General features: G+C 55.9%; 48 protein-coding genes, 1 pseudogene and 1 riboswitch (2 of these 50 cut by a window edge). Of the genes and pseudogenes, 46 read left to right on the forward strand and 3 right to left on the reverse strand.

Annotated elements, in window-relative coordinates; genetic code table 11:
* The 28 genes and pseudogenes from dnaG to FD38_RS02575 all read left to right on the forward strand — a co-directional run.
* A protein-coding gene (gene dnaG / locus FD38_RS02445) for a DNA primase (RefSeq protein ID WP_057730823.1) crosses the window boundary here: on the forward strand, nt 1-1,782 show its 3' portion. It extends 63 nt beyond the left edge of the window; the window shows 1,782 of its 1,845 coding nt (coding positions 64-1,845); its start codon lies beyond the left edge, outside the window; its stop codon occupies nt 1,780-1,782.
* A gap of 10 nt (nt 1,783-1,792) precedes the next feature.
* A complete protein-coding gene (rpoD, locus tag FD38_RS02450) occupies nt 1,793-2,923 on the forward strand; it encodes an RNA polymerase sigma factor RpoD (RefSeq protein ID WP_371862390.1) in 1,131 nt (376 codons plus the stop codon).
* 181 nt (nt 2,924-3,104) lie between these two features.
* Nucleotides 3,105-3,509: a YxeA family protein gene (locus FD38_RS02455; RefSeq protein ID WP_057730826.1), complete on the forward strand. Its 405-nt coding sequence runs from the start codon at nt 3,105-3,107 to the stop codon at nt 3,507-3,509.
* 217 nt (nt 3,510-3,726) lie between these two features.
* Nucleotides 3,727-4,233: an RrF2 family transcriptional regulator gene (locus FD38_RS02460; protein WP_057730828.1), complete on the forward strand. Its 507-nt coding sequence runs from the start codon at nt 3,727-3,729 to the stop codon at nt 4,231-4,233.
* A gap of 57 nt (nt 4,234-4,290) precedes the next feature.
* Nucleotides 4,291-7,557, forward strand: a complete 3,267-nt coding sequence (locus FD38_RS02465; protein ID WP_057730829.1) for an MMPL family transporter — start codon at nt 4,291-4,293, stop codon at nt 7,555-7,557.
* A gap of 200 nt (nt 7,558-7,757) precedes the next feature.
* Nucleotides 7,758-8,465, forward strand: coding sequence for a tRNA (adenine(22)-N(1))-methyltransferase (locus tag FD38_RS02470; RefSeq protein ID WP_057730831.1), 708 nt, complete (start codon nt 7,758-7,760; stop codon nt 8,463-8,465).
* A complete protein-coding gene (locus FD38_RS02475; protein ID WP_057730833.1) occupies nt 8,452-9,258 on the forward strand; it encodes a Nif3-like dinuclear metal center hexameric protein in 807 nt (268 codons plus the stop codon). Before FD38_RS02470 ends, FD38_RS02475 begins: the two co-directional genes overlap by 14 nt.
* Before the next feature lie 55 nt (nt 9,259-9,313).
* Nucleotides 9,314-10,555: a peptidase T gene (pepT, locus tag FD38_RS02480; protein WP_057730835.1), complete on the forward strand. Its 1,242-nt coding sequence runs from the start codon at nt 9,314-9,316 to the stop codon at nt 10,553-10,555.
* 139 nt (nt 10,556-10,694) lie between these two features.
* Nucleotides 10,695-13,304: an ATP-dependent chaperone ClpB gene (gene clpB / locus FD38_RS02485; protein ID WP_057730836.1), complete on the forward strand. Its 2,610-nt coding sequence runs from the start codon at nt 10,695-10,697 to the stop codon at nt 13,302-13,304.
* Between the two features lie 142 nt (nt 13,305-13,446).
* Nucleotides 13,447-16,788 (forward strand): DNA polymerase III subunit alpha, encoded by a 3,342-nt coding sequence (gene dnaE, locus FD38_RS02490; protein WP_057730837.1) that lies wholly within the window; start codon nt 13,447-13,449, stop codon nt 16,786-16,788.
* 93 nt (nt 16,789-16,881) lie between these two features.
* Nucleotides 16,882-17,598 carry a transaldolase gene (locus tag FD38_RS02495; protein ID WP_057730839.1) on the forward strand — a complete coding sequence of 239 codons (717 nt, stop codon included), beginning with the start codon at nt 16,882-16,884 and terminating at the stop codon, nt 17,596-17,598.
* Nucleotides 17,599-17,860: 262 nt separating this feature from the next.
* Nucleotides 17,861-19,618, forward strand: a complete 1,758-nt coding sequence (gene pyk, locus FD38_RS02500; protein ID WP_057730841.1) for a pyruvate kinase — start codon at nt 17,861-17,863, stop codon at nt 19,616-19,618.
* Between the two features lie 184 nt (nt 19,619-19,802).
* The gene (locus tag FD38_RS02505) at nt 19,803-20,693 is read left to right on the forward strand and encodes a CvfB family protein (protein WP_057730842.1); all 891 of its coding nucleotides are present in this window, start codon (nt 19,803-19,805) and stop codon (nt 20,691-20,693) included.
* A gap of 19 nt (nt 20,694-20,712) precedes the next feature.
* Entirely contained in the window at nt 20,713-21,609 is an 897-nt protein-coding gene (xerD, locus tag FD38_RS02510) for a site-specific tyrosine recombinase XerD (protein ID WP_057730844.1), read from the forward strand.
* 57 nt (nt 21,610-21,666) lie between these two features.
* On the forward strand, nt 21,667-22,062 hold the full coding sequence (locus FD38_RS02515; protein WP_057731045.1) for a hypothetical protein: 396 nt from the start codon (nt 21,667-21,669) through the stop codon (nt 22,060-22,062).
* Complete coding sequence (locus FD38_RS02520; RefSeq protein ID WP_057730846.1) at nt 22,016-22,795, forward strand: segregation and condensation protein A; 780 nt, start codon at nt 22,016-22,018, stop codon at nt 22,793-22,795. The genes FD38_RS02515 and FD38_RS02520 overlap by 47 nt, the downstream gene beginning before the upstream one ends.
* The gene (gene scpB, locus FD38_RS02525; protein ID WP_057730847.1) at nt 22,773-23,387 is read left to right on the forward strand and encodes an SMC-Scp complex subunit ScpB; all 615 of its coding nucleotides are present in this window, start codon (nt 22,773-22,775) and stop codon (nt 23,385-23,387) included. Before FD38_RS02520 ends, scpB begins: the two co-directional genes overlap by 23 nt.
* Nucleotides 23,363-24,088, forward strand: coding sequence for a pseudouridine synthase (locus FD38_RS02530; protein ID WP_057730849.1), 726 nt, complete (start codon nt 23,363-23,365; stop codon nt 24,086-24,088). The genes scpB and FD38_RS02530 overlap by 25 nt, the downstream gene beginning before the upstream one ends.
* A gap of 68 nt (nt 24,089-24,156) precedes the next feature.
* Nucleotides 24,157-24,277, forward strand: a riboswitch (FMN riboswitch).
* 108 nt (nt 24,278-24,385) lie between these two features.
* Entirely contained in the window at nt 24,386-24,787 is a 402-nt protein-coding gene (locus FD38_RS02535; protein WP_235806464.1) for an ECF transporter S component, read from the forward strand.
* A gap of 36 nt (nt 24,788-24,823) precedes the next feature.
* On the forward strand, nt 24,824-24,964 hold the full coding sequence (locus tag FD38_RS12970; RefSeq protein WP_235806465.1) for a hypothetical protein: 141 nt from the start codon (nt 24,824-24,826) through the stop codon (nt 24,962-24,964).
* 245 nt (nt 24,965-25,209) lie between these two features.
* Nucleotides 25,210-26,274, forward strand: coding sequence for a helix-turn-helix domain-containing protein (locus tag FD38_RS02540; RefSeq protein ID WP_057730850.1), 1,065 nt, complete (start codon nt 25,210-25,212; stop codon nt 26,272-26,274).
* Nucleotides 26,252-27,682, forward strand: a complete 1,431-nt coding sequence (locus FD38_RS02545) for a RecQ family ATP-dependent DNA helicase (RefSeq protein ID WP_057730852.1) — start codon at nt 26,252-26,254, stop codon at nt 27,680-27,682. The genes FD38_RS02540 and FD38_RS02545 overlap by 23 nt, the downstream gene beginning before the upstream one ends.
* A gap of 414 nt (nt 27,683-28,096) precedes the next feature.
* Nucleotides 28,097-28,717, forward strand: a complete 621-nt coding sequence (locus FD38_RS02550; protein ID WP_057730853.1) for a LysM peptidoglycan-binding domain-containing protein — start codon at nt 28,097-28,099, stop codon at nt 28,715-28,717.
* Nucleotides 28,718-28,755: 38 nt separating this feature from the next.
* On the forward strand, nt 28,756-29,442 hold the full coding sequence (gene cmk / locus FD38_RS02555) for a (d)CMP kinase (protein WP_057730854.1): 687 nt from the start codon (nt 28,756-28,758) through the stop codon (nt 29,440-29,442).
* Between the two features lie 73 nt (nt 29,443-29,515).
* The gene (rpsA, locus tag FD38_RS02560) at nt 29,516-30,829 is read left to right on the forward strand and encodes a 30S ribosomal protein S1 (RefSeq protein ID WP_057730856.1); all 1,314 of its coding nucleotides are present in this window, start codon (nt 29,516-29,518) and stop codon (nt 30,827-30,829) included.
* 117 nt (nt 30,830-30,946) lie between these two features.
* Nucleotides 30,947-32,254, forward strand: coding sequence for a ribosome biogenesis GTPase Der (gene der, locus FD38_RS02565; protein WP_057730857.1), 1,308 nt, complete (start codon nt 30,947-30,949; stop codon nt 32,252-32,254).
* Nucleotides 32,255-32,494: 240 nt separating this feature from the next.
* Nucleotides 32,495-32,770, forward strand: a complete 276-nt coding sequence (locus FD38_RS02570) for an HU family DNA-binding protein (RefSeq protein WP_011667553.1) — start codon at nt 32,495-32,497, stop codon at nt 32,768-32,770.
* Between the two features lie 102 nt (nt 32,771-32,872).
* Nucleotides 32,873-34,144: pseudogene (locus FD38_RS02575) on the forward strand (tetratricopeptide repeat protein); the annotation flags it as partial.
* A 168-nt stretch (nt 34,145-34,312) separates the two neighbouring features.
* Here the strand turns inward: FD38_RS02575 and FD38_RS02580 are convergent.
* On the reverse strand, nt 34,313-35,206 hold the full coding sequence (locus tag FD38_RS02580; RefSeq protein WP_057730861.1) for a YitT family protein: 894 nt from the start codon (nt 35,204-35,206) through the stop codon (nt 34,313-34,315).
* A 236-nt stretch (nt 35,207-35,442) separates the two neighbouring features.
* On the opposite strand from FD38_RS02580, the gene FD38_RS02585 reads away from it, so the two are divergent.
* The 4 genes from FD38_RS02585 to FD38_RS02600 are packed head-to-tail and all read left to right on the forward strand — an operon-like array spanning nt 35,443 to nt 40,036.
* Nucleotides 35,443-36,651, forward strand: a complete 1,209-nt coding sequence (locus FD38_RS02585; RefSeq protein ID WP_057730862.1) for a CCA tRNA nucleotidyltransferase — start codon at nt 35,443-35,445, stop codon at nt 36,649-36,651.
* Between the two features lie 20 nt (nt 36,652-36,671).
* The gene (locus FD38_RS02590; RefSeq protein ID WP_057730863.1) at nt 36,672-38,567 is read left to right on the forward strand and encodes an ABC-F family ATP-binding cassette domain-containing protein; all 1,896 of its coding nucleotides are present in this window, start codon (nt 36,672-36,674) and stop codon (nt 38,565-38,567) included.
* Nucleotides 38,568-38,582: 15 nt separating this feature from the next.
* Entirely contained in the window at nt 38,583-39,533 is a 951-nt protein-coding gene (locus tag FD38_RS02595; RefSeq protein WP_057730865.1) for a thymidylate synthase, read from the forward strand.
* Nucleotides 39,534-39,544: 11 nt separating this feature from the next.
* Nucleotides 39,545-40,036 carry a dihydrofolate reductase gene (locus tag FD38_RS02600; protein WP_057730867.1) on the forward strand — a complete coding sequence of 164 codons (492 nt, stop codon included), beginning with the start codon at nt 39,545-39,547 and terminating at the stop codon, nt 40,034-40,036.
* 46 nt (nt 40,037-40,082) lie between these two features.
* Here FD38_RS02600 and trhA read toward each other — a convergent pair whose 3' ends face one another.
* Nucleotides 40,083-40,724: a PAQR family membrane homeostasis protein TrhA gene (gene trhA, locus FD38_RS02605; RefSeq protein ID WP_057730868.1), complete on the reverse strand. Its 642-nt coding sequence runs from the start codon at nt 40,722-40,724 to the stop codon at nt 40,083-40,085.
* Nucleotides 40,725-40,863: 139 nt separating this feature from the next.
* Between trhA and FD38_RS02610 the strand changes: the two genes are divergently transcribed.
* The 12 genes from FD38_RS02610 to FD38_RS02665 all read left to right on the forward strand — a co-directional run bounded on the left by FD38_RS02610 (nt 40,864) and on the right by FD38_RS02665 (nt 52,724).
* Nucleotides 40,864-41,715, forward strand: coding sequence for a DegV family protein (locus FD38_RS02610; RefSeq protein ID WP_057730870.1), 852 nt, complete (start codon nt 40,864-40,866; stop codon nt 41,713-41,715).
* Nucleotides 41,716-41,796: 81 nt separating this feature from the next.
* Entirely contained in the window at nt 41,797-42,714 is a 918-nt protein-coding gene (locus FD38_RS02615; RefSeq protein ID WP_057731047.1) for a GDSL-type esterase/lipase family protein, read from the forward strand.
* Nucleotides 42,715-42,729: 15 nt separating this feature from the next.
* The gene (locus FD38_RS02620) at nt 42,730-43,350 is read left to right on the forward strand and encodes a YpmS family protein (RefSeq protein WP_057730871.1); all 621 of its coding nucleotides are present in this window, start codon (nt 42,730-42,732) and stop codon (nt 43,348-43,350) included.
* A 10-nt stretch (nt 43,351-43,360) separates the two neighbouring features.
* The gene (locus FD38_RS02625) at nt 43,361-43,582 is read left to right on the forward strand and encodes a YozE family protein (RefSeq protein WP_057730873.1); all 222 of its coding nucleotides are present in this window, start codon (nt 43,361-43,363) and stop codon (nt 43,580-43,582) included.
* A gap of 288 nt (nt 43,583-43,870) precedes the next feature.
* Nucleotides 43,871-44,749, forward strand: a complete 879-nt coding sequence (gene ylqF, locus FD38_RS02630; protein ID WP_057730875.1) for a ribosome biogenesis GTPase YlqF — start codon at nt 43,871-43,873, stop codon at nt 44,747-44,749.
* Nucleotides 44,742-45,542, forward strand: a complete 801-nt coding sequence (locus FD38_RS02635; protein WP_057731048.1) for a ribonuclease HII — start codon at nt 44,742-44,744, stop codon at nt 45,540-45,542. Before ylqF ends, FD38_RS02635 begins: the two co-directional genes overlap by 8 nt.
* Nucleotides 45,543-45,575: 33 nt before the next feature.
* Nucleotides 45,576-46,478 carry a DNA-processing protein DprA gene (dprA, locus tag FD38_RS02640; RefSeq protein ID WP_235806466.1) on the forward strand — a complete coding sequence of 301 codons (903 nt, stop codon included), beginning with the start codon at nt 45,576-45,578 and terminating at the stop codon, nt 46,476-46,478.
* Between the two features lie 134 nt (nt 46,479-46,612).
* Nucleotides 46,613-48,724, forward strand: a complete 2,112-nt coding sequence (gene topA / locus FD38_RS02645; RefSeq protein WP_057730878.1) for a type I DNA topoisomerase — start codon at nt 46,613-46,615, stop codon at nt 48,722-48,724.
* A 105-nt stretch (nt 48,725-48,829) separates the two neighbouring features.
* Nucleotides 48,830-49,765, forward strand: a complete 936-nt coding sequence (gene xerC / locus FD38_RS02650) for a tyrosine recombinase XerC (RefSeq protein WP_147007802.1) — start codon at nt 48,830-48,832, stop codon at nt 49,763-49,765.
* 22 nt (nt 49,766-49,787) lie between these two features.
* The gene (gene hslV, locus FD38_RS02655; protein WP_057730879.1) at nt 49,788-50,330 is read left to right on the forward strand and encodes an HslVU peptidase proteolytic subunit; all 543 of its coding nucleotides are present in this window, start codon (nt 49,788-49,790) and stop codon (nt 50,328-50,330) included.
* 17 nt (nt 50,331-50,347) lie between these two features.
* Entirely contained in the window at nt 50,348-51,763 is a 1,416-nt protein-coding gene (hslU, locus tag FD38_RS02660; protein ID WP_057730882.1) for an ATP-dependent protease ATPase subunit HslU, read from the forward strand.
* An 85-nt stretch (nt 51,764-51,848) separates the two neighbouring features.
* Complete coding sequence (locus FD38_RS02665; RefSeq protein ID WP_057730884.1) at nt 51,849-52,724, forward strand: aldose 1-epimerase family protein; 876 nt, start codon at nt 51,849-51,851, stop codon at nt 52,722-52,724.
* Between the two features lie 48 nt (nt 52,725-52,772).
* On the opposite strand, the gene plsY is transcribed toward FD38_RS02665, so the two are convergent.
* Complete coding sequence (plsY, locus tag FD38_RS02670) at nt 52,773-53,399, reverse strand: glycerol-3-phosphate 1-O-acyltransferase PlsY (protein WP_057730885.1); 627 nt, start codon at nt 53,397-53,399, stop codon at nt 52,773-52,775.
* 259 nt (nt 53,400-53,658) lie between these two features.
* Here plsY and parE point away from each other — a divergent pair, with 259 nt between their 5' ends.
* Nucleotides 53,659-55,629, forward strand: a complete 1,971-nt coding sequence (gene parE, locus FD38_RS02675) for a DNA topoisomerase IV subunit B (protein ID WP_057730887.1) — start codon at nt 53,659-53,661, stop codon at nt 55,627-55,629.
* A 20-nt stretch (nt 55,630-55,649) separates the two neighbouring features.
* Nucleotides 55,650-57,671 carry the 5' portion of a DNA topoisomerase IV subunit A gene (gene parC, locus FD38_RS02680; RefSeq protein ID WP_083485247.1) on the forward strand. The gene runs 429 nt beyond the window's last position, so 2,022 of the gene's 2,451 nt are visible here — the first part of the coding sequence; the start codon lies at nt 55,650-55,652; its stop codon lies beyond the right edge, outside the window.

The raw sequence follows: 57,671 nt of genomic DNA on the forward strand, positions 1-57,671 counted from the left end.
GTCGGTCAGTATGTTCAGTTAAAGAAATCTGGGAAAAACCTCTTTGGGTTATGTCCCTTTCACGAGGAACGCACGCCGTCATTTTCTGTCTCGGAAGATAAGCAGATCTTTCACTGCTTCAGTTGTGGTCGGGGCGGCAACGTCTTTAAGTTTCTGATGGAACTGGAACACGTCAGCTTTCGTGAAGCCGTGGTCAAGGTGGCCGATTTTAGTCACGTCGACCTGGATACCGAGTACCGCGAGGAAGCCAATGCGCCGGCCGTGGATTCCAAGACCGGGCAACTGATCGACCTCCACGAACAAGCGGCAAAGTTGTACCACCATATCCTGGTGAATACGGAAATGGGTCAGCCGGCCTTGGATTACCTGCATCAGCGGGGACTGACCGACGCCACGATTGAGCAGTATCAGTTAGGGTTTGCGCCGGGCCAACGGTTACTCAAACCGTTTTTTGACCAACGGCAGGCGGATTATCAGCTTTTGCGGCAAAGTGGCCTGTTCATCGAAAATACGCAGGGGGAACTGCGCGACCGCTTTACCGAGCGGGTCATGTTTCCGCTGCGCAATGCGAGCGGCCACGTGGCGGCCTTTTCCGGACGGGTGTTGAAGAAGACCGAGGACCAACCCAAGTACCTCAACAGTCCCGAAACGGCGCTCTTTACCAAGAGTCGGTTACTCTTTAACTTTGACCTGGCCCGACCGGCGATTCGGCAGGCGGGTGAGGTCACGTTGTTTGAAGGGTATATGGACGTGATTTCGGCGGCGCAGGCGGGGGTGCTCAACGGGATTGCCTCGATGGGGACCAGCTTGACCACCGAACAGATTTACGCCATCGAACGCACCACGGATAAGATCAACGTCTGTTACGACGGGGATACGCCGGGGCAACGCGCTACGCAACGGGCCATTGGTCTGTTGCAGCAGCATAGTCATTTGCAAGTCAGCGTGATCCAGCTGCCGGAGGGGCAAGACCCCGACGAGTACCGGCGTGCACACGGCGACGAGGCGTTTCAACAGGTCATGCAAAGTGCCAAGGAAACGCCCATCCGCTTTCAACTACGGTATTTGCGGCGCGACCGGGCCTTGGACACCGACAGTGAACGGTTGGCCTACCTCAACGACGTGATGCCGTTGTTGGCTCAGGTCAGCGAACCCGTCGCGTTGGACCTATATCTAAACCAGCTAGCCAACGAATTCCAGCTGGATAAGTCGGCCCTGGTAGCGCAACTCAAGCAGGTGCGGCAAAGCACGGCGGCTCAACAGGAACGCCAACACGTTCCCGCGCCGACCCCGGTGCCCCTGACGGCGCCGGTTGAAACGGTTCACCAACAACGGCGGCCGTTGACGCGCCTGGAACGCGCGGAACGCCAACTGTTGTATTGGCTGTTGCATGATCGCAACGTCTGGGCCAAAGTGACTCAGGTCCCCGACTTTTGTTTCGTGCACGACGATTATCAAGTGATTTATACCCTGGCCCAGGGTTATTTTCAAACACACCAAGCGTACCAAAGTGCCCAGTTCACCGATTTCATTCAGGAAGAACGACTCCAGCAACTGGTAATTGAATTGGAGTCGACCATTTCTCTGACGGCGGTCACCCCGCGAGAAATTGACGACTATCTGAAGGTCATCATGGATGAGGCCCCGTTAGACGCGCAGCTTCGCGCGAAGAAGCGCGCCTTAACGGAGGCATCGCGACTGGGCGATGCGGCCCAACAGCGCCAACTCGTCATCGAGATTGTGCAGTTGGAGCAACAACGACAGGCAAACAAACAAGTTTAGTCTAGGGGGTATTTTAATGGCAAAAAAGACCACGGATCAACCAATGTTTGATCAAAAGGCATACAACAAAACGGTGCGGGCATTAATTAAGAACACCAAAAAAGCCGGCCACATGACGTACGATGAACTCACTGATAAGGTGGCTTCACCTTACTCGCTGGATGCCAAGCAGATGGATAAGTTATTAGAGACGATTTCCGATGCCGGGATTAGCGTGGTCGACGCAAAGGGTGAACCAGACCCACGGGCCGTTAAAGCTCAAAAAGCCGTTTCAAAGAAAGAATTAAAGGAAGCTTCAACCACCACCGGGGTCAAGATCAACGATCCCGTGCGGATGTATCTGAAGGAAATTGGGCGGGTCAGCCTGTTAACGGCGGACCAAGAAGTCGCCTTAGCCTTACGGATCGAAAAGGGCGACGAGGCGGCCAAGCAAGAACTGGCCGAAGCCAACTTACGGTTGGTGGTCTCTATCGCTAAGCGTTACGTGGGCCGGGGGATGCAATTCCTGGACCTGATTCAAGAAGGGAACATGGGGCTGATGAAGGCCGTCGAAAAGTTCGACTACCGGAAAGGGTTCAAGTTCTCCACGTACGCCACTTGGTGGATTCGGCAGGCGATTACGCGGGCAATCGCGGACCAAGCGCGGACCATTCGGATTCCGGTCCACATGGTCGAAACCATCAACAAGTTGATCCGGATCCAACGGCAACTGCTCCAAGACTTGGGCCGGGAACCAACACCCGAAGAAATCGGGGCCGAAATGGATATGCCGACCGAAAAGGTGCGGGAAATCTTGAAAATCGCCCAAGAACCCGTTTCGTTGGAAACCCCAATTGGGGAAGAAGACGATTCGCACTTGGGAGACTTCATTGAAGACCAAGACGCCACGAGTCCGGCCGATCACGCGGCTTACGAACTGCTCAAGGAACAGCTCGAAAGCGTGCTGGATACCTTGACCGACCGGGAAGAAAACGTCTTGCGGTTACGGTTCGGTTTAGACGACGGGCGGACGCGGACCTTGGAAGAAGTCGGAAAGGTCTTCGGGGTGACCCGGGAACGAATCCGGCAAATCGAAGCCAAGGCGCTCCGGAAGTTACGCCACCCATCTCGGAGTAAGCAATTAAAGGACTTCTTAGAATAATTCCGTAAAAAATGACGATTAGCGCGAGCTGATCGTCATTTTTTTGTGCCGTTTTTAAATTTTCGCTTAAGGCCCCCGCCACGCACAACTTTTAATTGACAAGTCGCGTGAAGTTCGATATTCTATGATAGTCAGTCAGTCAGTTAGTTGAGTAATTAACCAATAAAGAGGAGCGAACAACATGAAAATTTTGGGGAAATTAATCACCACGGGAATCGTCTTAGGTGTGATTTTAATTGGTGGCGCGGTGGTTTTACCGGGGCTCACCAAGAATCGCAGTTCCGAGGTGGCCATGGCCATCGACAACGTGAATCCGTTAGTTCAGACCGAGACCGTGTACGCCTCGACCAGCGTGCAACCGGTACGGCAGTTTATTGGCGGTGGGGGCGAAAAGGAATACGAGTATCGACTGGTCACCTATAACGCGACCGGGCAAGCCCGGACTATCACCTTCGACACCCAATGGCGCCTCAAACGGGGAAAGTACTTGGCCATTCGTACCAAGGGTCAAAACGTGGAATCTTGGCAGGCCGTCACCCGGGAGAAGGTCCCGAGCGGCGTCCGCCAAAACATCTTAATGGCGTAATTACGAAGCGAGTCTAGCGTCGAAAGCGGCTAAACTCGCTTTTTAGGTTGGTTGTTGCCACTAAATCAGGTGATGTTTGGTTGCAATCGTTTACATGAAAAATCAATTCCCAATAATGGTGTTTTATTGAGTAAATGGTCTTGAAATTTGCGGTAAAGGGGATATAATGTATCTCGTTTAAACGTGACTTGACTTGGGGTGAAAGGAGGACTTTTCGGTGAAAGCTAAACCGAGTTTAGAGCAGGCCCTGTGTATCGTGGCCTTGTTAGGGATTCAGGACCGGCAGATTCCGCTGCAGAGCCGACTGGTGGCCGAACGCCTGGGGATTTCAACCAGTTACTTGAAGAAAATCGTCCAGAAGTTAGCCGGGGCGCAGATCGTACGGACCGTCTCGGGGCGCGACGGGGGCATCGTTTTGACCAAGGACCCGCAGCAGATCACCCTGCTAGACGTGTTCGATGCGATTGAGGGGCAACAGTCATTTATCACCAATACGGGATTGGTCAACAAGGTGTTTGGGCTGGATCACAAGGCCGAATTCATGCGGACCTTTCAGTTAAAAAACTTCCGGGATCAACGCCCGGTGGCCAACGTCCTCGCCGTGTTTGACCAGGCCGAGGCGCTTTACCGTAAGCAGTTGGCCTCCCTGACGATTGGCGCGGTCTTACCGACGGATGGGCGTCAGGCCCTCCAGCTCGACTGGACGCGCTGGCTAAAGCGGTAAGGTCAAACAAGTGCAACAGCAACGAGAGAATTGAATTTTTAGGAGGTTTTTCACGTTTTGCGCTGGATGAACAAACACTACATCTGGAACGTGATCGGCTGGCTAGTCATTGTCCTACTGGCCGTCCTCACGATTCCCAATATGAGTAAATTAGTAGCCGATAAGGGACAAATCACCGTACCGAGCAGTTATCAAAGTACCCGGGCCACCAACATGCAAAAGCAATGGGGGCGTTCGCAACGGGGCACCACGGCCGTGGTCGTGGTCTTCAATAACGGCGACTCGGCCTTAACGAGTCAGCAAAATACGGCGATCGATAACACGATTCAACGGATTAAAAATCATGAGGATCAGTATCAGATCCGGTCGATCACGGCGGCCAGTGATAGTTCCACGGCCGCTTCGCAACTGATTTCGAAGGATAAGAGTACCCAGCTGCTCCAACTGAACGTCCATAAGTCGTCGAGTCATTCCATCACGACGATTCGCTCGCAGATTACCAAGCTGGCCAAGACCAGTGGCGTGACCACCTACGTCACCGGGGCGGACGTCTTGAACCAAGACTTTTCGGACGCCACGCAGGCCGGGGTCCAGAAGACCGAAATTATTGCCGCCATTTTTATTTTCTTAGTTCTTTGGTTGGTCTTCCGGTCACCGATTACGCCGCTGTTCTCATTATTGACCGTGGCCGTTTCGGTGATCACCTCGATCTCCGTGGTCGCCAACCTGGTCGACCGCTTCAACTTCCCGTTCTCCAACTTCACGGAAGTCTTCATCGTCATCGTGTTGTTTGGGATTGGAACCGACTACAACATCCTCCTGTATAACGAGTTCCGTGAGCGGTTAGCCAACGGAAAGGACCGCTATACCGCAACTAGAGAAGCCATCCGTATCGGGGGCCGCACGGTATTGTATTCCGGGCTGTCCGTGTTGATTGGGATGAGTGTGTTGGGCTTTGCCAACTTCTCACTTTACCGCTCCGCCGTGGGGATTGCCGTCGGGGTCGTCGTGTTACTGGCGGTCTTACTGACGCTGAACCCGTTTTTCATGGCGATTTGCGGACCGAAGATGTTCTGGCCGGTTAAGAAGTTCCAGGGTGAAGGCGATAGCCGGCTCTGGCATAACATGGCCAAGCACTCGATGATTCGCCCGGTGATCACGTTACTGCTGGTCGGGATCATCTTTATTCCGCTGGCCCTGACGTCCCACGGTACGCTGGACTACGATAACTTGGTTGAAATTGGCGACAACGTGCCCGCCAAGCAAGGCTTCAAGGTCGTTCAACAACACTTCTCCAAGGGGACGGCCGAGCCGACGACGATTTATATCCAGAGTACTCATAAGTTAGATAACGAAAAATCGTTACTGCTGATTGACCGGTTGACCAAGCAACTGCAGCAATCTGACGGGGTCAAGACCGTGGCGTCCGTCACCCAACCCGGTGGTAAGGCCATCAAGAAACTGTACGTCCGGAACCAGATGAGTTCGGTCACCACCGGTTTGGTCCAAGCCCAAAAAGGGGTCAACAAGATCAACAAGGGCCTCAAGTCCGCCAACAGTAAGCTGGGCAAGCAAAACGTTTCCGGCTCCGTGAGTCAGGCCAAAAAACTCGCCAGCGGGGCCCAACAGGTCAGCAGTGGGACTAAGCAACTGCAATCGGCGATCTCCCAGGTCTCGACCGGGGTCAACTCGTTGAATAGCCAGGTCTCCTCGGCCTCGGGCGGGCAACAAGCGGCCCAACTGGCTCAATTAGAGTCGGCACTACCACAGCTGAACGCCGCGATTCAACAGTTGAACACCCAAGTTTCCGGGAGTTCGACCAGTGCTAGTGGCGTCACCGGTTCACTGACCACCATTGGGAGTCAAACGCAAGACATTGCGACCCAGTTGCGCAACATTCAAAGCGCGATGGGTAACCTGCCATCCGTTTCGGCGTCGAGCGTCGCCGCGGCCTTTACCGCCGCCGGGGCCCCGTTGTCCGCGACGCAACAACAGGTCTTGGCCGGCGTCTTAGCCAAGCAGGCGGCCGCCCAACAACAATTGAAGTCGACGCTGTCGAGTTCCCTGACCAAGATCGGTAGCGACGCGACGGCCATTGGTAACGCGGACCAAAGCGTTGCCAGTCAGTTACAAACGCTGCAAGGCTCGACGAGTCAGCTGCAAAGTGCCGTGGCCACGCTGGCCCAGAAGTCTAACGTGGTTCTGCCGGGGGCGGCGACGGCCTTACAAACGGCTAGTTCGCAGTCTAGCCAGTTAGCCAGTGCGACGAGTCAGCTGCAAAGTGCTATGACCACGATCAACGGGCAGATGCCGACGTTGGTTTCCGGTGCCAGTCAGGTCGCCAGTGGCAACCAAACCATGGCGACCAAGCTAGCATCGATGAGTAAACAACTGGCGACGTTGAAGGCCGGCTTAGGGTCGGCAACGACCGGACTGTCCAGCGTATCGAGCGGGGTCGGGTCGGCGAACGGCTACCTCAAGGGCTTGCAAAAGTCCGCGGCGTCGCAAACCTTCTACATTCCGGCCAAGCAATTACACGGCAAGTCGTTTGCCCCGGCCTTGAAGACCTACTTGTCACCGAACAAGAAGTTGACCAAGCTGACGGTGGTCTTAAACGACGACCCGAGTTCCGCGGCCGCCATGGCGCGCCTGCCTAAACTGGAAAAGGTCGTCACCGGTTCACTGAAGGGCACGAGCTTGGGGAATGCCAAGGTGGCCTTCGGGGGCAACACGTCCCAGACCAACGACATCAACGAGATGGCGTCCGGGGACTTCACCCGCACGGTGATCATCATGTTAGCCGGAATCTTTATCGCCTTGATGGTAGTTACGCGTTCGTTGGTTCAACCGATCGTGATCGAAGGCATCTTGATCCTGGCTTACTCCGGGGCCTTAACGCTGGTTCACTGGTTGGCTAAGCCAATTTTGGGCACCAACATGCTGACCTGGAACACGCCGTTCTTCACGTTCGTCATGTTGATCTCGCTGGGGGTCGATTACTCGATCTTCCTGATGCGCAAGTACCGGGAATACCTGCACGAACCGGGGGCCACGAGTACCAAGATGCTCCAGGCCGCTACGGTCATTGGGACCGTGGTCATCTCGGCCGGGATCATCTTGAGCGGGACGTTTGCCGCGTTGATTCCATCCGGCGTCATGACGTTGATCCAGATTGCGTTGGCCGTGATCTTAGGGATCGTCTTATTGATCATCCTGTTGCCAATCGTAATGCCTGCGGTCATGAAGATTACCTACCCGTACCCGTATTCCGGGATTGCTCGGCACGCAAATGCCGAAGCCCGCGAGACGGAGAAAAAAGAGTAATTGCGTTAAAAAATAACGGGAGTGCCTAAAAATTGGGCGCCCCCTTGAAGGTAGCGGGTCCTGCGACTGAAATGGTCGGGGGACCCGCTACCTTTTTGCTAACCGTTAGTTGGGCGGACCCCGTCAGTGGTGGGTATCTAAAACGCGGGACTTAGCTTATACTAAGAGGTAAGCAGTCAATTTAGAGAGGAAGTTACGACATGGATGCAGACCATTTATCACGGCGCCTAGCGACCGTAGCCCACTATATTCCCCAGGGAAGCCGGTTGGCCGACATCGGGACCGACCACGCCTACCTCCCCGTGAATCTCTTGAAACGGGGCGTGATCCAAGGCGGCGTGGCCGGCGAGGTGGTGCGCGGCCCGTTTGAAAACGCCCAACACGAGATTCAACGCGAGGGCTTTAGCGACCGGCTGACCGCCAGATTGGCCAACGGGTTACGGGCCATCGAACCGGCCGACCACATCGATACCGTCGCCATTGCGGGGATGGGTGGCACGTTGATCACCAATATTTTGACCCAGGACTTTGACCGTCTCACGGGCGTCAACCGCCTGGTGCTTCAGCCCAACGTGAGTGCCAATCAGATTCGCCAATTCCTGATGACCCACGGCTTTAAGTTGGTGGCCGAAGAGATTTTGGCCGAAGACGGTCACATCTACGAAGTCCTGGTCGCCGACCGGACCACGGAAGCGGTCAGCTACACGGCCGACGAGTTACGGTTCGGCCCGTTCCTGTTGGCGGCGCCTAACGCGGCCTTTATCGCCAAGTGGCAACACGAGGCGTCACGCACCCGTGAGGTCTTACAGCAGATGCAGGGGGCCAAGCAGGTGCCCACGGAGAAGGTGGCGGCGTTGACCGCCGAATTACACCAAATTGAGGAGGTCTTGGCCCATGCGCGCGCGTGAGTTAGTGGAACGCTTCGAACAGTTTGCCCCGAAATCCTGGGCGGAACCCTGGGATGTCCCGGGCTTACAATTGGGGGACCTAGACGCCCCCGTGCATAAGGTCCTGGTAACGCTAGACGTCCGGCCGGAAACGGTCCAAGAGGCCATCGACGTAGGCGCCGACTTCATCTTTGCGCACCACCCGGCGATGTTTCATCCGGCCAAGACGCTGGACTTGAGTGTGCCGCAAAACCAGATGTACGCCACGATTTTAGCGCACCACATCACGGTTTACGCGGCCCACACCAACCTGGACAGCGCCCCGGGGGGGATGAACGATTGGCTGGCCGCCGCGTTAGGCCTGCAAAACTGTGAGGGCCTGGTTCCCAGCAACGGTCAGGGTGCCACGCCGGCGGTGACCATGGGCCGGGTGGGCGAGCTAGCGCAGCCCACCACGGTCCGGGCCTTTGCCGAACACTGTAAAACGGTCTTCGGCTTGACCGGCTTGCGATTGATCAGTCACACCCCGGCGGCCCCCGTTCAGCGGGTCGCCGTCTTGGGCGGCAGTGGCAGTGAATTTTATCCCGCAGCGCTGCAACACCATGCCGACGTGTACGTGACCGGTGACGTGTCCTACCACCCGGCCCACGACATGTTGGCGGCGGGGCTGAGCGTGATCGATCCCGGCCACCACATCGAAAGTATCTGTCAGCCCCACCTGACCCAGATATTTACCACCTGGGCCAGCGAAAACAATTGGGACGTCGCCATTCAGGCCACGGCCCTGAACACCGACCCGTTTACTTTTCTTTGACCGGACCGGCGTGTAAACTAACCATGAGATTAAATTAAGCTGAGGAGTGATTTTTTTGGCAAAGTATGCAAACCTGATTCCCCGTTTCCTGGACTACGTGAAGGTCAACACCCGTTCGGACCCGCACTCGACGACGATTCCGTCGACGCCGCGCCTGACCGAATTTGCTCATCGGTTGGTGCAGGACCTGACTGCGATTGGCTTACAAAACGTGCACATCAACCCGCAATCATCCTACGTGTACGCGACGCTGCCGGCGAACACCGACAAGGACGTGACTAAGATCGGGTTCATTTCCCACTTCGATACCGCGGACTTTAACAGTGAACACATCCAACCGCAAATCGTGGAAAACTACGATGGGCATTCTGTGATCAAGCTAGACGCCGCTGGCAAGTACACGCTGGACCCGGCGGTCTTCCCGAACCTGAAGAACTACCAGGGCGACACGTTGATCACGACCGACGGCACGACCCTCTTAGGGGCCGATGACAAGTCCGGGGTCGCCGAAATCATGGCGGCCGCGGAGTACCTGTTGGCGCACCCGGAGATCAAACACGGCGAGATTGAAATCGGCTTGGGCCCCGACGAAGAAATCGGGACCGGGGCGGACCACTTCGACGTGGCCGACTTTGGGGCCGATATCGCCTACACGGTCGACGGCGGGCCTCTGGGGCAATTGGAATACGAGACCTTTAACGCGGCGGACGCCCAGGTGGAAATTACCGGGACCAACGTGCACCCCGCCGAAGCCAAGGGCGTGATGGTCAACGCCTCGCAGGTCGCCATGGACTTTCACGCGAAGCTACCGGCCCACGACCGGCCGGAAAACACGGCGGGCCGTGAAGGGTTCTTCCACCTGTACAGCATGACCGGTGACGTGGATTCGGCGCATCTGAGCTACATTATCCGCGACCACGACCGGCAGATTTTCGAAGACCGTAAGCAACTTTTCCGGGGCGTGGCCGATCAACTAAACCAAGCCTTCGGACAGGACCGCGTTCAGGTCACCATCAAGGACCAGTACTACAACATGCGCGAGGTCCTCGAAAAGGACATGCACGTGGTGGACCTGGCCAAGCAAGCCCTAGAAGACCTCGACATCCAACCGCTGATCTTCCCGGTTCGGGGCGGGACCGATGGTTCGAAGATCTCCTTTATGGGGCTGCCAACGCCGAACCTGTTTGCCGGGGGCGAAAACATGCACGGCCGGTTCGAGTACGTTTCCGAACAGACCATGGAAAAGGCCACCGACGTCTTGATCAAGATCGTCTCTTTGGCGGAACAGCAGGCTTAAATTAATTAGTCAAAATTGGTCAAATTATTTTGAATTTGGCCTAAAATCAGTTAGAATATGAATGAAAATTGAGGTTGACCGTGGGTTGCCTCTTTTTTAGTCCTAACATTTAACCTAAATTTGAAACGGAGGAATCCTCATGGACCCAGAAAAAATGACTCAAGCTTTGACCGATGCACTGGGCGAAGCGCAACGCATCGCCGTGACCCGCAAGCACCAGGCCGTCACGGTCGCGCACCTATTCAAGTTTCTCGTCCAACCCGGGGAATTGGCCCGACAATTGTTTCAGGATGCGGGCGTCGACGTCGGACAACTGGACGCCGAGCTGGACCGGGAGTTAGACGGAATCAGTCAGGTGACCGGTAGCGGCGTCCAGTACGGTCAAACCTTCTCCAATAATTTAACCGAACTCCTACAACAAGCGGATCAACTCCGCGAAAAGTACCACGACGACTACCTGGCCATCGACACGGTGGTCTTAGCCGTGATGCACTTGACTGGTGAAAGCCTGACCGACTACTTGAAGCAGCGGGGGTTGACCACGAGTCGCCTCAAGCAGGCCGTCGACCAACTTCGCGGGGGCGAGCGGGTGACCTCGAAGAACCAAGAAGACCAGTATAAGGCCTTAGAAAAGTACGGGACCGACCTGGTCAAGGCCATGCGTAGCGGCAAGATCGATCCGATCATCGGTCGCGACGACGAAATTTTGGCCGTGATCCGGATTCTATCGCGCAAGACCAAGAACAACCCGGTCCTGATTGGGGAACCCGGGGTCGGCAAGACCGCCATCGTGGAGGGCTTAGCCCAACGAATCGTGCGCGGGGACGTGCCCGATAACCTGAAGGACAAGACCATCTTCTCCCTGGATATGGGATCCCTGATTGCCGGGGCCAAGTACCGGGGGGAATTCGAGGAACGGTTGAAGGCCGTCTTGAAGGAAGTCACCAAGAGTGACGGCCAGATCATCATGTTTATCGACGAAATCCACAACATCGTGGGCGCCGGCAAGGCCGAGGGCAGCATGGACGCCGGTAACCTGTTGAAACCCATGCTAGCCCGTGGTGAGTTGCACCTGATTGGGGCCACGACGCTCGACGAATACCGCCAGTACATGGAACAGGACAAGGCGCTCGAGCGGCGGTTCCAACGCGTGGTGGTTAACGAACCCAGCGTGGAGGACACCGTCACCATCCTGCGGGGGATTCGCGAACGCTTCGAGATCCACCACGGGGTGCGGATTCACGATAACGCGCTGGTGGCCGCGGCCAAGCTGTCCGACCGTTACCTGACCGACCGCTTCTTGCCCGATAAGGCCATCGACCTGGTCGACGAGGCCTCGGCGTCCATCCGGGTGGAAATGAATTCGGCGCCCACGGAACTGGACCAGGCCCGGCGCCAAATGATGCGGATGCAGGTCGAACAGACCGCGCTGAAACAAGAGACCGATGCGGCGTCGCAGGCGCGGTTGCAGGAGCTGAAGAAGCAACTGGCCGATACCAAGGAAAAGGTCGATCGGTTGAGCGCGCAGTGGAACGACGAAAAGTCGGCCATTCACCGGTTAGGCGACAAGAAGACCGAGCTGGATCAGGCCAAGCGCGACCTGACCACCGCCGAGAGCCAGTACGACCTGACCAAGGCCGCCGAGTTGCAACACGGGACGATTCCCCGTTTGGAAAAGGAACTAGCCGACCTAGAAGCCCAGGACCAACAGAAACACTGGTTGGTATCCGAGTCCGTCACGGCCAACGAAATCGCGGCCGTGGTCAGTCGGATGACCGGCATCCCGGTCACCAAGCTGGTTCAGGGCGAACGGGAGAAACTGTTGAAGCTCGCCGACCGGTTGCACGACCGGGTCGTGGGTCAGGACCAGGCCGTGACTGCCGTGGCCGACGCCGTTTTACGGTCGCGGGCCGGTCTGCAGGATCCGACTAAACCGTTGGGGTCCTTTCTCTTCTTGGGGCCGACCGGGGTCGGGAAGACCGAGTTAGCCAAGGCGCTAGCCGCCAACCTGTTTGACAGCGAAGACCATATGGTACGGATCGATATGAGTGAGTACATGGAAAAGGAATCCGTGTCACGCTTGGTCGGGGCGGCCCCCGGTTACGTGGGCTACGAAGAAGGCGGCCAATTGACCGAGGCCGTGCGGCGCAACCCGTACACCATCGTGTTGTTTGACGAAGTGGAGAAGGCCCACCCCGACGTCTTCAACCTGTTACTGCAGGTCCTAGACGACGGGCGGTTGACCGACAGTCAGGGCCGGACCGTGGACTTCAAGAACACGATTCTGATTATGACGTCGAATCTGGGGTCGGATATCTTGTTACAGGGGACCGACGATCAGGGGCACATCACCCCCGAGGCGCAACAACAGGTGGCACGGCTCTTGCAGACGCACTTCCGGCCGGAATTTTTGAACCGGATCGACGACACCATCATGTTCACGCCGTTAACGTTGGCCGACGTGCAACAAATTGTAGTCAAGTTGATTGGCCATCTGGCGACCCGCTTGCACGACCAACAATTGGATCTGACGATTACGCCGGCCGCTCAAGCCTGGATCGCCAAGGCGGGTTACCTGCCGGCGTACGGGGCCCGGCCACTGCAACGCTTTATCACGATGCACGTGGAAACACCGCTGGCTAAGGAACTGATTGCCGGGAAGATTCCCGCGCACAGTCTGATTACCATTGACGTGGCAAATGACCAGTTGACTTTTACGCACGCCGCCCAGGCAACAACTAAAAATTAAGGCTAATGCTTTTGCGTATCCCGGGATAACCAGTCGGTGTCCCGGGATTTTTGGGATTTAAGACTGGAACGTGCGTTCGTCACCCCGGAACTTTCGGCATTTTCTGGTATAATAAGAACCAGCAAGAAAGGGGAGAAACGACGTGTTTGTGCCATTACAAGTCTTCAGCACCTACAGTCTCTTACAAAGTACGAATCGACTCACCGAACTGGTGCAGACGGCCAAACAGCGGGGCTACACGGCGTTGGCCCTGACGGATCAAAACGTGATGTACGGCACGGTGGCCTTCTATAACGCCTGTCAACAGGCCGGCATCAAGCCGTTACTGGGGCTGACCCTCAGCACCCAGGGGATAGTGGTCACGGGGGAGACCGCCAAGGACTGGGTCTTCATTGCCCGCGACTTCACGGGCTATCAGCATTTGATGCAACTCAGTACGGCCTACCAGGTCGCGCAGGCCCCGGTCGATTTGATCCAGGAAACGGCGCTGCTGAGCCACCTCGCCGTGATCGCGCCACTGACCAGTGAGGTCCACCAACTCCTCGCGGCGGGGGATGTGACCGCCGCCACGCAGGTCGTGACCCGCTTACAGCAATGGGTGCCCACCGACTGCCTGTATCTGGGGGTCGCTGCGGATACGTCTTCGACCGTTCGAACGGGACTCACCCGCGTGGCCCAGCAGACGGGGGCCACGGTGACTGCCCTCAGTCCGGTGCGTTACCTTAACCGTGAAGACCAGTTTGCGGTCAACGTGTTACGGGCCATCGACGCCGGCGCGACCATCGACGATCCCGTCACGGCCCAACGGCAACTGGGGCAACACTGGCTGGTGCCGGCCGCCGAACAGGTCGACCGGTACCAAGACCTGCCGGACGCCGCGGCGGCGACCGAACGGTTGGCCGCCACGACCGACGTGACGTTGCGGTTTCAACAACCCCAACTGCCCCAATTTCCGACGCCCCAGCAGGTCTCGTCGCAGGACTATCTGCGGCAGCTGTGTGAACGGGGACTGACCACCCGGCTGCGGGCCCAACCCGGAGCGGATGCCCAGGGCTATCACGACCGGCTGTCCCGCGAGTTAGGCGTGATCCACCGGATGGGGTTTGACGACTATTTCTTGATCGTGTGGGACGTGATGAACTTCGCTCACCGGGCCCACATTCAGACGGGACCGGGCCGAGGCTCGGCGGCCGGGTCGCTGGTGGCCTATGCCCTGGCCATCACCGAGGTCGACCCGCTGCAGTACCACCTCCTATTCGAACGATTCTTAAGCGAAGAACGGGCGCAGATGCCCGATATCGACCTGGACATTCCCGATGACCGCCGGCAGGAAGTCTTGCAGTACGTTCACGACAAATACGGGCATTTACGGGTGGCTCAAATCATCACCTTCGGGACCCTGGCGGCTAAGGCGGCGTTGCGGGACGTGGGCCGGGTCCTCGGGGTCAGTTCCTACGAGATGAGCGACTGGAGTGCGGCGATCCCCAACCAGTTGCACATTACCTTAAAGGACGCCTACCAACAGTCGCAGCGACTGCGGAACTTGGTGGCCGATAGCGACCGCAACCGGTTACTGTTTGCAACCGCCCAACGGTTGGAAGGGTTACCTCGCAACTATTCGACTCACGCGGCCGGAATCGTGTTGAGTCAGGGCCAACTGACCGATTTGGTCCCGCTACAACCCGGCAGTGAGGGCCTCTTAATGACCCAATACCCCAAGGATACCGTGGAAGCCGTTGGCCTCTTAAAGATGGACTTCTTGGGGTTACGCAACCTCAGTATCCTGGCGAACGCCCTACGGTTGGTCCAGAAACAGACCGGCCAAAAACTTGACCTCAATCGGATCGATTTCAACGACCCGGCGACCCTCAAGCTCTTCGCCCAGGGGGAAACCAACGGGGTCTTCCAATTCGAATCCGCGGGGATCAAGCGGGTTTTGCGGCAACTTCAACCGGACAGCTTTGAACTGGTCGCGGCGGTCAACGCCTTGTACCGGCCCGGCCCGATGGAAAATATCGATACCTTTATCCGACGTAAACGCGGCCAGGAACCCGTGACCTACGCGGCCGAGGCGTTAAAGCCCATTCTCGGGCCGACCTACGGGGTGCTGGTCTACCAGGAACAGGTCATGCAGGTCGCCTCGACCATGGGGGGCTTTACCCTGGGACAAGCCGACCTGTTACGGCGCGCCATGAGTAAGAAGAAAAAGCAGACCATGGATGCGATGCAAAAGCAGTTCGTCCAGGGGGCCGTCAAATTGGGGTACGCCCCGGACGTCGCCCAGCGGGTCTTTGCCTACATGGACCGGTTTGCCAACTACGGGTTCAACCGGTCCCACGCGGTGGCCTACAGCAAGCTGGCCTTTCAGCTGGCCTACCTCAAGGCCCATTACCCGGGGCCGTTCTACGCGGCCCTGCTGAATTCGGTGATCAACGTGCCGGCCAAGACCAAGCTGTATTTGACCGAAGCCAAGCGCCACGGGGTCACCATCTTACCGCCCGACATCAACCAGTCGACGGCCTACTTTAACTTACAGGAGCGAGCCATCATCTTTGGTTTGAGCTCGATCAAGGGGGTCCGCCGCGACTTTCTGCGGGCGATTCTGGCCGAACGGCACGAGCACGGTCGCTTCAAGACCCTGCACGAGTTCTTGGAGCGCACCGAAGCCAAGTACCGCAAGGAAGACCTGCTCGACGCCATGGTCTACGCGGGGGCCTTCGATCATTTTGGGTATAATCGCGCCGAATTGATTGCGGCCATTCCCGAGTTCTTGAGTACCGTGGAATTATCGGGCAACAACGTCGAACTCTTTACGGCTTTGGCGCCGAAAGTCAACCCCCAACCGGATCTCGATCTGATGACCAAGCTGACCAAGGAGGAGGCCGTCTTGGGGGCCTACCTCTCCGGCCACCCGGTCGAACAGTACCGGGACCTCCGGCAGCAACGCCACGCTCAACCCATCAGCGAATTGGGCAGTGTGACCCAGGCAACGGTGGTGGTCTACGTGACCGGGATTCGCAAGATTCGGACCAAGCGGGGGGAGCCGATGGCGTTTCTGACGGTCAGCGACGAGACCGCCGATCTAAGCATCACCGTTTTTCCCAACCAATACCGGCGGGCGGCGGAGTGGCTTAAGACCGGACAGGTGATCGTGGTCCAAGGCAAGGTGGAGCGCGACCGGGGCCTGCAACTGGTGGCTAATCGCCTGCAACTGGCGCCCAAACCGACCTCCCCGGCCACGTTGCCGGCGGGTCCCCGGTGGTTTATTCGGGTGGACGCCCAACACGACGACCGCCAAACCGCTACCCAGCTGGCCCACCTGTTGACGCAAAACGTCGGGCCCGTTCCGGTGATCGTCTACCAGCCCCAAACGGACCAAAAACGGGTGTTACCCCAACAGCAATGGCTCCGGGCGGACGCCCAATTGCGCGGGCCGCTCGAAACCCTGATGGGCGCGGGGAATGTGGTTTTGCAGAATGGGTAGACCAATTTAATTAAAAATACCTCTAGACTATTTATAAAGGCTTTGGTACGATTGTACCAATGATTAATAAAAAATAGCTCTGGAGGTTTTTTCATGCAACTAAACGTTAAGGTTTACTCAGATGGTGCCGAATTGTCTGCCATGAAACAGGTGGCCGCGCAGGGAGTCGTGCAAGGGTTTACGACCAACCCCAGTTTAATGAAGGCGGCGGGGATCACGGATTACTTGGCCTTTGCCAAAGAGGCCGTGGCCACGTTCCCGGACCGATCGATCAGTTTTGAGGTCTTCGCTAACCAACCGGATCAGATGTTAAAAGAAGCCCAGGTCTTGGCCCAGTTAGGCCAACACGTGGCCGTCAAGGTGCCCATCATCCGGGCGACCGGCGAAGACAACACGGCCGTAATCACCAAGTTATCCCAGGCGGGCGTGCAGGTGAACGTCACGGCGATCACCACGCTGGACCAAGTGAAGTTGGCCGTTGCGGCCTTAGACGAAAAGACCGGGGGCATCGTGTCCGTCTTTGCCGGGCGGGTCGCCGATACCGGTGTTGACCCCTTACCATTGATGCGAGCGGCCGCCAAGGTCTGCCATACCAAGGCGGGCGTCGAACTGCTGTGGGCCAGCACCCGTGAAGTCTTTAACATTGTCCAGGCCGACCAAACCGGCTGTGACATTATCACGGTGCCACCCAAGATCTTAGCCAAGTTACCGAAGTTCGGGAAGGATGCCTTCCAGGTTTCCGTGGATACGGTCAAGACCTTCGACGCCGATATTGCGGAATTGGGCTTTACCATTCCGACCGCCGATTAAGGGAAACTGGTTAACGAATAGATTATTTAATTATAAATTATAACTAATCTTAATCATCAATCTATCATTTAAGGGTCAAGCGAAAACGCTTACTTTGAGAATTTGGCTACAAAGTCACCGAAATTCAGGGAACATAGCAGACATAAATTTTTAAAAGTGCTAAAATACTTTTGGAATCAAATTTGTGCCGAAGTTTTTGGTCTGCCGAATTTTTTGTTCGACAGATTGGATTCGTGCCAATTCTAAAGGAGAGATTTTTCTAATGAAGAAAACCAAGATCGTAAGTACCCTTGGTCCTGCAAGTACTGACGTTGATACCATTGTTAAGTTGATTGAATCCGGAGCCAACATCTTCCGGTTCAACTTCTCCCATGGTGATCACGAAGAACACCTTGGCCGGTTGGAAAACGTCCACAAGGCTGAAAAGATTACTGGTAAGACTGTCGGCATCATGCTAGACACGAAGGGTGCTGAAATCCGGACGACCGTTGAAAAGGGCGGGAAGCTTGATTTCCACACTGGTGACGAATTCCGCATCTCCATGGATGCTTCCCTCGAAGGGACGAAGGAAAAGATCGCGGTTACTTACCCAGGTCTGTTCGATGACGTCCACGAAGGCGGCCACGTGCTGTTCGATGACGGTCTGTTAGACACGGTCGTTGAAAAGAAGGACGACGCAACTAAGGAATTAGTTGTGAAGGTTCAAAACGATGGTGTCTTGGGTTCCCGGAAGGGTGTTAACGCCCCTGGTGTTTCCATCAACTTACCTGGGATCACTGAAAAGGACTCCGACGACATTCGCTTTGGTTTGGACCACGAAATCAACTTCATCGCGGCTTCCTTCGTTCGTAAGCCACAAGATGTCATGGACATCCGTGAATTACTCGAAGAAAAGCACATGGAACACGTTCAAATCTTCCCAAAGATCGAATCCCAAGAAGGAATCAACAACTTTGATGACATCATCAAGGTTTCCGATGGGTTAATGGTTGCTCGTGGGGACATGGGGGTTGAAATCCCAACGGAAAACGTACCGTTGGTTCAAAAGGCCCTGATCAAGAAGTGCAACATCTTAGGCAAGCCAGTTATCACGGCGACCCAAATGTTGGACTCCATGCAAGAAAACCCACGTCCTACGCGTGCCGAAGCTTCTGACGTGGCGAACGCCGTCTTTGATGGGACCGACGCCACCATGCTTTCTGGTGAAAGTGCTAACGGTGAATACCCTGTAGAATCCGTTGCCACGATGAACCGGATCGACATCAAGGCTGAAAACGCCTTACCAGAATTTGGTCGGGACAACTTGGACTTCGACAACGGTGACGTGACCGAATCCATCGGTGCTTCCGTTGCCCGGGTAGCCAACGAATTGGGCGTTAAGACCATCGTAGCAGCTACTGAAAGTGGCTACACCGCTAAGATGATCTCCAAGTACCGTCCTAACGCTGACATCTTGGCCGTCACGTTTGACGACCGGACTCGTCGGGGCTTGATGGTTAACTGGGGTGTTTACCCAATCGTGACCGAAAAGCCAGCGAACACCGATGAAATGTTCGACTTGGCTGCTGCCAAGGCCGTTGAAACCGGCTTAGCTAAGGAAGGCGACTTGATTCTGATCACCGCTGGTGTGCCAGTTGGCGAACGCGGGACCACGAACTTGATGAAGATCCAATTAATTGGCTCTAAGTTAGTTCAAGGCCAAGGTGTCGGTGACGACACGGTGATTGGCAAGGCCATCATCGCAAACTCCGCTGCTGAAGCTAACGCTAAGGTCGTTGAAGGTGGTATCTTAATCGCTAAGAACACCGACAAGGATTACTTGCCAGCTATCGAAAAGTCCAGTGCCGTGATCGTTGAAAACGGTGGCTTGACTTCTCACGCAGCCGTTGTGGGAATTTCCATGGGAATCCCAGTTATCGTTGGTGCTACGGGTGCCAGTGACAAGATCTCTGATGGCGAATTGATTACCGTTGATTCCCGTCGGGGCATTGTTTACCACGGTGCTTCCAACGCGCTTTAAGCTTAAATTTTAAATTAAGGGAAACGGACTCGCCAATTGGTGAGTCCGTTTTTTGGTCAAGACGTTAAATTCCCGGCAAAAAATCGGCCAGGTCCCTCGCTAGTTAGGCGGTTTCCGTGTAAAATACAAGTTAGTGACTTTAAGAACGGACCCCCGGGAGTGGTCGGGGAGAAATGAGGAAATTATGGATAAATTATTAGGACGGGTGATCACGGGCAGTGTCACCGACGAGAACGAAACGGACTACTTCGTGCAGGCCAACGGGACCACGTTTCGCCTAGCGAAAAGCGAGATCAAGAAGCCGTTGAAGGCCGGGGCCACGTTTAAGGGCTTCGCCTACGAAAACGAGGACCATCACCTGACCATCACCCGGGAGGTTCCCCAGGTCCAGGTCGACCATTATGGTTGGGGCACGGTGGTACGCAGCCAGCGGACGTTGGGCGTCTTCGTCAACATTGGCTTACCCGATAAGGACATGGTGGTGTCGCTCGACGACCTGCCCAGCATGATGGAACTCTGGCCGCAACAGGGCGATCGCTTATTGATCGCGTTACGCGAGGATAACAAGCAGCGTCTGTGGGGCGTGTTGGCCGACACGGACATCTTCCAGGCAATCGCCCAAGCGGGGAAGAAGCGCATGGAAAACGCCAACGTCACGGCTACGGTGTACCAGGATAAGCTCGTAGGGACCCGGGTCATGACCGACCACTACGAGTTGGGCTTCATTCACCCCAGCGAACGGGAGGTCGAACCACGCTTAGGGGCCCAGGTCCAAGCCCGCGTCATTGGGGTGCACGACGACGGCACGTTGAACCTGTCGCTCAAGCCCCGGGCCTACGAGGCCATCGACGACGATGCCGCGATGTTATTAGCGGCCCTGGAACACAGTGAAGCGGGACACTTGGAATTTAGTGACAAGAGTTCCCCGGCGGCTATCAAGGCCTACTTTGGGATCAGCAAGGGTCAGTTCAAACGCGCTATCGGGCACCTGCTCAAGGCCGACAAGATCACGCAACATGATGGGCAACTGTGGCTCAAGACCCCGGCGACCTCCACGGACGAGCCGGCGGACTAGGCGCTTAGGAGGCGGGGACATGGCAACCTTTAACGACGCGATTGCGGACTTTACCCATTATTTGACGGTCGAACAGGGGCTGGCGGTCAATTCCGTGACCAGCTACGCGCAGGAATTGCGCGAACTGGCCGCCTACTTACAGACGCAACAGGTGGCGAGCTTCTTAACGGTCGACCGGCCGCAACTCATGGCCTACCTCGCGGCGTTGACCCAGCAAGGGAAGTCGCGCAACTCCGTGATTCACGCGGTGTCGGCGTTGCGTAAGTTTTACCGCTACCTGGTGCAAACGCATCAACTGGCGGTAAACCCCATGGCCAACGTGGCGGCCCCCAAGCGCGCCGAACACCTGCCGGCCGTCTTGACGGTCGCGGAGGTCGACCGACTTTTGGCTGCGCCGGATACCACGAACAAGTACGGGTTGCGCGACCGCGCGATGCTCGAGGTCCTTTACGCCACCGGCCTGCGGGTCAGTGAATTGGTCCATTTGAAACTGGGCGACCTGCACCTAGAGATGGGGTTGATCCAGACGCTGGGCAAGGGCGATAAGGAACGCATCGTGCCGATCGGCGACGTGGCCAGTGATTGGGTCCAGCAGTACTTAAAGACCAGCCGCCCGGTCCTGCTCAAGCAGCGAACCAGTCCGTACCTGTTTCTAAACGCCCACGGGGGTGGGTTGACCCGCCAGGCCATTTGGCAAAAGATCAAGCATTACGTGGCGTTAGCCGACATTCACAAGGACGTGACGCCCCACACCCTGCGGCATTCGTTTGCCACGCACATCTTGGAAAACGGGGCGGATTTACGGGTGGTCCAGGAACTCCTGGGGCACGCGGACATTACCACCACCCAGATCTACACGCACATTTCGAAAAAACGGCTCGCGGCGGTATACGATCGCTACCACCCACGCGCGTAGTTTGTGGTTCACTGCGAAGTGTGGTAAGGTGGGTGGACGTGAAAACGGAGGGAAAGCATGTTACTCAAGTATCGCAGCGATTATCAGAAGATTGCGATGGGGCTGATGAGCCTGTTGCCCAGCTTTAAGGACTGGGATCGTTTGCAACGGGAATTAGCCTGGTATCAGGGGGGCGATGACCGAACCCTGTTTTTATGGAAGGACCAGTACGACGATTTCGCCGGGGTCCTGGGTACCGAGCGCCAAAGTAATTACGTGATCGTGCGTTTGGTGGGCCTGATGCCCGATAAACAGTCCACGGCAAACGTGTGGCAGATGCTCGATCAACTCGCGACGATGGTTCCCCAACAGCGCATAATGGGGACCCTCGCCACATCACAGATTATTGCAAAGTGGGAATTTCACCATGGACAAAACCACCTCGACCGGCCAACCACTGATTCAGGTCAGTGACTTCGAAGGCCCGTTAGACCTGTTATTACATTTAATTAAAACCAACGAAATGGATATTTACGATATCCGCATCAGCACCATTACCAGTCAGTATCTGACCTACTTACACCAGATGCAGACCCTGCAACTAGACGTGGCCGGCGAATACTTCGTGATGGCGGCCAACTTGATGGCCATCAAGGCCAAGCTACTCTTACCGAAACCGCAAACGGTCGACCCCGTCGATGACGACGAACCGGACGATCCGCGGACCGATCTGGTGACCCAACTGGTCGAATACCAGCGTTACCAACGGGCGGCCGCCGAATTAAAGGACCGCGCCCTGTTGCGGCAACAGCACTTTACGCGACCGGCTATGCCGGTCCCGGCCGACACCCCGTTGACGGTGGCCCCGGGCGTGACCGTCATGGACCTGCAAGCGACCTTAGTGCGCCTGGCGCACCGCGCGACCGTGGCCCAGCCGGTCACCCAACACGTAGCGACGGAACACTTCACCATCAAAGACCAGATGCAAACGGTCTTGCGACGGTTAACGCGGTTACGCCACCCGATTGCCTTTGACCGGTTGTTCGGACGCTCACCGGTACTCGACGAGGTGGTCACGACCTTTCTGGCGGTGCTGGAACTCGCCCGCCAACGCCGGGTCGCGTTGCACCAGCCGAGTCGGCTCTTACCCTTAGAGATCAACGCAGTTAAAGGAGGTCTTGACCATGACGCCATTAGCGCAGATTGAAAGTCTCCTGTTCGTCAGCGGTGACGAGGGGATGACCGTGGCGGACCTGGCGACCGTGACCGGGTTGCTACGACCGGCCATTTTAGCGACGCTAGAACGTCTGGCCGAAAAGTACGCCGCCGATGAGGATTCGGCACTCGAATTGATGGTCAACGACACGACCTACCGGCTGGTCACCAAGGCGGCGGCCAGCGACGTGATCCAGCGGTACTTTGAAAGTCCGTTGAGCACCACGTTATCGCCGGCGTCGTTAGAGGTCTTAGCCATCATCGCGTACCGGCAACCCATCACGCGCATCGAAGTCGATGAGATTCGCGGCGTGCAGAGCGCCTCAACGGTACAAAAACTGGTGCTGCGTCGGCTGGTCGAACCGGCCGGGCGCCTGGACGAACCGGGCCGGCCCAAGATCTACCGGACCAGCGATTATTTCTTAGACTACTTTGGCCTCAAACAATTAAGCGACCTGCCACCCTTACCGGAGGCGGCCACGCCTAGCGAGGCCAACGACGACGGCGACCTCTTTTTACAGGCCTTTAACCAACAACTGAATTCAGGAGATGAAACGACATGGAACGACTCCAAAAAGTCTTAGCACACGCCGGGGTAGCCTCGCGGCGCCAAGCCGAAAAATTGATTACCAGTGGGCACGTGCGGGTCAACCAGACCGTGGTGACCGAACTCGGCACTAAGGTGGGGGTGCACGACGCGATTTCGGTCGATAACGTCCCGATTACCGCCGAAGCCCCCGTTTACATGCTGCTGTACAAGCCCCGCGGGGTGGTCTCGACGGCGCACGACGATAAGCAGCGCAAGACCGTCGTGGATTTGATCGAAAACGTGCCCCAGCGGATCTACCCGGTCGGGCGGTTGGACTACGACACCTCCGGGTTACTACTACTGACTAACGACGGGGAACTGGCCAACCGGCTGACCCACCCGCGTTACGAGGTAGAAAAGACCTACGTGGCGCGGGTCACGGGGGTGCCGACGAACGACGCCTTACGGCAGTTGCGTCAAGGCGTGACCGTCGAGGGCGAACCGTACGCGCCGGCTAAGACCAAGATGCTCAGTTATGATCAGAAGAAGAAAACGGCCATCGTGCAGTTAACGATTCACGAAGGCCGCAACCACCAGGTCAAGAAAATGTTGGCGGCGGTGGGCTATCCGGTCGAAAAGCTGAAGCGCGAACAATACGGCTTCTTGACCCTGAAGGGCTTGCAATCCGGGGATTCGCGGCACCTGAAACCCGAAGAGTTAAAAGAACTGAAACGCTTGACGGGTTTAGCCGACTAATGCCGACTAAGTGAAAAGCTTGACAAACTCGGTGAGGGTTTGTATATTAAATGTGTAATAAAATTATGGTTCATCTTCAAGGCAGGGTGGAATTCCCGACCGGCGGTAACAGTCCGCGACCCACGCTCCCGTGGTTGATTCGGTGCAACTCCGAGACCGACAGTACAGTCTGGTATGCAGAAGATGAGACGTTGCTCTTTACGCATCCCGACGTAATCAACAAGGTCTTGCCCTTCTGCGGCGAGGCCTTTTTTCGTGGCCGCGTCGTTTGAGATGACCGCAAGGAGGAACAGGATTATGGAAAATCGTCAACAGGGACTGGGTGTTCGTGCCATGGTGGAAATGGCACTCTTTGCCGGAGTGGCTTACGTACTGATGTTTATCTCCATTCCCATCATTCCCATCGTGCCGTATATGAAGTTAGATCTGAGTGATCTGGTGGTCTTGTTAGGCATGAGTATCTTCGGGGCGGGAGGGGCGATTTTGATCGCCGCCGTCAAGGAATTGCTCTACTTCGTCTCGACGGGGTTAGACATCGTCAACTTCATTGGGGTGCTGACCGCATTTATCGCCGATATTGCCTTTATTTTACCAATCAGTGCGGTCCTCAAAGATCGGCCCCGGACACTATCCCGGCAGGTCATGGCCGTCATCGTGGGGACCATCAGCTTGACCGTGGTTCTATCACTAGCCAATTAGTGGGTCATCACGCCGCTATATCTGAAGGTCTGGGGGATGTCGTTGGGTCTACCCGTCAACAAGTTGATCTTGTTGGGGGTCATTCCGTTTAACCTGATCAAGGGTCTCGTGCTAGGGGTCCTCTTCATCCTGCTGAATCGGCGACTCGGGGATTGGCTCGCCCGGCACCAAAATTAAGCCATTCATCATCAATGATATCTGTGGAGTCTGGGACAAAAGTCTCGGGCTCTTTTTCGTCTCCGAATATCTGGTGTCGAAACGTGCGCCAAAAGGCAGCTGGTTCCGCTTAACCCCGTAAGACGGATAATCCAAGCCCAGGATTATCTGCCTTACGACGTTCATGCTCGCCAGCTAACCGCCTTTTGTCCCACTCTTTGAGTATGGTAAACTAGAACGGATAAGCACCAAAGGAGGCGGAATCGGTGGATCCAGAAGACTTGTTACACTTGCTAGACGACCAGCAAGCCCGGCGATTACGGGTAATTGAAAATCTGTTGCGGGGCCGCAAAACGGTCTCCACGCTGTACTGGGGGCAGCGCTACGATCTCTTGTTTCTCCTCGGTCTAGCGAAGCACCTGGACCGCGGGGGCCTCGACGCCACCGCTCAGGCCCTGGTGAGTCAAAAATTAGCGACATGGACGCCGAACGAACAACCCCAGTTACGCCTCACCGCAAAGGGCCGGCAACGCCGCGACCAAGTCCCGACCTACCAGCCCCAAACGCGGGCCTTGTGGCCACAACTTTCATTAGCGGTCGCCCGCCAACGCCTACTGCTGAGCGTCCAGGTCGTATCCCAGTACGCCCATCGAACGGCGCGCTACTACCCGTTGACCACGGACCTGGCGACCCGGCAAGCCGTGCGACAGTGGTTTCATCAGGCCAAGTCGCCGGACCTGGCCACTCGGATTTTCACGGCTTTGACCGCTAGTCTGACCCAGTTACCGGAAAAAACGGCGCAAGTCTTGACGGCGGGGTTTAGTGGGTACCAGCAACCCGGCTTGACGAATCAGCAGCTGGCTGTAGACCTCCACCAAACGCCCTGGGAGATCTACCTGCGACACGTCGATGGGGTGGTGCGCATCGCCCAAGACGCCCGGCAGGCCGACCACCCCTTACACGCACTCTTGGCGCCGGCGTGGCAAACGGCCGTGACGCGTAGTGCGCAGGCCACCTTACGTGCGGTGACCACCACGGCCTTGACCCTCGATCAGGTGGCCACCCAACGGCAGATCAAGCCCAGTACCGTGCGAGAACACCTCTTGGAGGCGGCCATCATGTTACCCGTGACAGCCTTACCCTACGAGCGCCTGTTGCCGCAAGCAACGCGCCAGACACTCTTGGCGGCCTTACCGGCGCAACTGGACGACTGGGAATACACCGCGTTACCAGCCGACTTGCAGGCGCGTTTTGATTTCTTTACGTTTCGGTTATTAGCCATTTGGTGTGACAAGGGAGGTGCGGGGCATGCTGGAACCCCTAACGACTAGCTTACAAACGGTGTTCGGGTATTCCGAGTTTCGGGCCGGGCAAAAAGCGGCCCTCACCGCCTTGGAGGCCGGGCACGATACCCTCGCCGTGCTCCCGACCGGGGCGGGGAAGACCCTGATCTATCAGCTATACGGGTACCGCCATCCCGGCTGTGTCTTGATCGTTTCACCGTTACTCGCCTTGATGACGGACCAGGTCAACCGCATGCGACTGGCCGGTTTTCGCCGGGTGGCGGCGATTACGTCATTGACCAGCTACGGGGAACGCCAGTCGATCTTAGCGCACCTCGAGCAGTATCAATTCCTGTTTTTATCGCCGGAAATGTTGGCCCAACCGGCTATGTTGGCGCGGTTAGGCCAACTGACCTTGAGCCTGCTGGTGATCGACGAGGCCCACTGCATCGTCCAGTGGGGCCCAGATTTTCGGCCCGAATACCTCTTGTTGGGGGCCATTCGCGAGAAGTTAGGTTCACCGCTGACCCTGATGCTGACGGCGACGGCCGACCACGCCACCAAGGGCGAGATCGCCAAACAATTACGCACGACGCCCACGGTGGTGACCGAATCGCTCGACCGGCCCAACATCTTCTTGGACGTGGAACCCGTCGCAAACGATGCCGCTAAACGCGAGCGGTTGTTAGCCCTAGTGACTCAGCTAGTCTTTCCGGGCGTGATTTATTTTTCCAGTAAACAACTAGCAACCGACATGGCCCAGTGGCTACGGGACCAGACCGGCCTAGCGGTAGCGGCCTATCACGCGGGATTGTCCAGCGAGGACCGCTTCAAGATCCAGCAACAGTTCATGCAGGGGGACCTGGCCGTTATCTGTGCGACCAGTGCGTTTGGCATGGGCATCGATAAAAACGACGTACGCTACGTGATCCACTACCACCTACCGGCCGACCTGGGCAGTTACGCGCAGGAGATGGGCCGAGCGGGGCGGGACGGTCAGCCCAGTCTGGCCGTGTTGCTCTACACGCCGGGGGATGAGCGGTTACCCTTGACGCTCAACCAGGCCAACCGCCCGGACGATGCCACGATCCAACGCTTCTATGCGCACCCGCAAGCCTTTAGTCGCAACGACCCGGGGATTGCCCTGTTGACCTTCTATCTGCAACACGGCATCTCGGCGACCGCCGTGCAGGCGCTGTTCGAGCGCCGGGAGAAGGAACGGGGCCACGCCCTAGCGCAGATGCTGGCCTACGTGCGAGAACCATGCTGTCTGCGTGCGCGGTGGCTCGCCGCGTTTGACGAGACCGCCCCGGCGCATCACGAAGCGTGCTGTGCCCCGGGCAAGGTACCCATCGACCTGACCGACCTGGGCTTGAAACGCCAAGCCCCAACGCCACCGACCCCCGTGGCGCCGGACTGGCAGGCCCAGCTACGCCGTTTGCTAGTGGCCGACTAACCGTTACGGACAGGCAACGCCGTAATTTTTGCGTTGGGCCGCACTGACTGAGCTCAACCTGTTAAGCTAAAGGGGCTTCTTTAAGATTGGGGAGCTAATCTTTTCATCGTTTGGTGGGTGACCGCCGAGCAATTCCTCTGGGTCGTCTCGTCTAGTCAGCGGGGCGGCCTTTGGTTTTGACGGCAACTGGTGGCCTAAAAAGTGGCGCGCACGTCTCGACTAAAACAGGGGCGCATTGACGCTGCCCGAAAATGTTCCACAAAATCTCCCACGCTTTTACGTAGTTACCGGTAGCGACTTGAATCGCTATTTTTTAAGATTGCCGTAATCTCGGTGGTTTCAGCAATTATAGGTTCCTAATTTCACCCGGGAATGTTACAATTACCGGTGAAAGTTTTTCAGGGAGGTTAGATGATGAGTCAAAAACGTGACGAGCAAACGCCCAAGGAGCAAACGTCGCGGCCATGGGAGCAATCGTTTGCTGATGATCGGGACGATCAGGGAAACCTATCACGAACGAAAATGCGGCGACAAAATCATAGCAATACCATGGTCACCATTATTTTGGTTGCCATTATCATTGTGATTGCAGCAGCTTCATTGGTTTACGGTTTAGCTCGGCAAAGTTCGGTTAACCGGCCTCAAAATACGGAAAAGGTGGCTGCCGGGACCTCAAGCTCTTCTTCGAGTAAAAAGAAGGCGACGAGTACCAGCAGTCACGCCAAAAAGAAGACGACTAAGGCCTCGAAGAGTAGCCGTCAGGACACAGATACGACGACTGCTAGTTCGACGGAGACCGCGACTAGCAGTTCTTCTGTTGCGACCTCTTCGGCAACGAGTTCGACCGCGACGAGTCAGTCACAGAGCAGTTCTTCGACCAGTGCGGCGGGCAAGAAATACACCACGGTCGAATCCGGCCAAGGCGTCTACCGGGTGGCCACGAATGCGGGCATCTCGGAACAAAAATTATTAGAATTAAACGGTCTGTCATCCGGCGCGACGGTGCACCCTGGCCAACGCTTACGGGTACGGTAAGACCCAATTAAATACTTAGATTAGGAGTTAATGTGGTTATGGCTAAGCAAGGTTTACAAGTGGCAATCGACGGTCCCGCTTCCGCCGGGAAGAGTACGGTCGCCAAGATCGTGGCCCAGCGGTTTCATTACATCTATTGTGATACCGGGGCGATGTACCGGGCCATTACGTGGAAGGCGTTGCAGGCCGGTGCGGACTTAGACGACGAAGCGACGATCAAGCAATTACTGGATCAAATAACGATTCGTTTCGAGCCCGGCACCCCAACGCAAAAGGTTTTCGTGGACGACACGGAGGTCACCTTAGCGATTCGGCAACCGGACGTGACCAATTCGGTCTCGCAGGTTTCGGCGTTACCCGCCATTCGAACGGAATTAACGGCGCGCCAACGGCAAATCGCGGATGCGGGGGGGATCGTCATGGACGGTCGTGATATCGGCTCGACCGTCTTGCCCCACGCGGAAGTCAAGATTTTCATGGTGGCTAGCGTGGAAGAACGGGCCCAACGACGGTTGAAGGACAATGCGGCCAAGGGCATCACCACGCCGTTAGCCACCCTGAAACACGAGATTGAAGAACGGGATCGCAAGGATTCGACCCGTAAGGTCTCCCCGCTGACTCAAGCGGCGGATGCCATTCGGTTAGATACCACCTCGTTATCAATTGAACAAGTGGCGGATCGGATCGCTGAAATTATTAAAGAAAAAGAAATGCGACAGAAATAGGCATTTTACTAGCTTTTATCGCTGTAATCAGATAAAATGGTGTTTAGAGTTGTCGCAAGGAGGAAATATTCGCATGAGTGAAAATGGCACGAGTCAAAACAATGATAACAACGATTTGCTAAACGCGTTGAATAACGTGGATAACGTGAAGGTCGGCGATGTTGTTAAGGGTGAAATCTTAGCAATCGACGACGATCAACAAGCAATTGTTGGTATCGGTGAAACTGGGATTGAAGGGGTTGTTCCAAAGAAGGAATTATCCACGAAGCCAGTCGATGATATTAAATCAGTAATTAAAGTCGGGGACGTCTTAGACCTCGTCGTAATTTCACGTATCGGTAACGATAAAGAAGGCGGGAGCTACTTGCTCTCACAACGTCGTTTGGAAGCCCGTAAGGTTTGGGACGACATTCAAAAAGAATTTGAAGCTGGTCACACGTTAACGGCCCCAGTTACCCAAGTGGTTAAGGGTGGTTTAGTGGTTGACGCCGGTGTTCGGGGCTTCGTCCCAGCATCCATGGTTTCAGATCACTTTGTTGAAGACTTATCACAATTTAAGGGTCAAACCCTTGAATTCAAGATCGTGGAAATCGAACCTAGCGAAAACCGCTTGATCTTATCCCACCGGGCCATTGTTGAAAAGCAACGGGCTGCGCAACGGGAAGAAATCATGGCGAAGTTACAAGCTGGTGACACGGTCGAAGGCAAGGTTGCTCGTTTGACGAACTTCGGGGCCTTTGTTGACCTTGGCGGCGTGGACGGTTTGGTTCACGTTTCCGAAATTGCTTACGAACGGGTTGAAAAGCCTAGCGATGTCTTAAAGGTGGGCCAAGACGTGAAGGTTAAGGTCTTATCCGTTGACCCAGAACGTGACCGGATTTCCTTGTCCATCAAGCAAACCTTACCAGAACCTTGGGATGGCATTGAAGACAAGGCACCACAAGGTAGCGTCTTAGACGGTACTGTTAAGCGTTTGACTAGCTTTGGGGCCTTCGTTGAAGTATTCCCAGGCGTTGAAGGCTTAGTTCACATTTCCCAAATTTCTCACCAACACATCGCGACGCCAGCTGACGTCTTAAAGGTTGGTCAAGAAATCAAGGTTAAGGTCTTAGATGTACGGCCAAACGATCACCGTTTAGCTTTGTCCATCAAGGCTTTGGAAGAAAAGCCACAGTCCGGTGACGAAGGTCACGACAACGGCGGTAACGCTAGTCGTCCTCGCAACAACCGGAACAACGGTGGTTCTCGTCCACGCCGGAACAACCGGAACTCTGCTGAAACTTCCACGGCTAACGCCCCAGAAGAAAGCACCGGTTTCTCTTTAGGTGACCTGATTGGGGACAGCCTGAAAAAGGATATCGAAAACCAGGAAAACGACAAGGACTAATTTAGATTAGACCGTCGTGATAAAGGGGTCTAGAGCGAAACTTGAATGGGTTGCGTTCTGGGCCCTTTTCCTGTCATTAAATGTAAGCAAGGTAAACAAATAAAGGAGGGATTTACGATGGCATATCCCGTAGTAGCCATTGTTGGCCGCCCCAACGTGGGGAAGTCGACGCTGTTTAATCGGATTGCCGGTGAACGGATTTCCATCGTCGAAGACACCCCCGGGGTAACGCGTGACCGAATCTACGCGCCGGCCGAATGGTTGGGCACGGAATTTCGGATGATTGATACCGGGGGGATCGACATGGGGGACGAACCGTTTCTCACCCAGATTACCCAACAAGCCGAAATTGCGATCGATGAAGCCGACGTGATCGTGTTCGTCGTGAGCGCCCCCGAGGGGATCACGGACGCCGACGAAAAGGTCGCTAAGATTCTCTACCGGTCGAAGAAGCCCGTGATTTTGGCCGTGAACAAGGCCGATAACCCGGAAGTCCGCGAAACGATTTATGATTTCTACGCCTTGGGCTTTGGCGATCCGTACCCGGTTTCCGGGGTCCACGGCTTAGGTCTTGGTGACCTGTTAGACGCCGTGGTCAAGGAATTCCCGGCCGAAGATGGTGCCCCGAAGGACGACTCCATTCGCTTTAGCCTGATTGGTCGGCCGAACGTGGGGAAATCCTCGCTGGTCAACGCCATGTTGGGTGAAGACCGGGTGATCGTGTCAAACATTGCCGGGACCACCCGGGATGCGATCGACACCAAGTTTACGGCGGACGATACGCGTTTCACCATGGTCGATACGGCCGGAATTCGGAAGCGGGGGAAGGTCTACGAAAACACGGAACGGTACAGCGTCATGCGGGCCATGCGCGCGATTGACGACTCCGACGTGGTGTTAGTGGTCTTAAACGCTGAAGAAGGGATTCGTGAACAGGATAAACGGGTGGCTGGTTACGCGCACGAAGCGGGACGGGGCATCATTATCCTGGTCAACAAGTGGGACACCTTGAAGAAGGACAACCACACGTTGACGGATTTCGAAAATCTGATTCGCGCGGAATTCCAGTACCTCAGTTACGCGCCGATCTTGTTCGTTTCGGCTAAGACCGGTCAACGGTTGAGCCAGCTGCCGGCCATGATCAAACGGGTTTCCGCCAACCACAACCAACGGGTCCAGTCGGCCACGTTAAACGACGTGATCATGGACGCGATTGCGTTGAATCCGACGCCGTCCGACAACGGGAAGCGACTCCGGGTCTACTACGCCACGCAGGTGGCCGTGGCCCCGCCAACCTTCGTGGTCTTCGTCAACGACCCGAAGATGATGCACTTCTCCTACGAACGGTTTTTGGAAAATCAGATTCGTGAACACTTCGATTTTGAAGGCACACCGTTGCATCTGATCGAACGGGCACGGAAGTAACGCCGAACCCCGTGATAGCAACCTTTTTGCCCGAATTCGGGTCAAAATGATAAAAATCACAAAAACTTCGGGGATAATTGCTAAAAAATGCCGTTATCCCTTGTCATATAAGGCTTCCTGTGCTATCTTTGATAAAGAAATGATGCGGTTTCCCCGTATTTGTTTCATCATTTTTGGACCACTCAAAAATGATCACTAGATGGCCTACATCTAATCTTCTGTTCAGGAGGTGAATTCAAAATGGCAAACAAAGCACAATTGGTTAGCGATGTTGCAACCGCAACTGGCTTAACTAAAAAGGACGCAACGGCTGCAGTTGATGCAGTCTTCGATTCTGTCCAAGCAACGTTGGCTAAAGGCGAAAAGGTTCAATTGATCGGCTTTGGTAACTTTGAAGTACGTGAACGTGCAGCTCGTAAGGGCCGTAACCCACAAACTGGACAAGAAATCCAAATTCCTGCAAGCAAAGTCCCTGCATTCAAGCCAGGGAAGGCTTTAAAGGATGCTGTTAAATAATTATAATTAACTATTTAATGGGTAAAGGGCCAGTCCGGTCGACGGACTGGTTTTTTATTACCGTGAAATCATGATGCTTGATCTGGGACCGTTGAGGAGGCCGAAAAACGGATGAGTTACGCACAAACTGCGTTAGACCAACTGGAAAAGGGGCAACTGGATGCCTTCAAGAAGCAATACGCTTTGGCGCTGCGCCACGACGATGATGATACCCTGTTTAGTCTGGCCGAAGAATTATATTCCTTGGGCTTTTTGAACCAGTCGCGCCGGATCTACGAGAAGTTGTTAAAGAAGTATCCGGACGAAGACGAATTACGGACGAACCTGGCGGATATTGCGATTGACGAGGATAAAAACGATGAAGCACTGGATTATCTGAATCAGGTCAAACCAGGTTCCGAGGCTTACGTGCAGGCGCTGATGGTGGCGGCGGACCTTTATCAGACCCAGGAACTCTTCGAGGTCAGTGAGCAAAAACTACTCACGGCCCGTAAGCTAGCACCGGACGAACCGGTGATCACCTTTGCGTTGGCCGAACTGTATTTCACCATGCGAGAGTTCCGGAAGGCCATTCCGCTGTACCTGGAACTGATCACGGCGGGAACGACCACGTTATCGCGGGTTAACCTGGTGGAACGCCTCGGGGTGGCCTACGCGAACGCCGGGCGCTTTGAGCAGGCCATCGGGTATCTGAAGCAGATTCACCCGGGGGACATGACCGCCGACGTGAAGTTTGAAACGGCCTTTACCTACCTCCAGTTAAAGGACCGCTTGGCGGCCATTCACCTGTTTGAGGAACTTAAGGATAGCGACCCCAACTATACGTCGTTGTACCCGTATCTGGGCCAGGCGCTGGAGGCCGAAAATCGCTTGCCGGAGGCGTTAACGGCGCTTCAGGAAGGGTTAGGGGTCGACCAGTACAACGAGAAGCTTTGGCTGCAGGCGGCGCACGTGGCAACGAAGCTCGACGACGAAGACCTCGCCGAGAAGTATTTGAAGCAGGGCCACGACCTAGACGCCGACGACCTGAGTGCGGTGATCCAACTCAGTAACCTGTACGTGAAGCAGGAGCGCTGGGACGAAAATGTGGCGTTGATCCAACCCTACGTGAAGGACGAGGGCGCCGATCCCCAGCTTTACTGGAACCTGGCCGTGACGGCCCAACACCAGGAAAATTACGCGCAGGCCCGGCAAGCTTACGATGCCGCGGCACCGTTCTTCATGGATCAGCCGGACTTCTTGAAGCCGGCCATTTACTTCTACCGCGAAGAGGGGGCCAGCGACCAGGTGAAAACGCTGCTGCAGGCTTACGTTAAGTTAGTGCCCGACGACGTGGAAATGGCCGCGTTGTGGGACAGTTACCGGGAAGTCTAACTTTAAAAATTGTTAAAATTTAACCGTTTGTGGCGTAATTGCCGCAAACGGTTTTTTTGAAAAATCATATTTGTAATAACACAATTTTTACTTTAACTTATTTTCTCACAAAAAAAGCAACCGCACACCCCGCGGTTGCTAAACCAGAACCTAAACCGCCCAAACCGGTCAATGCCGGAAACGGGCTAAAAAGCGCTTCTTAGGGACGGCGAAGGTAAACCCTTCACCCAGGGCCTCGGTCACGCTAATTACCGAGACAAACGCCTTAGGATCGCACTCATGAATGATGTGACGCAAGGTGTGCAATTCGTTAGGGGCCACGACCACGTAAATCATCTGCCGGGATTGGTGCGAGTAGCCACCTTCAGCGTGCAACAGGGTCACGCCACGTTCCAGTTGGTCCATGATGGCGTTAGTGATGTCTTGATAGTGCTCGGAGACCACCAAAATTCCGCGCGCCGCGTAAGCCCCTTCCTGCGTGAAGTTGACGATTCGCGTGAGAATATAGGAATAAATCAAGGTGTAGGCCATGTGGGGCACGTTGATGTAGACCAGCGAAATCAGTAAGATCACCACATCCAGCCACAGGAGCGATTGGCCCATCGGCACGCCGAAAAACCGTTCCATGATGCGCGCCACGATGTCGGTCCCGCCGGTAGTGCCACCGTAACGGTAGATCAATCCCGACCCGAAGCCCCCGGCAATCCCGGCACCCAGGGCGGCCAGTAGGAGGTCACCTCTGAGGTCGATGGCCAGGGGCACCCGTTGCCAGATCCACAGAAATAGCGACAACATGAAGGTCCCGTAGATTGTGTAAATCAAGGACTGCTTACCCAGGTAACGGTACCCGATGGCCAGCAGCGGAATGTTGATCAGGATGGTCGAGTAGGCGGGGTCAAAGTGAAATAACGCCCGGATGATCAGGGTGATCCCGGAGATCCCGCCGTCGGCCAAATGGTTGGCGATGTTGAAGAAGACCAAACTAAACGCCAACGTGGCGCACCCCAACCCAATCATAATCAGGTCGAGTAGCCGAACCTGTTCGTCTTTAATCTGTGTCATAGTATCGTCCTCCCACCGAAATATCACGTTAATTCAGGCGGACCAATTTAACCAAATTGACCATCAAACCCGTCTGCCCGGCACGCAAGATTATAAGCTCATCATAGCATAGTTTTTAGACCAATAGTAACCGCGCTAACCGGGCCGAACCAGCGCTTTGCATTCAATTCACCGCGGTAATCTGTTAAACTGGCAGAGGAAGACTTTACCAGAATTTGGCAGAAGGGGAAGACGGTATGCAACTAAAACAATTACCACGGGATTTTGAATTGGCCCGGCCGGTTTTACAGACCATTGAGCAGGCGGGTTACGAGGCGTACTTTGTGGGTGGCAGCGTGCGGGATACGATTTTAGGTAAATCGATCCACGACGTTGACATCGCCACCAGCGCCTATCCCGATGAAATCAAACACCTTTTTAAACGCACGGTCGATACCGGCATCGAACACGGTACCGTGATGATTCTAGATCACGGCACGGGCTACGAGACCACCACGTTTCGTTCCGAATCGACCTACACCGACTTTCGCCGTCCTGACCACGTGACCTTTGTGCGGTCCTTGGCCGAGGACTTAAAACGCCGAGACTTCACGATCAACGCCTTAGCCATGCGCGAGAACGGGGAGGTCATCGACCTATTTGATGGCCTGACCGACCTGAAAAATCACCATATTCGCGCCGTGGGCGATCCCCAGGAACGGTTCCACGAGGACGCCTTACGGATGATGCGGGCGGTCCGGTTCGCTAGTCAATTGGACTTCGACATCGTTCCCGCTACGGAAGCGGCCATGACCGATCACGCGGCCCTGTTGGCCAAAATCGCGGTCGAACGGACGCAGGTGGAACTCTTGAAGCTACTGATGGGCCAGACGCCGCAGCGCGGGTTGACCGTGATGCTAGCGACGCAGCTCTGGCGTTACTGTCCGGACTTTACCCACCAGGAAGCGGCGTTGACCCGGTTAGCTCAGCGGTTGACCCACGGCGTCAGCAGCGAGGTCACGGCTTGGGCGTTACTGAGTCTAAGCTTCGGACTGGATCACGCCCAGACCACGACCTTCTTGAAGCACTGGAAGACCTCCAACCAAGTCATCACGGACGTGCAAGCCGTGGTGGCAGCGGCACGGGTCCTGCAGACGCAAGACTTGACGGCCTGGCAACTCTACCAGTGCGGCCGCGACCGGCTCTTGTTAGCCAATGAGGTGGCCGTCATTTTAGGCGCTCCCGACCGGGCCACGGCCCTGACCCAAGCGGCTGAAGCGCTGCCCATTCACCAGAAACGCGAGGTGGCGTTAACGGGGAAGGACTTGATGCAAGCCGGGATTCAGCCCGGTCCCCAGTTAGGTCAGCTGTTAGCCACCTTGGAACGGCAAGTGGTCACGGGCCAAGTGGCCAACCAACCGGCGGCGTTACTGACGCAGGCGTTAGCCCTAGCAAATTCGAAATAAGAGAGTAGTGACGAAAATTTATGCAAACCTTACGTGCAGAAAATTTACACCGAACTTATGGTGAGAAAACCCTATTTGATAATTTAAACTTCATCATCAACGAACACGACCGCATCGGGTTGATTGGGGTCAACGGCAGTGGGAAGACCTCCCTGTTGAACACCTTAGCCGGGGTCAACAACGACCAGACCGGGACCATCAGTACCCCCAAGGACTACACCATTGGGTATCTGACCCAGAAACCCGACCTGGACGAAAACCTGACCGTCATGGACGCCGTCTTTTCCGGGGACCAGACCGTTTTCGTAACGATTCGCCAATACGAGGCGGCGCTGGCGGCTTACGGGCAACACCCCGAGGACGCCAAGGCCCAGAAACGTTATTTAGACGCCGAGGCTAAGATGAACGAAGAGGACGCCTGGACCGCCGAAAGCGACGTTAAGACGATCCTGACGCAGCTAAAGATCACGGACCTATCGCAATCGATCAAGACGCTCTCCGGGGGGCAGGTCAAGCGGGTCGGCTTGGCCCAGGTGCTGATTCAATCCCCGGACCTATTGCTTTTGGATGAACCGACCAACCACTTGGACTTTGACTCCATCGCCTGGTTGCAGCAATACCTGACCACCTACAAGGGGGCGTTACTGGTCGTGACCCATGACCGGTACTTCTTGGACCAAGTCGCCAACCAGATTTGGGAACTCGACTTCGGGAAACTCTACCAATACCCGGGAAACTACCAAGCCTACGTCCAGGAAAAGGCCGAACGGGTGACGCAAGAAGCCGATGCCGAACAGAAGTCTAAGCGGCTCTACCAACAGGAACTGGCCTGGATGAAGGCGGGCGCCAAGGCCCGGTCGACCAAGCAAAATGCCCGGATCAACCGGTTCCACGAGTTGGCCAGCCAACAGGGCACCCGACAGGTCCAACAAAACGTGTCGATTTCTCTGGGCCAACAACGGTTAGGTAAAAAGGTCATCGAATTAAAGGACGCCAACCTGCGTCTAGGCGACCACCTGATCTTAAAGGACTTTAGCGACCTGATCCAGGGCGGCGAACGCATCGGGATCAGTGGAGAAAACGGAGCCGGGAAGTCCAGTCTCCTTAACGTGATCGCCGGGAAGTTACCCTTAGATTCCGGCATCATCGACGTGGGGGAAACCGTGAAGATGGCCTACTATACCCAGCAAATCGAACCAATTCCCGAAGATAAACGGATGATCAACTACCTGTCAGAGGTCGGCCAAAACGTGACCGATAAGCAGGGCAATTCCGTCAGTGTGACCGAATTATTGGAACAGTTCTTATTCCCCCGGTTCATGCACGGCACGTTGATTCGTAAGCTCTCCGGGGGTGAAAAGCGGCGGTTATACCTGTTGAAGTTGTTGATGGAACAACCCAACGTTTTACTACTCGACGAACCCACCAACGATTTAGATATTAGTACCCTGACGGTCTTGGAGGACTACATCGCGCAGTTCGCCGGCACCGTCATCACGGTCTCCCATGACCGCTACTTCCTGGATAAGGTGGCCGACCGCCTGTTGATCTTCGACGGCAACGGGCAGATTGAACGGTATTCCGGTCAATTTAGCGATTACTTGGCGGCTCAAAAGCCGAGTCATAAGCCCGCGGCAACGAAACCCAAGACGACTGCGAAACCGGAACAACCAACGGCGCCGACCGCGAAAAAGAAGGTCAAGCTGACCTACGCCGAACAAAAGGAATGGGAAGGCATCGAGGGCGTCATCGACGATCTGGAAGCCAAGAAGGCCGCCGTGCAAAAGGACATGAACGCCAACGGGGCCAACTACGACAAGCTCGCCGACCTGCAACAACAATTAGACGACTTAGACCAACAATTAGATCAGAAGGTCGCTCGCTGGGAATACCTAAGCGAGTACGCCACGGATTAGGGGGAGCTCACGGCAATGCTAGAAGATGCTTATTTAAATTTGGAACGTACCGTTTTGGAACAGGGGCACGAAAAAACCGACCGCACGGGGACTGGAACCGTCAGCCTCTTCGGCTATCAGATGCGCTTCAACCTGCAAGAAGGTTTCCCGTTACTGACCACCAAGAAGGTCCCGTTTGGCCTGATCAAATCGGAACTCCTGTGGTTCCTACGGGGAGACACCAACATTCGGTTCTTACTCCAGCACCATAACCACATCTGGGACGAGTGGGCGTTTCAGCGCTACGTAGACAGTCCCGACTATCACGGCCCCGACATGCACGACTTTGGCCGCCGCTCCCTGGTCGATGCCGCGTTTAACCAGCAGTATCAGGCCGAGAAAAAGGCCTTTTGCGACCGTATCTTGACCGATAAAGCCTTCGGGGATCACTACGGGGATCTGGGATTGGTGTACGGTAGTCAGTGGCGGGCCTGGCAGGGCCACAACGGTGAGACCATCGACCAGTTGGCCAACGTGATCCAAACCTTACGGACGCATCCCGATTCCCGCCGGATGATTGTCTCGGCTTGGAACCCCGCCGACGTGCCGTCCATGGCGTTACCGCCGTGTCACACGCTGTACCAGTTCTACGTCAACGATGGCAAACTGAGCTGTCAGCTGTATCAACGCAGTGGGGATATCTTCCTGGGTGTGCCGTTCAACATTGCCAGTTACGCCCTGTTGACGTCGCTGATTGCGAAGGAAGTCGGCCTGGAGGTGGGCGACTTCGTCCACACCCTGGGGGATGCCCACATCTATAAAAACCATCTGGACCAGGTCAAGACCCAATTGGCCCGGACGCCGAAAGCCGCGCCGCAATTGTGGTTGAATCCGGATAAGTCCAGTATCTTTGATTACGACATGGCCGACATCAAGGTAACCGGGTACGACCCGGCCCCCGCGATCAAGGCCCCCGTCGCCGTATAGGAGGAATGACCATGTTGATCTATCTTTGGGCCGAAAGTCACGGCGGCGTCATCGGCTATCAGGGGCGCTTGCCTTGGCACCTACCGGCCGACATGCACTACTTTAAAACCACCACGACGGGCCACACGGTCATCGCCGGGGCCAAGACCTTTGCCTCGTTTGGCCGGCCATTACCGCACCGGGTCAACGTGGTGGTCAGCCACCGGGCGGCCAGCGAATTTCCGGCAGGCGTCACGGTCCTGAATTCGTTAGCGGCCGTGCGGCAATACGCCGCCGACCATCCCCAAGACCAGCTTTATGTGGTCGGGGGGGCGCAACTTTTTAACGGTCTCATGCCCGACGTGGACCGGTTATACCGCACCACCATCGACGCGGACTTCCCGGGAGATACCCGGATGCCCGCCATCGACTACACCCAGTTTGCGAAAATTGGCGAGCAGGTCGGGGTGCGGGATGCCGCCAACCCCTACGATTACGTTTTCGAACAGTTTGAACGGCGCTAAGCTAAAAGGTCGCCCACGTAAGCACGTGAGCGACCTTTGACGTTATTTAGGCGTATAACAGAATGGAAAAGTACATCAATCCGGTCCCCAGCATCACGAACAGGTGCCAGATGACGTGGCCGAAGGGGACTCCTTTGAAACTATACAGCACGGCTCCGGCCGTGAAGGCGACCCCGCCGGCGAACAGCAGGCCAAAGCCCACGGGCCCTAAGCCGGCGTACAGGGGCTTGATGCCTAACAGACACATCCAGCCCATCACCACGTAGATGATGGTGGAGAGAATCTGGTGTTGGCCTAGCCAGATGGCCTTATAGATGATGCCCAAGACGGCCATTCCCCAGATGACGCCGAACATGGTCCAGCCTAACCAGCCCCCGATGACCAGGAGGCTATAGGGCGTGTAGGTCCCGGCAATCAACAGGTAGATGGCGCAGTGGTCAAAAATCTGAAAGACGTGGGAGGCCTTGGTGAAGACCAGGCTGTGGAAGAGCGTGGAGGCTAAGTAGAACAGGACCATGATGGCCCCGTAGATGGCAAACGTGGTCATCCGTAGCGCGCCGCCCTTGGCGTGGGCCTGTAGCAACAGGATCACTAATCCGGCGATACTGAGGCCGGCCCCGATGCCGTGGGTCGTGGCGTTCAGAACTTCATTGACGATGTTATAGGTACGACTTCGTGGTGGTTGCAACGAACCTCCTCCTTTAAATTAAGCGATTTACGGGACGACAGCTGAAAAAAGCAGATAATTCTGCTATACTGTTACTGTATGTTCCATTATGCATATTGTAGCATAAACCAAATTTTTGGTCAGAAAGAGTGGGATCTCCATGGCTAACATTAAAATCGTCACGGATTCATCGGCCGGATTGACCGACCAGCAAATCCAAGATTACCACATCACCATCGTCCCGTTGACGGTGATGATCGACGACACGATCTACGTAGAACGTGAGTCGATTACGAATAAAGAATTTATCGATAAAATGAAAACGTCGAAAACCTTACCGAAGACCAGCCAACCACCGTTGGGGTCGTTCGTTGAGACTTTTGATAAGTTGGGCGCAGACGGGAGCAGTGTAATCTGTTTTACCATGCTGGAAGCCATCAGTGGCACGATTCACGCGGCCGAGCAAGCCGCCAACCTGTCCAAGACCGACGTGACCGTGGTCGACAGCCAGTTTACGGACCAGGCCTTGGCCTTTCAGGTGATCGAAGCGGCCAAATTAGCGGCCGAAGGTGCCGACAAGGCCACCATTTTGCAACGGGCCGACGCCGTCCGGAACAACACACATTTGTTCATGGGTATCGTCACCTTGGAAAACATCTTAAAGGGAGGCCGCTTAGGGCGGGCCGCCGGGATGCTGACCTCGTTACTGAACATTAAGATTGTGTTGGAGGTGACCGGGGGCCAGCTCAAGGTGCGCGCCAAGGGCCGGGGAATGAAGACCATCGACCGGTACTTTAGCAAGGTCTACGACCAGATGAAACAAACGCCGGACATCATGTCGATCGGGATCTCCCAAGTGGAAGCTTACGACAGTGTGGACAGCGTCCAACAGCACATTCATGAATTTTTACCCGATAAAGATATCCTGGTGCGCGAAACGGTGCCAATCATCGCCACGCACGGGGGGCCGGGCGCCTTTGCCTTAATGTATTACACGGACCCGACCAAATAAAGTGACACAATCCGTTACACGAGAAAGGGGTGGCCTTAGTCACCGCTTTTTCTTTATCGAGGGGGTTAGCCTGTGAAAAAAATGAAACATTTCGGCAAGTGGTTGGGGATTGGCATCTTGGTCATTTTAGTCGCCATTGTGGCCCTGAACTATTGGCATCCCGGCACGCGGACCGTTAAGACGACGCAGCCGGTCACCACGAACCGCCGGTCAACGGTTCGCCTGGTGGCGCTGGGAGATTCGTTGACCGAGGGGGTCGGCGACCAGCAGAAAAAGGGCGGCTACACCGGCCGCATCGCTACCAAGATCCGTCAAACCGACCACGTCAAGGTCGTCCTGCACAACTATGGGTTAGCTGGCGACCGCAGTGATCAGATTGAAAAGCGGTTGGTGGCCAGTGAAAAGATGCAACACCAGGTCACAAAGGCCCAGGCCATTACCCTCACGGTCGGGGGCAACGACCTCTTACAGACGCTGACCAAGAACGTGACCATCAACCAACAGTCGCAACTAAACCAGCAACTTACGCAGGCGCAAAAAGCCTACGCCAAGAAACTGACCAGTCTATTGGGGACCATTCGGCGGTACAACCCGCAAGCCCCCATTTACCTGTTTACCATCTACAACCCCATCTACGTGTATTTCGCCAACCTGACGCAAATCACGAATGCGGTGGATAATTGGAACACCACGACCCAACGGACCGTCCGCTCACAACGGCACTTGTACGTGGTGGACATCAACCGCGACTTATCGGTGGGCCAATTTAGGTCCGTGACCCAGCAGGCTCGCTTGAAGCGGGCCGCCCAGAAGTCCAACGACGGCGAACTCTCCGTGGCTAGCTTTCAGAAGCAAATCTTAGCCAGTGACAATAGCACGGAACTCAACCATTACCTATCACCGGCGGACCACTTCCATCCGAACGCGAAGGGTTACCGGTTGATGACCCAGAAATTATTTGCTAAAATGCAAACCCATCAACAATGGTTACGGAAGTAAGGGAGGTTCCAGCAGATGACACAAAGTCCTAAGCGGTCCAATCCCCAACCGCCCACCACACGAAATTGGTGGAAAACGGGGATGATCACGCTGATCACGTTGATCGTGATCGGCTTCGTCTTCGTGGGGGTGAAAGCCTTCGCGCCGACCAAGGTGGCCGCCACGGCCCAAACGACCAGTGGGCCCACCACCAACATCAATCTCACGTTGAACAAGAAGCAGGTCAACGCTTTGGCCGACTATTACGTGAATAAGTCATTATCCGGTCAATCGCTCAAGTACCGCTTCCAGGTGACCGACCACGCCATGTTAACGGGGTCGACCAAGGTTTTGGGGGCGAACGTGAACTTCGCGCTGCTCTTCAAACCCACGGTGCTGGCCAACGGGGACGTTAAGCTCACCGCGCAGAAACTGTCGATTGGGTCGCTCCCGGTGCCCGTTAGCTTCGTGATGAACTACATTGCCAAGAACTACCCGTTACCCAAGTGGGTGGCGCTAGACAGCGGCAAGAAGACCATGACGTTACACCTGACGCGGATCGGAAACGGCAAGAAGTTGTCGTACGCGGCTAAGCAGATCGACTTGTCGGGGGCGGGGAAGTTCGTCTTTCAGGCCCGCATCCCGGCCAATCAGTAGGAGGTAGGCCATGCCCAAAACGTTTTATCAGTTTCTGATGACGCAACGTAATCCGGAGAGTTACGACCCGGTCGCAACGTTTGCCAACAACGCCTTCTTAGATAGCGCGTTTCCCAAGCAAGAGACCGAGTTTGATGAACTATCCAAGTATTTAGAAGAAAATGCCAACTATCTGCCGTCGATGACCATCTTTGACGACGCTTGGCGGTTGTACCAGGATTTCCTGGCGTAGCGCAATTGATAAGGGATCCGTGATGAGCGGGTTCTTTTTTGTTGATTGCGGGTCGGAACTGGGAAAACTAGTGACCTGCCAGCAAAAAATGGTAGAATAGGGCTTGCTAGTGAGCCTGAAAGGACCTGATCTTAACTAACTGGGCAACGTTAACGCCCGGTGGTCAGTCCCTTGACCATCAACTTGTCTGGGTTAGATGACGACTTGATGGTCAATTCAATCAAATCATGACCCTCAAGGTGGCTGAACGGCCCCAACAAACCTTGATATCACAAAGGAGTACAATTCATGTCAGTTATCCAATGGTTCCCCGGCCACATGGCCAAGGCGATTCGGCAGATGGAAGAAAACGTCCACCTGGTCGACATCGTCTTTGAACTGGTCGACGCCCGGATTCCCGCGGCGTCCCGTAATCCGGAAGTTACCCGGATCAGTCAACATAAACCGCATTTAATCATTTTAACTAAGAAGGACCTCGCCGACCCGCAACAGACCGCGGCCTGGCTGGCCTATTACCGCTCACAGGGGCAACCGGCCATCGCCATCGATTCCCGAGCCAACGTGACGCCCAAGCAGATCACCAAGATCGCGTTAAGCATCCTGGCCGATAAACTGGCCAGCGAAAAGGCCAAGGGGCTCAAGGAACGGCCCGTCCGTGCCATGACCGTCGGCGTGCCCAACGTGGGGAAGTCCACGTTACTAAACCACCTCGTGCGGCGTAAGGCCGCCCAGGTCGGCGATACCCCCGGCGTCACCAAGGGCCAACAATGGTTGCGGTCCAGCAATCATCTAGAACTGTTGGACACCCCCGGTATCTTATGGCCGAAGTTCAAGGACCAAAGCATGGCCCAAAAGCTGGCGTTGACCGGCGCCATCAAGGAAAAGCTGTACGCCAAAGACGACGTGGCACTATTTGCCTTAGGGTTCTTCCGGCAATATCACTCCGCCGCCTTACAGGAACGTTACCGGCTGACCGCTCCTGACCTTGAGTTAAGCGACGTAGACCTCTTGATGAAAATCACCGCTAACCTGGGGATGCGTGACGATTACGAACGGGCCAGCGAACGCTTGATTTTAGACGCCCGGCACAAGAAACTCGGCGGCTTTACGCTGGACCGGGCGCCTAAAGCCGGCGCAGAAGACGAAGCCGGTGCCGCCGATGCCTGAATCACCCGATGCTAAAGCCACCTCCAAGCGGCCCAGTCTAGCTCAATTGCGTCAGGATCTGCACGACGTGACCACGGCTACCGATGTACGGTTGACGTCCTTACGGGCCGATCCACGTAAGGGCGCCCAGCAGCTTTACCAGCAGATTCAACGGCGGTTGGCCAAGCAGGCCGACGCCGAAGCGGCCTTTCAACACCGGCTGCATTACGAACGACAATTTTGGCAGGCCGGACAACTGGTCGCCGGCATCGACGAGGTGGGCCGCGGGCCGCTCGCCGGGCCGGTGATTACCAGCGCGGTGATCCTACCGCCGGACTTTGACGTTCCGCTGGTCAACGATTCCAAGCAACTCACGGCCAAGGAACGCGAACGGCTCTACCCGATCATTTTGGACCGGGCTCAGGCCGTCAGCATTGGCGTGGCCAGCCGAGAACTGATCGACCAGTTGAACATCTACCAGGCGACCAGGGTGGCCATGCAGCGGGCCGTCTTGGGCCTAGGGGTAGCCCCCGACCACCTGATCGTCGACGCCATGCAGATTCCGGTGGCGTTGCCCCAGACGCGCTTGATCAAAGGTGATGCCAAGAGTGCCAGCGTGGCGGCGGCCAGCATCGTGGCTAAGGTCTACCGCGACCACCTGATGATTAGCTACGATCAGTTGTACCCAGGGTACGGGTTCGCCCAAAACGCCGGGTACGGGACCGCCGAACACCTGGCCGGCCTCCGCAAACTGGGGGTCACCCCGATCCACCGGCGTAGTTTTGCGCCGGTTCGCAAAATAATGGCCGATTAATCACGGAGTTACGCCTAAAGCCAACTTTAGGAGGTGGGTGTCTTGCCCTTAACACCCCGTGATTTTTTACTACGCTTTCCGTTGATGACCGGCGTCGGGCGCCATAGCGCGTTGGCGTGCTGGCGGTGGTTGGTCGACCATCCCCAGCTACTGCCCCTCACGCCCGAAACGCTCGACTATTTGCTAGCCGCCGTGAACTTACCCGCTAAACGGGCCATGGCGTTACGCCGGCAGGTCTTTAGTGCCGACTTAGCGCGGCAGGTGACCACCAGTCTGACCCAGTGTCGGGCGGTGACGCTGGCGGATACCGCGTACCCGGCGTTATTAAAAGAAATTTACGAACCGCCGGTGGTCCTGTATTTTCAGGGCCGCCTCGACCTGGTCGCCCGTCCCCAACTGGCCGTGGTGGGGTCCCGGCACCCCACGACTTACGCCTTTACCGCCATGCGCCAGCTCTTGCCGGCCGTGAGTCGGCAGGGCGTGTGTCTGATCTCGGGGCTCGCCCAGGGCGTCGATACCTTAGCGCACCAGGTCGCCTTGGCTCACGGCGGGGCGACCATTGCGGTGGTGGGGACCGGGCTAGGCCGCTGCTACCCGGCTCAGAACCGTGCGTTGATGGATCAGCTCAGTCAAACTCAGTTGGTGGTCTCGGAGTACCCCTGGGACGCCAAGGGGGCCAAACACCACTTCGTCGAACGCAACCGGATTATCGCCGGCCTGTGTCAAAGCGTCTTGGTGGTGGAGGCCGCCCACCATTCCGGGTCGTTGATCACGGCCAATTTTGCGTTGCAGGAGAACCGCAACGTCTTGGCCGTACCGGGAAACATCGACGGGAAAAATTCGGTGGGGACCAACGAATTGATCCTCGCGGGGGCCAAGCCAATCCTTAATTCGGAACATATAATGGAAGAACTTTTAGTTGACAAGCGCCCCTGACTTGAAATATCATGTGTGGGATTATAGTGAAAAGATTCGCGAGCCTGTCACTCGCTGGATAAATAAATGCGTTGGGCTGAGTAACCCCGGTATCAGTGAGGTTCTCGTCCAACCTTTTGAGGGAGTAATGCGCATTGCCAACCAAGGCGAAAACGAAAACCAGCACCCATAAACGAAAAAAAACGCAAAAGAAATTAGTGATCGTGGAATCACCCGCGAAAGCCAAGACCATTGAAAAGTATTTAGGCCGGACTTATAAGGTCGTTCCAAGTCTGGGCCACGTACGGGATTTGCCAAAGAGTTCCATGGGCATCGACTTTGATCACGACTACGATCCCCATTACATCTCCATTCGGGGCAAGGGCGACGTCATCAAGGGCTTACGTTCGGAAGCCAAGAAGGCCAAAGCCGTCTACCTGGCCTCTGACCCCGACCGGGAAGGGGAATCGATTGCCTGGCATCTGGCCCACATCTTAAACTTAGACGTGACCGATAAGAACCGGGTCACCTTTAACGAAATCACTAAGGACGCCGTCAAGGAAGCCTTCAAGACACCGCGGACCATCGACATGGACCTGGTCAACGCCCAACAGGCCCGCCGGATTCTCGACCGGTTGGTGGGGTATTCCATCTCGCCACTGCTGTGGAAGAAGGTCAAAAAGGGCCTGAGTGCCGGCCGGGTCCAATCGATCGCCCTAGCGCTGATCATTGAACGCGAAAACGAGATTAAGGCCTTTAAGCCCGAAGAATACTGGACCATCGACGGGGACTTCAAGAAATCCCGTCATCAATTTGGCGCCAGCTTCTACGGCCTGAAGGGGAAGAAACACGGCTTAAAGGATAACGCCGCCGTGCAGGACATTTTAAGTCAACTCGACAAGAGTCAGGCCTTCGACGTTACCAACGTGGTACGTAAGGAACGGAAGCGTTCCCCGCAACCACCGTTTACCACCAGTTCCATGCAACAGGACGCCAACCGGAAGCTGAATTTCCGGACGCGTAAGACCATGATGGCCGCCCAACAGCTTTACGAAGGGATCAACCTGGGTAAGGAGGGCACGCAGGGGCTCATCACCTATATGCGGACCGACTCCACCCGGATCTCCAGTTTAGCGAAACACGAAGCCTCGACGTTCCTCCACGAAAAGTACGGGGCTGAATACGCGGCCACGAAACCCATCAAGGGTAAGCTGCCCGAAGGCGCTCAGGACGCCCATGAAGCCATCCGGCCGACCTCGGTCTACCGGACTCCGGCCAGCCTCAAGGACCGGCTGAACAAGGACCAATTCCGGTTATACCAGTTGATTTGGAACCGTTTCGTGGCCAGTCAGATGACCAACGCGGTGATGGATACCATGGCCGTGACCATCGAGCAAAACGGTGTGACCTTCCGGGCCAACGGGTCGAAGATGAAGTTCGAAGGGTTCTTGAAAATCTACAAGGACGGCAAGGAAAAGGATAACCTGTTACCCGACCTCGAAATCGGCGACCAGGTCACCCTGGCCAAGACCAATCCGGCCCAACACTTCACTCAGCCGCCGGCACGCTACTCCGAAGCCAACCTGATCAAGGCGCTGGAAGAAAACGGCGTGGGGCGGCCTTCGACCTACGCCCCAACGCTGGACACCATTCAACGCCGGTACTACGTGAAGCTCGTCGGCCGACGGTTTGAACCCACCGAGTTAGGGGAAATCGTCGATAAGATCATCAAGGACTACTTCCCCGACATCGTCAACGTGGGCTTCACGGCCGACCTGGAAGACGAGTTGGACGGCATCGAAGCCGGTAAGCAGGACTGGGTCAAGGTCGTCGATAACTTCTACAAGCCGTTCTCCACGGAGGTCGCTCACGCCGAGGACGCCATCGAGAAGATTCAGATTCGCGATGAACCGGCTGGTTTCGACTGTGACATTTGTGGGGCCCCAATGGTCATCAAGATGGGCCGTTACGGGAAGTTCTACGCTTGCTCGCGCTTCCCCGATTGCCGCAATACCAAGCCCATCGTCAAGGAGATCGGCGTGACCTGCCCGGTTTGTCACCAGGGGCAAGTCATCGAACGCAAGTCCAAGAAAAACCGAATTTTCTACGGTTGTTCGCGTTATCCGGATTGTGATTTCGTCTCATGGGATAAGCCCGTGGGTCGGGATTGCCCGAAGGACGGCCACTACCTGGTCTTAAAGAAGATCCGGGGCGGCAGTCAAATCGTCTGCCCGAACGGCGACTACGAAGAAGCACCCCAAAAATAAGCCTCAAAAACGTAAGCCCGCGGGTTTGCGTTTTTTGTGGTTTAACGAGTTAGTTGTGTTTTCTGAAATCGTTTGCTAGCATTACAGGTGCGGGAGGGATGTCCAGTGCAAGACGAGATTACCAGATTTATGACCTACCTGCGCGGTGAACGGCAGTATTCGCCCGAAACCGTGAAGGCCTACCACGAAGACTTGCACGAATTTTGCGAGTTTCTCGCGGCTAACGGTGGGACCAAGCCCTGGGGGCAGATCGACCAGCTAGACGTTGAGGTCTACCTGAGTCACCTGTACGACCAGCACTACGCGCGGACCACCATTGCGCGAAAACTGTCCACGCTGCGGTCGTTATACCACTTCCTGTTGAGTAACGGGGAAGTCACCGACGACCCGTTCGCTTACGTGCGGCTGAAGAAGCACCAGGATCACCTGCCACGCTTCTTCTACGAACGGGAGATGACCGCGTTATTCACGGCGGCCAGTGAAAATCCCAACGCCCAGTTGGCCACGCGCGATTCCGCGCTCCTCGAGGTGCTGTACGGCACGGGGATGCGGGTCAGCGAGTGCGTTAATTTGACGCTGAACGCCGTGGACTTCGACAACCGGATGATGCTGGTTGAAGGGAAGGGCAACAAGGAACGCTACGTGCCGTTTGGCCATTACGCTAGCGACGCGTTACAACGGTATTTCCAAGTCGCCCGCACCCCGCTGATGACCCAGTACCAGCAGGATCACGATTACGTGTTCGTGAACCACCGGGGCCAGCAATTGACCGCGGCCGGGGTCACCTACCTGCTCAACCAGATCATCAAGCGCAGCACGTTGACCACCGATATTCATCCCCACATGTTGCGGCACACGTTTGCCACGCACCTGTTAAATCGCGGCGCGGATCTGCGGTCGGTCCAGGAACTCTTGGGCCACAGCAGTCTGGCGACCACCCAGATTTACACGCACGTCACGCGCGAACATTTACAGCGCGACTATCGCCAGTTCTTTCCGCGAGCGACCGAAGCTAAAGCGACTAAACCTAAACCACGTTAATTGAGATAAGGAGACGGAGCATATGCCAGTAAAATTTGAAGCCACCACGATTTGTGCCGTGCGGCATAATGGGCACAACGCCATGGCCGGTGACGGACAAGTCACCATGGGAGAAAAAGTCATCATGAAGGGTACCGCCCACAAGATTCGGCGGATCTATAACGACAAGGTCGTCGTTGGGTTTGCCGGTAGTGTCGCCGACGCCTTCAACCTGGAAGAAAAGTTTGAAGGCCAACTCAACGAATACAGCGGGAACCTCCAACGCGCCGCGGTCGAACTCGCCAAGCAGTGGCGGTCGGATCAGGCTTTACAGAAGCTGGAAGCCTTATTGATCGTTATGGATAAGGACGAGATGTTACTGGTCTCCGGGTCTGGCGAAGTCATCGCCCCCGACGACGATATCTTAGCCATTGGATCCGGCGGGAACTTCGCGCTGGCTGCGGCCACCGCGTTGCACCACCACGCGCCCGACATGACGGCTAAGGAAATCGCCGAAAGTGCCATTCACATTGCCGGTGGGATCGACATCTTCACCAACGAAAACGTCATTTCAGAAGAACTCTAAGAAACGAGGGATTGATTGTGGACGCCATTAATAAAACACCCAAAGAAATCGTCAGCTTACTCGACCAATACGTGATTGGTCAGGACGCCGCGAAAAAAGCCATCGCCATTGCCCTACGCAACCGTTACCGGCGGATGCAACTGGACCCGGCCATGCAAGAAGAAATTTCACCCAAGAACATGTTGATGATCGGACCGACCGGGGTCGGGAAAACCGAAATCGCCCGGCGGTTAGCCAAGATTGTCCACGCACCGTTTACCAAGGTCGAAGCCAGCAAGTTCACCGAGGTCGGCTACGTGGGTCGCGACGTCGAATCGATGGTCCGGGACCTGGTCGAGGTGGCCGTGTCCATGGAAAAAAAGGACCAATTCAAGAACGTCCGCGCCGACGCCGTTCAAGCCGCGAACAAGCGGTTAGTCAAGTTATTGGCCCCGGCGAAGAAGAAGGAAAACAAGAATAATAACGACTTCGCCAACATGATGAACATGTTCTCGCAGATGCAAAACGGCCAGACGCCGACCATGCCTAACCAGCAGGACGAAGAGGTCACCGACGATATCCGTAACGAACGGTTATCGTTGTCCGACCAACTGAACAAGGGCTTACTGGAAAACCACATGGTCGAAATCGAGATGGACGACCCGCAACAGGCCAACGCCACCGATAACAACATGCTGGGCCAGATGGGCATCGATTTGAACGACACCTTAGGGTCCATCATGCCCAAGAAGCGCATCAAGCGCACGGTCACGGTCGCCGAAGCCCGCGAAATCCTGGTGGCCGAGGAATCCGAGAAGTTGGTCAACAACGCCGATATCAACCACGACGCCATCCAACGGGCCGAAAATACCGGGATTATCTTCTTAGACGAAATCGATAAGATTGCCAAGGGCAGCAGCCAAAACAGCGGCGACGTTTCCCGTGAAGGGGTTCAACGCGACATCTTGCCAATCGTCGAAGGGACCCAGGTCAAGACCAAGTACGGCACGATCGACACGGACCACATCCTGTTCATCGCCGCCGGGGCCTTTGCCGAATCCAAACCCAGCGATTTGATTGCCGAACTGCAGGGGCGCTTCCCGATTCGCGTGGAACTCAACGACCTCAGCAAGGAAGACTTCGTTAAGATCTTGACGGAACCCAACAACGCGCTGGTCAAGCAATACATTGCTTTGATTGGGACGGATAACGTCAAGGTGACCTTCACCATGGAGGCCATCGAACGAATCGCCGAACTGGCCTTTGAACTGAACCACGAGAACCAAAATATCGGGGCCCGGCGCTTACAGACCGTCCTCGAAAAATTACTGGAAGACCTGTTGTACGAAGGACCGGACATGGGGACGGGCGACGTCACCATCACCGAAAACTACGTCAACGACAAGATCGGCGACATCGTCCAAAACAAGGACCTGTCCCGCTATATCCTGTAATTCGCGTTTACACCGCATTTTTGCCAAGTCCCCGATCGCGTCTGGTCGGGGTTTTGGTCTACATAATGGTTGGGAGGAACTCACTTTGTTAACCCTAAGCAATACCTATTTAACCGTTTTGATCAATCCCCAAGGCGCCGAACTCACCAGCGTCAAGGATAACGCCAGCCACCTCGAATACATGTGGCAGGCCAACCCCGTCTACTGGGGGCGGCACGCGCCGATCCTGTTCCCAATCGTCGGTCGGCTGCAGGATAACCAGTACCGCGTCAACGGCCAGACCTACCACATGACGCAACACGGGTTCGCTCGTGACAACGAATTTCGGCTCTGGTCGCGCACGCCCACGTCCGTGACCCTACGCTACGCCAGTGACGACCAGTCGCGAGAGAAGTACCCGTTCGACTTTGCGTTGACCGTTAAGTACGAACTGGTCGACCACCAGCTACGAGTCAATTTCACGGTCGACAACCCCAGCGACGCCGAGCTACCGTTTTCGTTGGGGGCGCATCCCGGCTTTAACGTGCCACTGGGCGACGTCTTTAACCGTTTCGAGGACTATCAAATCACGGTAGCGCCCAAGCAGGTCTACTCCCGCGTCCCGCTGGTCGGTCCGTACAGCGACACCGGCCACCCCGTGCCGCTAGACCTGACGCAACCGTTAGTCCTGAACCACGACCTGTTCGACCACGATGCGCAGGTCTTAAGTCTCGACAACCACGAGACCACGGTCATGTTGGGGACACCGCGCGACGAACACGGCGTGGCCCTGACCGTCAAGGCGCCGTACCTGGGCATCTGGTCACCGTACCCGAAGCAGGCCCCGTTCGTTTGTCTGGAACCCTGGTGGGGCCTGGCCGACGACGTGCACGCCACCGGCGATTTGACCACCAAGGTGGCCATCAATCACTTGGCCGCACATCAACAGTTCACGGCCGGCTACCAGGTCACTTACTTTTAAACCAAAAAACGCCACCCGCGGGGGTGACGTTTTTTGGTCGTAACGACCTTAGGATTTCGACTGGCGTTGCTTGTAGCCGCGACCGAAGGGAACCATTGATTCGGTGCCCTGCCGGATGCGTTGGATGTTGCTGCGGTGCCGGTAGAAGACAAAGATGGTCAAGATCACCGCGATGCCGGTTAAATAAATATCGTGGAAAAATAGCGAGATGAGCGTGATCAGGGTAAAGGCGATCATGCTGGCCAGACTGACCATGCTGGTCCAATAGATCAGGCCGACCCATAGTCCCGCGGCGATGACAAACATCAACGGGTTGTAAGCCAGCAGCATCCCCGCCGAGGTCGCCACGGCCTTGCCGCCCTTGAAGTGATCAAAGATCGAGACCGTGTGGCCCAGAATGGCGAACAGCCCGAAGAGTAACGGGGTCGCCGTTCCCAGAAAGGTGGTGACGTGGCCCCAGGTGGGCAACAGCGTCGCAACGGTCCCCTTAGCGATGTCGAGAAACATAACGGCCGATCCGGCGTAGGGCCCCAACACCCGGTAGGTATTGGTGGTCCCGATGTTGCCGGAGCCGGCCTGACGAATATCAGTTTTAAAGAAAGCCTTACCAACCCACACCCCGTTGGGAATTGCGCCCAACAGATAGGCTAGTACCAGTAAGCTCACGAGTTTCACAGTGCATTCCTCCGCTCTTATGCGTGGTGTCGGGCGGATTGGCGCGACACCGATTAAGCTGTTTTATATTTTAGCATGTTTTATCACGAACGCCAATAATCTAAGAGTTGCTAGGCAGTTCAGCGGTCGCTGTGGTATGATAATGTGGTTATGGCTACTCCCGGCGGGGCTTTGGTCCCTTCTGTTGAACATACGTTCGCATTGCGGTAAACTGGGAGTACGCTAAAAAAGAGTTTGGAAACGAAAGGGAGATTTACGTATGGCGAAAGCAAAACCAAAATATGACGACTCCTCCATTCAAGTCTTGGAGGGGTTGGAAGCTGTTCGTAAACGTCCGGGTATGTACATCGGTTCGACCGACAGTCGGGGCCTGCACCATTTGGTCTACGAAATTGTCGATAACGCCGTGGATGAAGCCTTGGCCGGTTACGGGAAAGAAATCAACGTGACTATCCATGCCGATAACAGTATCACGGTCGTGGATCATGGTCGGGGGATGCCCGTGGGGATGCACGCCTCCGGAATTCCCACGCCAGAAGTCATCTTAACGGTCCTCCATGCGGGGGGCAAATTTGGCCAGGGGGGCTACAAGACCTCCGGGGGCCTACACGGGGTCGGAGCGTCCGTGGTGAACGCCTTATCGAGTGCTTTGACCGTCACCATCGTGCGTGACGGCGTGCGCTACCAAGAAAAGTTTGTCGACGGGGGCCATCCCCAGGGTACGCTCAATAAATTAGGCAATACGCGGGCCCATAACGGGACGACGCTGACCTTTAAACCCGATAACAAGATCTTCACCACCACGGTCTACAACTTTGGGACCTTAGCGGAACGGTTGCGCGAATCGGCCTTCCTGTTGAAGGGGGTCAAAATTACCCTGACCGACGAACGGGCCGGCCAAGAGCGCGAAGAAGCCTACCACTTCGAAGACGGGATCAAGGAATTTGTCAGCTACCTCAACGAAGATAAGGATACGTTAGGCGACATCCTGTATTTCGACGGCAAAAAGGACGGCATCGAAGTCGAAGTCGCCGCCCAATATAACGACGGCTACACGGAAAACCTGTTGTCGTTCGTCAACAACGTCCGCACCAAGGACGGTGGGACCCACGAAGCGGGGATGCGCAGTGGCTGGACCAAGGCCTTTAACGAATACGCCCGCAAGGTGGGCATCTTAAAGGACCGCGATAAGAATTTGGAAGGCTCCGACTTGCGCGAAGGCTTGTCCGCCGTCATCTCCCTGCGGATCCCCGAAAACCTCTTACAGTTTGAGGGGCAGACCAAGGAAAAGCTGGGCACGCCGGAAGCCCGGACCGTCGTGGACGGGGTCGTGGCCGAACAGTTGACCTATTTCTTAATGGAAAACGGCGATTTTGGAAAAATGCTGATTCGTAAGGCTACGCAGGCCCGCCAAGCCCGAGAAGCCGCTCGCAAAGCCCGCGACGAAAGCCGCAACGGCAAGAAGCACAAGCGCCACGAACGGTTATTATCCGGGAAATTGACCCCCGCGCAGACCAAGAACGCGGCCAAGAACGAACTGTTCTTAGTCGAAGGGGATTCCGCCGGGGGCTCGGCCAAGCAGGGCCGTAACCGGAAGTTCCAGGCCATCCTGCCACTGCGGGGGAAGGTCCTAAACACCGAAAAGGCCAAGCTACCGGACATCATGAAGAACGAAGAAATCAGCACCATGATCTACACCATTGGGGCCGGGGTCGGCGCGGATTTTGACATCGACGCCGCCAACTACGACAAGATCATCATCATGACCGATGCCGATGACGACGGGGCCCACATTCAGATCCTGTTACTGACCTTCTTCTACAAGTACATGCGCCCGATGATCGACGCCGGCCGGGTCTACATCGCCCTGCCACCCCTGTACCGAATCCAACGGACGGGGAAGAACGCCACGATCGACTACGCCTGGACCAACGACGAACTGGTCGCCAAGACCAAGAAGATCGCCAATCACGGCTACCATTTGCAACGGTTCAAGGGGCTGGGAGAAATGGACGCCGAACAGCTGTGGGAAACCACCATGGATCCCGATAACCGAACCCTGATTCGCGTGCAGATCGACGACGCGGCCCTAGCCGAACGGCGGGTCACCACGTTGATGGGCGACAAGGTCGAACCGCGGCGCAAGTGGATCGAAAACAACGTCCAGTTTACCTTGGAAGACGACGACCAGGATTTCTTAACGGGCGCCGATTCTAAGCACCAGGCCTAAGGGGAAAGGAGCAATCAGTCGTGAGTGAAGGACAAAAGATTCAAGAACTAACGTTGGAAGAGGTCATGGGTGACCGCTTCGGTCGCTACTCCAAATCCATCATTCAAGAGCGGGCTTTACCGGATATTCGTGACGGGTTAAAGCCCGTTCAGCGTCGTATCCTGTTCGCCATGAACAAGGACGGCAACACCTACGATAAGGGATTCCGCAAGTCGGCCAAGTCGGTCGGAAACGTCATGGGGAACTTTCACCCCCACGGGGACAGCTCGATCTACGAAGCGCTGACCCGGATGAGTCAGGACTGGAAGGTCCGCGAACCCTTAGTGGAAATGCACGGGAACAACGGGTCGATGGACGGGGACCCGGCGGCCGCGATGCGGTACACCGAAGCCCGTCTTAGCAAGTTATCGGGGGAAATGTTGCGCGATATCGATAAGGATACCGTCGACATGGTCTTAAACTTCGACGACACGGAATACGAGCCGACCGTCTTACCGGCCCGCTTCCCGAACCTGTTGGTCAACGGGTCGACTGGGATCTCGGCCGGGTACGCCACGGAGATCCCGCCGCACAACTTAGGTGAAACCATCGACGCGTGCGTCTACCTGTTGAGTCACCCCAAGGCCACGCTGGCCGATTTGATGGAATTCGTCAAGGGCCCCGACTTCCCGACCGGTGGCATCATCCAGGGGAAGGACGGCATCGTCAAGGCCTACGAGACCGGCCGCGGCCGCATCGTGGTCCGGTCCAAGACGGCCATCGAACCGCTCCGGGGCAATAAGAGTCAAATCACCGTGACCGAGATTCCTTACGAGGTCAACAAGGCCCAACTGGTCAAGAAAATCGACGAGATTCGCCTGGGCAAAAAGGTCGAAGGCTTGGCCGAAGTCCGGGACGAGACCGACCGCGACGGCTTACGGATCGCCATCGAACTCAAACGTGATGCCGACGCCCAGGGAATTTTAAATTATCTGTTTAAGAACACCGAGTTACAGGTGACCTACAACTTCAACATGGTGGCCATCAACCACCAACGTCCCGAACACGTGGGCCTCAAGACCATTCTGTCCGCCTACCTGGAACACCAACAACACGTGATCACCCGGCGAACCAAGTACGACCTCCAAAAGGCCTTAGACCGGCAACAGATCGTCAGTGGGTTGATCAAGGCGTTGTCAATCCTCGACCAGGTCATCAAGACCATTCGCGCGTCGAAGAACCGCAAGGACGCCCGCGATAACCTGGTAGCCGCCTACGACTTTACCAAAAAGCAGGCCGACGCCATCGTGGCCTTACAGCTGTACCGGCTGACCAACACCGACGTGACCCAGTTAGAGGCCGAGGCGGCTAAACTCGCCGCAGCGATTGAAACCGATCACAAGATTTTGGCCGACCCTAAGGCCTTAAACGCCGTGTTGCGTAAGGAACTAAAGGCGGTCGCCAAGGCTTACCGGAATCCGCGCCGCACGACCATCGAAGACCAAATCGAGGACTTAAAGATCAAGACGGAAGTCACGGTCGCCGACGAAGAGGTCGTGGTCATGGTCAGTCATGACGGTTACCTGAAGCGTTCCAGCATCCGGTCGTACACGGCCTCGGATGCGGCCGAAAACGGCTTAAAGGACGAGGATTACCCGATCTTCATGGAAAAACTCAGTACGCTCGATCACCTGATGATGTTTACCAATCAAGGGAACCTGATCTACCGACCGGTCCACGAGATCGCCGACGTGAAGTGGAAGGAAACCGGGGAACACATCAGTCAAGCCATCGGGTTAGCGCCCGACGAGGAAATCGTGGCCACCTTTGCCTTTAAGAGTCTAAAGGAGACCGGCCACTTCTTGATTGCCACTAGCGACGGGTACATCAAGCAGACCGCCTTTGAAACGCTCACGCCGGGGCGGACCTACAAGAAGCGCGCCGCGGTCTACGAGAAGCTGAAGCACCCCGACGCCCGAGTCGTGGCGGTGGCCTACCTGGCCACTCCCGATGATGACCGAGGCATCCTACTGGTTTCTAAGAACGGGTACGCCTTGCGTTAC

This window comes from Levilactobacillus zymae DSM 19395 (assembly GCF_001434115.1).
In the GTDB taxonomy this organism is placed as follows: Bacteria; Bacillota; Bacilli; order Lactobacillales; family Lactobacillaceae; genus Levilactobacillus; species Levilactobacillus zymae.

Coding starts and splice junctions, on each gene's coding strand:
- hslV (WP_057730879.1), top strand. CDS start 49,788: ATGCCAGTAAAATTTGAAGCCACCACGATTTGTGCCGTGCGGCATAAT.
- FD38_RS02530 (WP_057730849.1), top strand. CDS start 23,363: ATGGAACGACTCCAAAAAGTCTTAGCACACGCCGGGGTAGCCTCGCGG.
- FD38_RS02625 (WP_057730873.1), top strand. CDS start 43,361: ATGCCCAAAACGTTTTATCAGTTTCTGATGACGCAACGTAATCCGGAG.
- FD38_RS02470 (WP_057730831.1), top strand. CDS start 7,758: ATGGATGCAGACCATTTATCACGGCGCCTAGCGACCGTAGCCCACTAT.
- FD38_RS02620 (WP_057730871.1), top strand. CDS start 42,730: ATGACACAAAGTCCTAAGCGGTCCAATCCCCAACCGCCCACCACACGA.
- FD38_RS02615 (WP_057731047.1), top strand. CDS start 41,797: ATGAAACATTTCGGCAAGTGGTTGGGGATTGGCATCTTGGTCATTTTA.
- rpsA (WP_057730856.1), top strand. CDS start 29,516: ATGAGTGAAAATGGCACGAGTCAAAACAATGATAACAACGATTTGCTA.
- xerD (WP_057730844.1), top strand. CDS start 20,713: ATGGCAACCTTTAACGACGCGATTGCGGACTTTACCCATTATTTGACG.
- der (WP_057730857.1), top strand. CDS start 30,947: ATGGCATATCCCGTAGTAGCCATTGTTGGCCGCCCCAACGTGGGGAAG.
- clpB (WP_057730836.1), top strand. CDS start 10,695: ATGGACCCAGAAAAAATGACTCAAGCTTTGACCGATGCACTGGGCGAA.
- FD38_RS02535 (WP_235806464.1), top strand. CDS start 24,386: ATGGAAAATCGTCAACAGGGACTGGGTGTTCGTGCCATGGTGGAAATG.
- FD38_RS02585 (WP_057730862.1), top strand. CDS start 35,443: ATGCAACTAAAACAATTACCACGGGATTTTGAATTGGCCCGGCCGGTT.
- FD38_RS02610 (WP_057730870.1), top strand. CDS start 40,864: ATGGCTAACATTAAAATCGTCACGGATTCATCGGCCGGATTGACCGAC.
- FD38_RS02515 (WP_057731045.1), top strand. CDS start 21,667: ATGTTACTCAAGTATCGCAGCGATTATCAGAAGATTGCGATGGGGCTG.
- FD38_RS02595 (WP_057730865.1), top strand. CDS start 38,583: ATGCTAGAAGATGCTTATTTAAATTTGGAACGTACCGTTTTGGAACAG.
- ylqF (WP_057730875.1), top strand. CDS start 43,871: ATGTCAGTTATCCAATGGTTCCCCGGCCACATGGCCAAGGCGATTCGG.
- cmk (WP_057730854.1), top strand. CDS start 28,756: ATGGCTAAGCAAGGTTTACAAGTGGCAATCGACGGTCCCGCTTCCGCC.
- FD38_RS02550 (WP_057730853.1), top strand. CDS start 28,097: ATGAGTCAAAAACGTGACGAGCAAACGCCCAAGGAGCAAACGTCGCGG.
- FD38_RS02590 (WP_057730863.1), top strand. CDS start 36,672: ATGCAAACCTTACGTGCAGAAAATTTACACCGAACTTATGGTGAGAAA.
- parE (WP_057730887.1), top strand. CDS start 53,659: ATGGCGAAAGCAAAACCAAAATATGACGACTCCTCCATTCAAGTCTTG.
- FD38_RS02495 (WP_057730839.1), top strand. CDS start 16,882: ATGCAACTAAACGTTAAGGTTTACTCAGATGGTGCCGAATTGTCTGCC.
- FD38_RS02600 (WP_057730867.1), top strand. CDS start 39,545: ATGTTGATCTATCTTTGGGCCGAAAGTCACGGCGGCGTCATCGGCTAT.
- scpB (WP_057730847.1), top strand. CDS start 22,773: ATGACGCCATTAGCGCAGATTGAAAGTCTCCTGTTCGTCAGCGGTGAC.
- FD38_RS02475 (WP_057730833.1), top strand. CDS start 8,452: ATGCGCGCGCGTGAGTTAGTGGAACGCTTCGAACAGTTTGCCCCGAAA.
- pyk (WP_057730841.1), top strand. CDS start 17,861: ATGAAGAAAACCAAGATCGTAAGTACCCTTGGTCCTGCAAGTACTGAC.
- FD38_RS02505 (WP_057730842.1), top strand. CDS start 19,803: ATGGATAAATTATTAGGACGGGTGATCACGGGCAGTGTCACCGACGAG.
- FD38_RS02635 (WP_057731048.1), top strand. CDS start 44,742: ATGCCTGAATCACCCGATGCTAAAGCCACCTCCAAGCGGCCCAGTCTA.
- FD38_RS02545 (WP_057730852.1), top strand. CDS start 26,252: ATGCTGGAACCCCTAACGACTAGCTTACAAACGGTGTTCGGGTATTCC.
- FD38_RS02520 (WP_057730846.1), top strand. CDS start 22,016: ATGGACAAAACCACCTCGACCGGCCAACCACTGATTCAGGTCAGTGAC.
- FD38_RS12970 (WP_235806465.1), top strand. CDS start 24,824: ATGTCGTTGGGTCTACCCGTCAACAAGTTGATCTTGTTGGGGGTCATT.
- FD38_RS02580 (WP_057730861.1), bottom strand. CDS start 35,206: ATGACACAGATTAAAGACGAACAGGTTCGGCTACTCGACCTGATTATG.
- FD38_RS02570 (WP_011667553.1), top strand. CDS start 32,495: ATGGCAAACAAAGCACAATTGGTTAGCGATGTTGCAACCGCAACTGGC.
- FD38_RS02455 (WP_057730826.1), top strand. CDS start 3,105: ATGAAAATTTTGGGGAAATTAATCACCACGGGAATCGTCTTAGGTGTG.